44 protein-coding genes are annotated in these 47467 nt (G+C 41.5%); 18 read left to right on the forward strand and 26 right to left on the reverse strand.

Annotated features, from left to right (window positions below; all coding sequences use genetic code 11):
- Positions 1 to 534 precede the first annotated feature (534 nt).
- Positions 535 to 822: a hypothetical protein gene (locus O0550_RS22780; protein ID WP_258420020.1), complete on the forward strand. Its 288-nt coding sequence runs from the start codon at positions 535 to 537 to the stop codon at positions 820 to 822.
- A gap of 112 nt (positions 823 to 934) precedes the next feature.
- On the opposite strand, the gene thiI is transcribed toward O0550_RS22780, so the two are convergent.
- Together thiI and O0550_RS22790 are read right to left on the reverse strand one after the other, a co-directional pair.
- Positions 935 to 2134, reverse strand: a complete 1200-nt coding sequence (gene thiI / locus O0550_RS22785) for a tRNA uracil 4-sulfurtransferase ThiI (protein WP_068793590.1) — start codon at positions 2132 to 2134, stop codon at positions 935 to 937.
- Positions 2135 to 2146: 12 nt separating this feature from the next.
- Positions 2147 to 3292 carry a cysteine desulfurase family protein gene (locus O0550_RS22790; RefSeq protein ID WP_258427291.1) on the reverse strand — a complete coding sequence of 382 codons (1146 nt, stop codon included), beginning with the start codon at positions 3290 to 3292 and terminating at the stop codon, positions 2147 to 2149.
- 312 nt (positions 3293 to 3604) lie between these two features.
- On the opposite strand from O0550_RS22790, the gene O0550_RS22795 reads away from it, so the two are divergent.
- Positions 3605 to 3745: a hypothetical protein gene (locus tag O0550_RS22795; protein WP_003338667.1), complete on the forward strand. Its 141-nt coding sequence runs from the start codon at positions 3605 to 3607 to the stop codon at positions 3743 to 3745.
- 114 nt (positions 3746 to 3859) lie between these two features.
- Here O0550_RS22795 and dapF read toward each other — a convergent pair whose 3' ends face one another.
- Positions 3860 to 4726 (reverse strand): diaminopimelate epimerase, encoded by an 867-nt coding sequence (gene dapF / locus O0550_RS22800; protein ID WP_035319364.1) that lies wholly within the window; start codon positions 4724 to 4726, stop codon positions 3860 to 3862.
- A gap of 188 nt (positions 4727 to 4914) precedes the next feature.
- Between dapF and O0550_RS22805 the strand changes: the two genes are divergently transcribed.
- On the forward strand, positions 4915 to 5436 hold the full coding sequence (locus O0550_RS22805) for a DUF84 family protein (protein WP_258427293.1): 522 nt from the start codon (positions 4915 to 4917) through the stop codon (positions 5434 to 5436).
- A 466-nt stretch (positions 5437 to 5902) separates the two neighbouring features.
- Here the strand turns inward: O0550_RS22805 and O0550_RS22810 are convergent, their stop codons facing one another.
- Entirely contained in the window at positions 5903 to 6514 is a 612-nt protein-coding gene (locus O0550_RS22810; RefSeq protein ID WP_003338664.1) for a sulfite exporter TauE/SafE family protein, read from the reverse strand.
- A gap of 92 nt (positions 6515 to 6606) precedes the next feature.
- Between O0550_RS22810 and O0550_RS22815 the strand changes: the two genes are divergently transcribed.
- Positions 6607 to 7218: a 5' nucleotidase, NT5C type gene (locus O0550_RS22815; protein WP_003346212.1), complete on the forward strand. Its 612-nt coding sequence runs from the start codon at positions 6607 to 6609 to the stop codon at positions 7216 to 7218.
- 305 nt (positions 7219 to 7523) lie between these two features.
- On the opposite strand, the gene O0550_RS22820 is transcribed toward O0550_RS22815, so the two are convergent.
- Complete coding sequence (locus O0550_RS22820) at positions 7524 to 7805, reverse strand: DUF4183 domain-containing protein (protein ID WP_003346211.1); 282 nt, start codon at positions 7803 to 7805, stop codon at positions 7524 to 7526.
- Between the two features lie 255 nt (positions 7806 to 8060).
- On the reverse strand, positions 8061 to 8441 hold the full coding sequence (locus O0550_RS22825) for a hypothetical protein (protein ID WP_258427294.1): 381 nt from the start codon (positions 8439 to 8441) through the stop codon (positions 8061 to 8063).
- 640 nt (positions 8442 to 9081) lie between these two features.
- Here O0550_RS22825 and O0550_RS24445 point away from each other — a divergent pair.
- Positions 9082 to 9984, forward strand: a complete 903-nt coding sequence (locus O0550_RS24445; RefSeq protein ID WP_396125777.1) for a DUF4183 domain-containing protein — start codon at positions 9082 to 9084, stop codon at positions 9982 to 9984.
- Between the two features lie 85 nt (positions 9985 to 10069).
- A complete protein-coding gene (locus O0550_RS22840; protein ID WP_003342561.1) occupies positions 10070 to 10354 on the forward strand; it encodes a DUF4183 domain-containing protein in 285 nt (94 codons plus the stop codon).
- Positions 10355 to 10862: 508 nt separating this feature from the next.
- On the opposite strand, the gene O0550_RS22845 is transcribed toward O0550_RS22840, so the two are convergent.
- Positions 10863 to 11075: a DUF1540 domain-containing protein gene (locus O0550_RS22845; RefSeq protein WP_003342558.1), complete on the reverse strand. Its 213-nt coding sequence runs from the start codon at positions 11073 to 11075 to the stop codon at positions 10863 to 10865.
- A gap of 125 nt (positions 11076 to 11200) precedes the next feature.
- Between O0550_RS22845 and O0550_RS22850 the strand changes: the two genes are divergently transcribed.
- Positions 11201 to 11977, forward strand: a complete 777-nt coding sequence (locus tag O0550_RS22850; protein WP_096887594.1) for an SDR family NAD(P)-dependent oxidoreductase — start codon at positions 11201 to 11203, stop codon at positions 11975 to 11977.
- A 7-nt stretch (positions 11978 to 11984) separates the two neighbouring features.
- Here the strand turns inward: O0550_RS22850 and O0550_RS22855 are convergent, their stop codons facing one another.
- From O0550_RS22855 to O0550_RS22880, 6 genes are all read right to left on the reverse strand, one after another.
- Positions 11985 to 13202, reverse strand: a complete 1218-nt coding sequence (locus O0550_RS22855) for an MFS transporter (RefSeq protein ID WP_258427295.1) — start codon at positions 13200 to 13202, stop codon at positions 11985 to 11987.
- A 223-nt stretch (positions 13203 to 13425) separates the two neighbouring features.
- A complete protein-coding gene (codY, locus tag O0550_RS22860) occupies positions 13426 to 14202 on the reverse strand; it encodes a GTP-sensing pleiotropic transcriptional regulator CodY (RefSeq protein WP_003334868.1) in 777 nt (258 codons plus the stop codon).
- A 195-nt stretch (positions 14203 to 14397) separates the two neighbouring features.
- Positions 14398 to 14994, reverse strand: coding sequence for a YitT family protein (locus O0550_RS22865; RefSeq protein WP_003334867.1), 597 nt, complete (start codon positions 14992 to 14994; stop codon positions 14398 to 14400).
- Positions 14995 to 15077: 83 nt separating this feature from the next.
- Positions 15078 to 15854 carry a sporulation protein gene (locus O0550_RS22870; protein ID WP_258427296.1) on the reverse strand — a complete coding sequence of 259 codons (777 nt, stop codon included), beginning with the start codon at positions 15852 to 15854 and terminating at the stop codon, positions 15078 to 15080.
- A gap of 100 nt (positions 15855 to 15954) precedes the next feature.
- Positions 15955 to 16464, reverse strand: coding sequence for a sporulation membrane protein YtrI (locus tag O0550_RS22875; RefSeq protein WP_003334865.1), 510 nt, complete (start codon positions 16462 to 16464; stop codon positions 15955 to 15957).
- Positions 16461 to 16775: a YtrH family sporulation protein gene (locus tag O0550_RS22880; RefSeq protein ID WP_003334864.1), complete on the reverse strand. Its 315-nt coding sequence runs from the start codon at positions 16773 to 16775 to the stop codon at positions 16461 to 16463. Before O0550_RS22880 ends, O0550_RS22875 begins: the two co-directional genes overlap by 4 nt.
- Before the next feature lie 379 nt (positions 16776 to 17154).
- On the opposite strand from O0550_RS22880, the gene O0550_RS22885 reads away from it, so the two are divergent.
- Genes O0550_RS22885 through O0550_RS22895 form a run of 3 tightly spaced genes read left to right on the forward strand, consistent with a single transcriptional unit; the run spans position 17155 to position 18722 of the window.
- A complete protein-coding gene (locus O0550_RS22885; protein WP_003334862.1) occupies positions 17155 to 18399 on the forward strand; it encodes an MFS transporter in 1245 nt (414 codons plus the stop codon).
- Positions 18396 to 18557, forward strand: a complete 162-nt coding sequence (locus tag O0550_RS22890; RefSeq protein WP_022584925.1) for a hypothetical protein — start codon at positions 18396 to 18398, stop codon at positions 18555 to 18557. The genes O0550_RS22885 and O0550_RS22890 overlap by 4 nt, the downstream gene beginning before the upstream one ends.
- 27 nt (positions 18558 to 18584) lie before the next feature.
- Positions 18585 to 18722 (forward strand): hypothetical protein, encoded by a 138-nt coding sequence (locus O0550_RS22895; protein WP_003334859.1) that lies wholly within the window; start codon positions 18585 to 18587, stop codon positions 18720 to 18722.
- A gap of 277 nt (positions 18723 to 18999) precedes the next feature.
- On the opposite strand, the gene O0550_RS22900 is transcribed toward O0550_RS22895, so the two are convergent.
- Both O0550_RS22900 and O0550_RS22905 read right to left on the reverse strand, forming a co-directional pair.
- The gene (locus O0550_RS22900; RefSeq protein WP_258427297.1) at positions 19000 to 19506 is read right to left on the reverse strand and encodes a hypothetical protein; all 507 of its coding nucleotides are present in this window, start codon (positions 19504 to 19506) and stop codon (positions 19000 to 19002) included.
- 28 nt (positions 19507 to 19534) lie between these two features.
- Positions 19535 to 20611: a M42 family metallopeptidase gene (locus O0550_RS22905; protein ID WP_035318668.1), complete on the reverse strand. Its 1077-nt coding sequence runs from the start codon at positions 20609 to 20611 to the stop codon at positions 19535 to 19537.
- A 300-nt stretch (positions 20612 to 20911) separates the two neighbouring features.
- Here O0550_RS22905 and O0550_RS22910 point away from each other — a divergent pair, with 300 nt between their 5' ends.
- Positions 20912 to 22189, forward strand: coding sequence for a BaiN/RdsA family NAD(P)/FAD-dependent oxidoreductase (locus tag O0550_RS22910; protein WP_258427298.1), 1278 nt, complete (start codon positions 20912 to 20914; stop codon positions 22187 to 22189).
- Between the two features lie 321 nt (positions 22190 to 22510).
- On the opposite strand, the gene O0550_RS22915 is transcribed toward O0550_RS22910, so the two are convergent.
- The 6 genes from O0550_RS22915 to O0550_RS22940 form a co-directional block, all read right to left on the reverse strand.
- Positions 22511 to 22717, reverse strand: coding sequence for a hypothetical protein (locus O0550_RS22915; protein ID WP_003334853.1), 207 nt, complete (start codon positions 22715 to 22717; stop codon positions 22511 to 22513).
- Positions 22718 to 22720: 3 nt separating this feature from the next.
- The gene (locus tag O0550_RS22920) at positions 22721 to 25126 is read right to left on the reverse strand and encodes a septation ring formation regulator EzrA (RefSeq protein ID WP_258427299.1); all 2406 of its coding nucleotides are present in this window, start codon (positions 25124 to 25126) and stop codon (positions 22721 to 22723) included.
- Positions 25127 to 25160: 34 nt separating this feature from the next.
- On the reverse strand, positions 25161 to 25778 hold the full coding sequence (gene refZ / locus O0550_RS22925) for a forespore capture DNA-binding protein RefZ (protein ID WP_003334851.1): 618 nt from the start codon (positions 25776 to 25778) through the stop codon (positions 25161 to 25163).
- A gap of 798 nt (positions 25779 to 26576) precedes the next feature.
- Positions 26577 to 27587, reverse strand: a complete 1011-nt coding sequence (locus O0550_RS22930; RefSeq protein WP_258427300.1) for an MBL fold metallo-hydrolase — start codon at positions 27585 to 27587, stop codon at positions 26577 to 26579.
- 42 nt (positions 27588 to 27629) lie between these two features.
- Positions 27630 to 29900, reverse strand: coding sequence for a sensor domain-containing diguanylate cyclase (locus O0550_RS22935; RefSeq protein WP_258427301.1), 2271 nt, complete (start codon positions 29898 to 29900; stop codon positions 27630 to 27632).
- A 30-nt stretch (positions 29901 to 29930) separates the two neighbouring features.
- Positions 29931 to 30536 (reverse strand): histidine phosphatase family protein, encoded by a 606-nt coding sequence (locus O0550_RS22940; protein WP_022584919.1) that lies wholly within the window; start codon positions 30534 to 30536, stop codon positions 29931 to 29933.
- A gap of 270 nt (positions 30537 to 30806) precedes the next feature.
- Between O0550_RS22940 and O0550_RS22945 the strand changes: the two genes are divergently transcribed.
- From O0550_RS22945 to O0550_RS22970, 6 genes are all read left to right on the forward strand, one after another.
- Positions 30807 to 33074 carry a YcdB/YcdC domain-containing protein gene (locus tag O0550_RS22945; protein ID WP_258427302.1) on the forward strand — a complete coding sequence of 756 codons (2268 nt, stop codon included), beginning with the start codon at positions 30807 to 30809 and terminating at the stop codon, positions 33072 to 33074.
- A 303-nt stretch (positions 33075 to 33377) separates the two neighbouring features.
- Positions 33378 to 33974, forward strand: coding sequence for a 30S ribosomal protein S4 (gene rpsD, locus O0550_RS22950; RefSeq protein ID WP_003342518.1), 597 nt, complete (start codon positions 33378 to 33380; stop codon positions 33972 to 33974).
- A gap of 506 nt (positions 33975 to 34480) precedes the next feature.
- Positions 34481 to 37576 carry a penicillin-binding protein 1A gene (locus O0550_RS22955; protein ID WP_096887604.1) on the forward strand — a complete coding sequence of 1032 codons (3096 nt, stop codon included), beginning with the start codon at positions 34481 to 34483 and terminating at the stop codon, positions 37574 to 37576.
- A gap of 150 nt (positions 37577 to 37726) precedes the next feature.
- A complete protein-coding gene (locus O0550_RS22960; protein ID WP_022585826.1) occupies positions 37727 to 38359 on the forward strand; it encodes a GNAT family N-acetyltransferase in 633 nt (210 codons plus the stop codon).
- A gap of 36 nt (positions 38360 to 38395) precedes the next feature.
- Complete coding sequence (locus tag O0550_RS22965; RefSeq protein ID WP_003342515.1) at positions 38396 to 39043, forward strand: CBS and ACT domain-containing protein; 648 nt, start codon at positions 38396 to 38398, stop codon at positions 39041 to 39043.
- On the forward strand, positions 39036 to 40190 hold the full coding sequence (locus O0550_RS22970) for an acetoin utilization protein AcuC (protein ID WP_035318664.1): 1155 nt from the start codon (positions 39036 to 39038) through the stop codon (positions 40188 to 40190). Before O0550_RS22965 ends, O0550_RS22970 begins: the two co-directional genes overlap by 8 nt.
- Before the next feature lie 142 nt (positions 40191 to 40332).
- On the opposite strand, the gene O0550_RS22975 is transcribed toward O0550_RS22970, so the two are convergent.
- The 5 genes from O0550_RS22975 to O0550_RS22995 all read right to left on the reverse strand — a co-directional run bounded on the left by O0550_RS22975 (position 40333) and on the right by O0550_RS22995 (position 44865).
- Complete coding sequence (locus O0550_RS22975) at positions 40333 to 41184, reverse strand: VOC family protein (protein ID WP_003342513.1); 852 nt, start codon at positions 41182 to 41184, stop codon at positions 40333 to 40335.
- A gap of 267 nt (positions 41185 to 41451) precedes the next feature.
- A complete protein-coding gene (locus O0550_RS22980) occupies positions 41452 to 41694 on the reverse strand; it encodes a glutaredoxin family protein (protein WP_022585822.1) in 243 nt (80 codons plus the stop codon).
- A gap of 5 nt (positions 41695 to 41699) precedes the next feature.
- On the reverse strand, positions 41700 to 42410 hold the full coding sequence (locus O0550_RS22985; protein WP_003334836.1) for a 5'-methylthioadenosine/adenosylhomocysteine nucleosidase: 711 nt from the start codon (positions 42408 to 42410) through the stop codon (positions 41700 to 41702).
- A gap of 24 nt (positions 42411 to 42434) precedes the next feature.
- Positions 42435 to 43448 carry a catabolite control protein A gene (gene ccpA / locus O0550_RS22990; RefSeq protein WP_022585820.1) on the reverse strand — a complete coding sequence of 338 codons (1014 nt, stop codon included), beginning with the start codon at positions 43446 to 43448 and terminating at the stop codon, positions 42435 to 42437.
- A 322-nt stretch (positions 43449 to 43770) separates the two neighbouring features.
- On the reverse strand, positions 43771 to 44865 hold the full coding sequence (locus O0550_RS22995; protein ID WP_003334834.1) for a bifunctional 3-deoxy-7-phosphoheptulonate synthase/chorismate mutase: 1095 nt from the start codon (positions 44863 to 44865) through the stop codon (positions 43771 to 43773).
- 265 nt (positions 44866 to 45130) lie between these two features.
- On the opposite strand from O0550_RS22995, the gene pilM reads away from it, so the two are divergent.
- A complete protein-coding gene (pilM, locus tag O0550_RS23000; protein WP_258427304.1) occupies positions 45131 to 47317 on the forward strand; it encodes a cell division protein FtsA in 2187 nt (728 codons plus the stop codon).
- The last annotated feature ends 150 nt before the right edge of the window (positions 47318 to 47467 follow it).

Below are 47467 nucleotides of genomic sequence, written 5' to 3' on the forward strand. Positions count from 1 at the left end.
ACGCCGCCAGCGTTCGTCCTGAGCCAGGATCAAACTCTCCATTAAAGTAGTTCTTGATCAAAGCTTCAAAACTTGCTTGGCTAGTGTTTCTATCAAACATTTTACTGTTCAGTTTTCAAAGATCATTCTCATCTCTCTAAATTAAATTACCGAGACAAGCTTATTCATTGTATCATATCACCCATCACTTCGCAAGTACTTTCTCAAAAAAACTTTTTCGTTTTTTCAGCGACTCGCTCGCGACTACGTTTATTAATATAGCACAATTCATTTTATTAAGTCAACACTTTTTAAAAAGATTTTTTTAAGCTAACTAAAAACACCTTCATATATAACTGATTTTATTTAACAACACTAAACACATACTGCAATATAAACCATATTTGTTTATAAATATCTTCTTTAGAACAGTTCTATACTATACATTTCCCAATCCTTTTAGTCAAGGAAAAATTGGCATTACTAGAAAAGCACAGCTTATATAAAACAAGGACATCCTATTTTATAAACATCTAGTAAAAGGAGACCATAGCAATGTCTTACTACAAAAAAATAAAGGATTCTGCCGAAGATTATAGTGAACTATCCACTGTTCAATCCCAAAGAAACGAGATTTTACAAGAAGAGTTTCCAGAAGGCCCTTTTGGTGCTGCCACAAATGAAGAAAAGCTAGGAAAAGCAACTGGTTGGGAAAAAGGTCAACATTCTACTACCACCCGATTTACCTATGAAACAAGACAGCTACATCAGGAATTACCACGGCAGTATCCCGGAGCCCATCCTACACACAGTGACTCTAATCAGAATATTGAACCCCAATAATATCGCCTCCCACGCAAATTAGGGTCAACTAACCTTGAAATGATAAACACTCGTTTTCATGTACACGAAAAGAGACCTTCCTTTTACTAATTAGGAAGGTCTCTTTTTTTATTTAAAATAAATCAGTCACAACATCACGTGGTTTTGCTGTAATTTCTTCTAATTCTGTACGCGCAACAGCGTCATTTACTAATGCTTCAACATCAAGCTTCTGCTCATATCTCTCCGCTAGCTCTACTCGGGGACGAGTAGCAGGGTTCTTAGGTGTAAAAATCGTGCAGCAATCCTCATATGGCAAAATAGAGAGATCAAACGTGTCAATGTTACGAGCAATTTCCGTAATCTCTGACTTATCCATTGCAACCAACGGACGTAGGATCGGGATTTTGACCACATGATTAATCGTATACATGCTCTCTAGAGTCTGTGAAGCTACTTGTCCCAAGCTTTCCCCTGTAGCAAGTGCTAGAGCCTTTCGTTTTTGCGCAACTTTTTCAGCAATACGCATCATAAAACGGCGCATAATTGTAATGTTATACTCCTCTGGGCAATGTTCACGGATTGCTTCTTGAATGACTGTGAACGGCACCGTATGCAAGCGGACGGAGCCACCCCATTTAGTCAGTTTTTGTGCTAAGTCCTTCACTTTTTCCAAAGCTCGTTCGCTAGTGTACGGGTAGCTGTGAAAATGAATAGCTTCTAATCTTACACCACGCTTCATCGTCATCCAGCCAGCGACAGGACTATCAATACCACCTGATAATAGAAGCAAGACCTTTCCACTAGCACCTACAGGTAATCCCCCAGCACATGGTAGCGTTTCACTACTAATAAAGGTACCTTCCGTACGTATCTCAATCTTAACAGAAGCTTCTGGCTGATGAAGGTCTACTTTGAGTCCTTCAATATTTCGTAGGAGATGAGTCCCTACCATTCGATTAACATCCATCGAAGGCATTGGGTAACGTTTATCAGCTCTGCGCGTGTCTACACGGAAGGTACGCGGAGCAGGGGTCAGAGACTGAACCAAGCGAAGCGTTCCTTCTTTAATAGCTTCTTCTGTTTGTTCAACCTGAATCGTTGGGCTAATGGAGGTAATTCCAAACACTGCTTGTAACTTCTCCATTACCTCGTAGGCATTCTCTCCATTTAATTGGACATACATCCGCCCGTACCGTCGATATACCTCAACGGATGGGTGAACCTCCAGTACATTTCGGACATTTCTCATCAGCGTATCTTCAAATTGATCTCGATTACGTCCTTTTAGTGCTAATTCGCCATAGCGAATCAAAATTACATCATAGTTCATTGCTGTCATCCTCTACACTTTTGTATATGGTAAAATGCGATTTTTGCATGTTTGCAGCGCTACTAAAAATTTCTCCACGTCATCCATGGTATTTTGTTTACCTAGGCTTATTCGCAAAGAAGATTTGGCTTGTTCGCGACTCATTCCTGTTGCTACCAATACTGGACTTGGCTCATCAGACTTAGCTGAGCAAGCGGAGCGAGTAGACACACAGAATCCTTCCGCTTCTAGGGCATGTAACAAAACCTCGGCTTTCATCCCTAGCACGGAAATATTTATGATATGAGGTGCCGCTTCTGTTTCAGGAGAATTAATTATACATCCAGGAATCTGTTGAATTCCGTCTCTTAAACGTTGCTGCATCTCTTTTAGCCTTGACATATCCTGTGTAGCCGTCTCTTCAATTAAACGCATGGCTTTTGCCATTCCTGCAATTCCGGGGATGTTTTCCGTACCGGAACGCAGTCCACTTTCCTGACCTCCACCTTTTAATAAAGGCTCAATCAGCATATTCTCACGTTTTACAAGAATACCAACACCACGAGGACCGTGAAATTTGTGAGCAGATAAGCTTAGCAAATCAACTCCCCACTCATTTATACGAAGGGGTACCTTTCCAAAGCTTTGTACTGCATCGACATGAAAGATAACCTTAGGAAACAGCTTCAGATATGTACCAATCTGATTAATCGGTTGGATAGTCCCTAACTCATTATTGACATGCATAATAGATACAAGAATCGTATCAGGGCGCATAGCCTGTTTCACATCTTCTAGGGAGACTCTCCCTTCCTTATTAACAGGAAGATAAGTTACATCGTAGCCAAATTCCTCTAGCTGTTTACAAACATCCAAAATAGAGGCATGCTCTATTTGGCTTGTAATAATATGGCGACCACGCTCACGATAACGCATGGCTACACCTTTAATAGCTGTATTGTTACTTTCCGTGCCACCGGAAGTGAAGAAAATCTCTGTTGGTTTCTTTTGCAAAGCGTGGGCAGCAATTTGACGAGCCTGTTTTAAAACATTCTCTGCCTCTACTCCCAAACGATGCAAGGAAGAAGGATTCCCATAATATGCTTCCATAGTCCGCTTCATGGTGTCAATCACCTGCGGATGGGGTTGGGTCGTGGCACTGTTATCCAGGTAAATCACGGCAAAGACACCCTTCCTACAATTCAAATCTGGGTCGAACTGTCTTACATCATACCATATTGTTTGTTTTTACAACTACCTTCATGCTGTAGTTCTTTACTTTGGCTTGGTAATTGCTGTAGAGCGTTAGCCGTCCTTTGGTATAAAAAGCGGCTTCTTGTCTTATCCTAACCATCAGTCGAATGAATCTACCAAGCGCTCGTTCACATTTAAGTCATAGTTGTAAACGTTTTCAACAAAGATCGCTGCTTTACACACTTCTTTATACTTGTTAGAATTATCAATAAATTCAACTAGAAAGGGGACCTAATCATGACAGTAATGGAAAAAATCAAACAAATGGAGGATGAATTGCAAAAGCTAAAGCAAGAGGTTGAAAAGGCAGAAAAATCAAAGCAAATCTATATTGATGATGAAACCTCCCACGATGTCTTAACAGAGGTATACAACTAAAGATGAACATGAAAATTCTCATATGTCTAATGGCTAGTTTCTATAGGAAAAGTGGTTACTCACACGATAAGGAGATAACCACTTTTTTGCCCTCTTTTATCTAAAATAAGGATGCTATTGATCTAGTAACGGCAATGCTCCAAAATACTCACCTGCAAATACCTCGGCGGCTGCACCTGTCATATAAACATGCTGATCAGCCTCACGCCATTCTATCTGCAAATCGCCTCCCAGTAAATGTATCGTGGCCATTCGCTCTGCTTTTCCTTCTAAAACAGCGGCTACTAATGCAGCACATGCTCCCGTTCCGCAAGCAAGTGTTACACCAGAGCCCCGCTCCCATACACGAAAGGTAATATCAGAAGGTGTATTTATGGAAATAAATTCAATGTTCGCTCTTTCAGGAAATAAAGCATGCTTTTCTAGTAATGGACCATAGGTTGTTACTTCTTCTTCGGAGATTTTATCCGTAAGAATCACTACATGAGGATTCCCCATAGAAACTGCTGTGAAAGTCAGGGTCCGCCCGTTGATTTGCACCTGTTCACCAATCGCTTTCGTATCGGGGTCCCCCGCCATAGGGATTTGTCCGCGCAATAAGCGTGGTTTTCCCATATCAACTGTCACCTTCTCTACTTTCCCATCCGCACCTATATGTACAACCGGTGTAACAATACCCCCATTTGTTTCAATGGTAAAGGATGTCTCCTTGGTTAAACCATGGTCAAAAACATACTTACTCACGCAACGTAGTCCGTTACCACAATTGCGGGCCTCGCTACCATCGTTATTAAATACTCTCATCCGAAAATCTGCTATTGTTGAAGGCATAATCAAAATTAAACCGTCTGCCCCGATTCCGAAGTGTTGCTGGCTTACTCTTCTTGAAAGTTCCGGCAAATCTACATTCGTGAGAGACTCTTCAAAACAATTGACATATACGTAATCGTTGCCTATCCCATGCATTTTCGTAAACCTCATTCCCGACTCCCACCATTCCGATATTTTTTCTCATTGTATCACAGGCGATGTAGTTCATGATTTCTTCTTTACAGCTTGTTTCGTTTCTATTAAAGAAATCTATTCGATAAGCTTTAACATGCACGTTTAATAGATACACTTCCAACCTGTTATAATAATCAAGAAGCAAAAGGTGGGAGTGAAAACTATTGTATAAAACGCTTGCTTTAGGAAGTCAGAATCAGGCTAAAAAGAAAGCCATCTTTTTAGCTACTGATATTCAGCCTCAGTGTGTTAGTGTGCCTTCTGGGGTAGCTGAGCAGCCTTTATCTGAGGATGAAACGATTAGAGGAGCCATTACGCGAGCCAAGCTAGCCCTTGAGGCTGTCCCTAATGCTGAGATAGGCTTCGGACTAGAGGGTGGTCTGACCTTTGATGCTATCTATACGAAACAGTGGTATCTAATCTCCATCTGTGCCGCTTGGAATGGGGAGACCTTACATATTGGGAAAGGACTTTCTTTTCCCATCCCTAATCAAATTGGAGAAGATATGAAAAGATCGGGTAGGGAATTACGCGAAGTGATTGATAGGTTATCAGGAACTAGAAATAGTAATCACAAAGAGGGAGCATACGGCCTTTTTACAAATGGTAAAATTACTCGCGCTCATGTTTTTAAAGAAGCGGTAATCGCCGCTCTTACACCGTTTGAGTCCGTTTTGTATCGCTGAGAATAAGTCCTCACCCTACATAGGATGAGGACTTTGGTGATGCTTTCTGATCTTCTACTATTCTTCAAATTTGCCGGTTATCGCATCCATACTGCCTGATCCTCTCTTGTTTGGTATAGGCGTATAGGCAAGGATCGGGGTTTGTTGAAAGTTTTCATCTTTCACTGGGTAAACGTATGTCAGATGAGTGGCGGGTTATTACTATCATTTTTTTGTTCTTCCATTACGAGAATAATCGATGACTACATACCTCGCTATTCTCAAGATCCACGTCTTCATAGTCGAATGCAAGAATTGAAGTTACACATGTCCAAATCTAAATAATAAAGATCTCAGCATCAATTGCAAAATTAGCACTTTTCTATCGTATTTTCCCTTTATTTCACACAAAGGAGGGGCTAGCCTTGCAGGTTTAATGCCTACAAGTCAGCCCCTCGCTTTGCTTTATTTTGTCGATAATAATGATTTACCGGGCAGAGTAATACGGATAAATTAAAAGTGCTCCTACAAAGGCAAGAGCTCCGATAACCATTGCCCACGTCCCCATTGATCTTGCCTCACGACGATAAGCTAGGAATCCCAGCACAATTCCCAGAGGGCCTAGAACATAAGGTAGCAGGAATAAGGACAAGATGGATGAGCCTATTCCTACCATTCCTATTCCGCTACCTTGGACTAAATTGCCATCCTTATCTTCAGCTTGTCTTGCTTCTCGCAAGCTAGAATTATCGCCATTGCGTAACCGTGTCGGACGGTATGGCTCGGCGATTTCCGCAGCTGTTTCTGTTGAGACATCATTTCGATACGACATGGAATCATTATTATTGACCTGAGAAGATTTCGCCACCGCTTGTGCAGACTGATTTTGATCGCCTGAATAGCGCTCCGTATGTGTCAAAGGATTATATTCAACATTCCCCTTCGTTTGGGTAGCGCCTGGCTCCAGCGAAGCCCGCATCCATGAATCCTGAGCTAGCTCCGTATCATACGACTTAGTATCAATTTTGTCTCTGCGGCTTTGAGCAGTCCTCGCTTCCTTCTGCTCACCACGTAAACGTCGTTTCTGATCGTTACCCATGCTGTGCTCCAACCCCTTTTTAATCAGGATGAAATGAAGGAAGTAGCCTTATTCTCTGTCTTCGGTGTACAATTTACTCAGGAGGCGAGGAGATGACAAACAAAAAATCACTAAAAATTGGTATTGATATTGACGGTACAGTTACCGATCCTAGCAGTATTGTCCCTTTTTTGAATCGATCCTTTGGCAAAAATTTAACACTACAAGATTGCTTTGAATATAATTTAGCGAATGTATATGGAATCACAGATGAAGAGTTTACTACCTGGCTTTTACAAAATAGCCAAGAGGTCTACTCCCACTCTCTTCTACATGGCAACGCCTCCGAAATTTTGCAAAACTGGCACTTCACTCATGAACTTATTTATATCAGTGCCAGAGCTTTAGAGGATAAGCAGGTAACCAAAGCTTGGTTTGCTAAACATCATATCCCTTATGATCATATCGATTTGGTTGGCAGTCATGATAAAGTTCGTGCCGCGAAAGCATGGGGCATTGATCTATTTATGGAGGATCGATTAGAAAATGCCTTACAATTATCCAGTGAACTGAACATCCCTGTTCTATTGTTTGACACACCGTATAACCAAGGTGAGCTTCCGTCCTTAGTCCATCGCATTACGAACTGGAATGAAGCGGAATCCTTTATTAGACGTCTGGAAGTGGAGCATGTCCTGACTTTAGTAGAGAAACAAGCCCTGTAGGTTTGAAAAATGCATTTGATTTACTTTAAAGTTCCCAAATAAAAAAGACGTAACCTTTTAAGGGGATACGTCAGGTTGTCGAAAAGATTTCGGCGACCTTTTTTATATGACAAGATACCTCGTTTATCCAGAGATATTATGGGCTGCGGTGGTATCTTGGTTATATTTATTAATAAAAGATGATGTAAGCAGTCGCTCGCAGATGGTATTTACCTAGGGCTCTTCCTCTTATAAAAAAACACTAAAAGCCCAATGACAAATATCCAATATCTCTTCCAAAGATCCGTATTAAAAAAATTACAGGACTAGGTTATAACAAAAACAACGATAATTGGTACCCCGGGGTCAAGTGTGTCTCCTCCTGGAATACCAAGTGTAGTTGTGCTAGCAGTCGAGGCATTAGCTAACTGAAGCACACCGTTAATATAGAGATTGTAATAGGTAAATGACGGGAATGCTGTAGCCGCTGCATTAGTATCATCTGTAAAAGCTGTAGCTGCAATTGCAAATGCCGCACCTGTTCCTGTACCAGCTCCTGCTGTGGACACAAATCTTCTCGATGTAACAAAGGGTTTGGTAATTGCCATTTTTCTTCACACCTTTTCAATATGTGGGAATCTCTTTTCGAGTTTCCTTGATTTATCATATACAACCCTTACTAGTTTCGTAATGGACAACCGACTCAGCATATTAGCTGTATTTTGCGTTTCTCTTAATATTAATTAAATTTTTTCTATATTTTATCTATTAGGCAAAAATTCGTATAAAAAAAGAATTAAACAATATTTGCACGCAATCAAGCATTTGCTCAGTTTAATAATTGCAATTGGTTTATCATTTATTTAAAACATTTCTTGCCATGACACCGCTATGCTCACTTCCGAAGAAGCTGCTGATGCTGCTGAAATTGTCAAGCTTTCATCTGGACTTAGCTCAATGTCTATTTCTCCCAAAACCAGTTGTCCTGAATCTACCCTACCACGGGCAATTAAAAGTACAATTTTTCCGTCTGAAACAGTTGTACCATCCGTATCAAATTCCATAACGCTTGTATCTGTAGAAACATCAGTAAAGACTGGAGTTCCTTCTGAAGTGGCATTATTGACTAGACGAATAACCGTTGACCTGGTCCCATCTACACTAAACGATTTATAATCCATACGAATTGGCTTAAATAAATCAGTATTAACATTATAAGTAAACGTCCATCCAACTATTGGCATAAGATCAATGGTATGTAAATCCCCGATGACGAAAGCGGAAATTCATCACTTAGGGGTAAAATTATTGACATTTGAATTTCACATCTCTTTTATAAATAATACTATTATCAGATGAATATTAGAGTTGAAACGAAAGGTACAAATAACATTTTTTTACATAAAAGGGCACCAGCTACCCGTATATGCTTTCTTCGGATATACAGAGTAAACTCAATCAAGTACGGATTTTTCATTGTCCGGAATATATTTTTTGAATACTCAATCATACAAAAGTTGCTTGTAGGCCTTTTAAGCCTTATCTTGTCCTAAGCTTCTTATCTTATTTTCATTTAGACGTAAATCAACACTTTCCTTGATTAGCAATCGTACTTGTTCTATGATGCTAAACGTAAATTCAGATACACCACCCCCTAATTAGCCTAAATGCATAAAAATAGATTTCAACCTACCAGATATTAGTTGAAAGTCTAACTCACTAATAGGTAAAAAACGTAGCATAAATAGTAGTGGAAAATATTAGGGGGGGCTTACATTGGAAATCTATGATTCAAGAAGAAAATGTAAAAATAAAACTTATTATAAGCAAAGAAAAAGATGTAAGAAAGCTGTCTGTGTAACTTGTCGCCCTTCTAAAGTAGTTATATGTTATCCTCAGTGCGGACCTACAGGACCTCAAGGACCTACAGGACCTCAAGGGATTACTGGACCCCAAGGCGTTACTGGACCTCAGGGCATTACTGGACCTCAAGGCGTTACTGGACCTCAAGGCGTTACTGGACCTCAGGGCATTACTGGACCTCAGGGGATCACTGGACCCCAAGGCATCACTGGACCTCAAGGCGTTACTGGACCCCAAGGCATCACCGGACCCCAAGGCATTACTGGACCTCAAGGGATTACTGGACCCCAAGGCATCACTGGACCTCAAGGCGTTACTGGACCCCAAGGCATCACCGGACCCCAAGGCATTACTGGACCTCAAGGGATTACTGGACCCCAAGGCATCACTGGACCTCAAGGGATTACTGGACCCCAAGGCATCACTGGACCCCAAGGTGTTACTGGACCCCAAGGCATCACTGGACCCCAAGGCGTTACTGGACCTCAAGGCATCACTGGACCTCAAGGCATCACTGGACCTCAAGGCATCACTGGACCTCAAGGCATCACTGGACCCCAAGGCATCACTGGACCTCAAGGACCTACAGGACCCCAGGGACCTACCGGATCCATCAATTCCATTAGTATTTTCCCAACTGTTAATCGATACTTTTTTACCGCCAGCTCAGATATCGAACTAACTACCCCTACAGTTATTCTCGCTACTCAATTTACTAATGATTTTGGTAACTTGAGTACAGAATTTATTGGACTCGGGCAAAATAGCTATAACAATTTATACATCAACGGGATATTGCAGGAAGGCAGTCTATATGTCGTAAATCCAAATGCTCTTATTATCTATTCAAAGGGAGGCACGATTTTTTTAGGAAGTCCAATCATTGTAGAAATTGTTCATTTTACGGTTCAGGTAAATCTCTAAAAATGATTCAGAGCGATCAATTGATCCGCCCTGTCCTTTATTCAATTACTTACATTTAATATAATAGAGAGGAGGTGCATGTAAAATGGCGATTACAAAACCTTTTATTGCCGGTAGAAGATTTGCGTCTACTGCAGGAGCTGGAACAGGTACAGGCGCTACATTTTCAATTGCATCAACAGTTTTCACTAATGACGCTGGTGCGGCCGCAACAGCATTTCCAGCATCATTTTCCTACTACAATCTTTATATAAATGCCGTACTTCAAACAGCCGATACTTCTTCTGTCACGTCGACAGCAATCACAATTCCTGGTGGCGATGCGCTCGATCCAGGTACACCGATCATTATTGAATTTGTAGTTACTTAACTCCTTATCACTCTTCAAACATCGGCAATTCCATTCTTGAATTGTCGGTGTTTCCATAAAAGGATAGGGCCATCTCTGTACTACACATAAAATAATAGTGTAACTACCTAAGAAAAATTGATTTTTCAGAACCATTTTAGTTAATCTGATAGTTCTATTACTGAAAGCTTTTAACCAATTGAACAAGTTTTATAGAGTGAAAAAAAGCATGCACAGCCTTCTCTACACTGTTCGTAAAAGACAAAGCAATGGTATAAGACCGCACTACTGATCAGCAACTGTACAGAATAAAAAAGATCGCTCTGCACCTTACTAAGTGAGAACGATCTTCTTTTATAATACTTTCGTACAGTACGATCAAATTCGATTTAAGGAAAATAAAAGTTTCCCCGCAGTATGACGTATCTGATCAGAGATTACGTCCTTTTTCTTTGTCGCTACACATTGAATCCCCCTGCCAAAATCTAACCCACTTTCGGCAGGGGGATTCTTTCAACCTAGGAAGCGATTACGCCTTTGGCTTGAACGTATGACAACAGGTTTCTCGAGAAGTTGTAGCATAATCACGGTGCTCGGTATCATAATCGAACTCGTTTGCAAATTCAGCATCATAATCTTTGTTTGCATGAGGATCAATGTCCACCATAATAGCATCAGCATTACAATTGTTTCCTTGTCCCCAGTACGTACAACTCGCTACACTGCATTTTACAATTGGCATATTGGTCACCTCCTATGGCTATACTGCACCCAGACAAGGACTTTTATAACCTTTCTCTTCAGGTTTTTTTTACATAGAATATCGTTAATGGTAGGATGTTTTATAGGAGGTGAATGAGTAGCATTATGAGTAAACCAGTAGTAATTGTTACAGGCGGTACCGGTGGACTTGGGATGGCACTTGCCAAGGAGTACATTCGTGAGGGATACCATGTGGTTATTACAAGCAGAGATCACACGAAACTAAAAAGAGTCCAGCGTGAATGGAACCGTCCCCCAATGCTTCACATCTATAAACTAGACCTGTCCGATAATGAAGCAGTAAGAGCCTTTTCTGCTTGGATAAAGATTCGCTTTGGCCGTTGCGATATTCTCATCAATAATGCAGGCTCTGCTTTATTTAAGCCCTTTTTAGATCATTCACTGGAAGAGATTCACCAGACCATTGAATCAAATTTATTAGGCACATTATATATGACTCGTGCTTTCCTGCCTATGATGCTCGCTCAATCAGAAGCTAGGATTGTGAATATTGCTTCTCTAGCAGGTCGTGTTGCTTCTGGTAAAACTGCTGTATATGCTGCGACAAAAGCCGCTGTTATAAGATTCAGCGAGTCACTTCGACATGAGCTAGCTGCTACACACATCTCAGTTACCTGTGCCTTACCTGGTCCGATTGATACGCCATTTCTCATGTACGCAGACAATACAGGCACCTATAAACAAAAAGTAAGTGGTTACCTGCTATCTCCCGAAAAAACGGCAAAAGCTATAATGAAAGCAACAAAACAGAAACGCTTTGAGGTAGCCCTACCAAAGCGTCTCCATCTACTGTCGCTCATTTATCCTTTATTACCAGATTTTATTATGAAACGAGTGGCACCCTTGCTGAATCGCAAATAATACTAAATTATCGTAAAGCTCGCAACCTTACCATCGCTATGATCCCAACCAACATACATAGCACGGCACAATAAACAAAGATACGATCCATTCCTAATGAAGAAGCCAGGAGGCCGGATAAGAAACTTCCAACAGGTAAACCAAATCCTGTGATGGAACGATTGGCAGTTAAAACTCGCCCCAAAATCTCATTCGGCACCTGTTTTTGAATATAGGTTGAAATTAATACGTTAAATGGAGCAAAAACAACCCCACCAACAAAGAAGCACACAACAGCAATCTCCATGCGCTGCGTAAACCCTAGAGGGAATGTAGCTAAACCCCACAAACAAATAATCGCCCCGACTGTCACTCCAATTGGGTATTTCCAATTCTTGGCGATAAATAGCATCGAACTACCCAATGATCCGATCGCTATCGCTGTAAGCATATAACCTTGATAAGCCTCTTTTCCAATCCCCCATACTTGCTGTATATATACAGGCAATAATTCTACAGGTGAATATCCCATATTAAAAAACAGACTAAAGAATAACAGAGAAAGGAGCATCGAATTCGTTCCTATATATCGATAACCTACCACAAGATCTTTCCAAAAATGAAGTAACGCCTCTCTTTTTGTCTGACTTGATATGTTTGAGTTTGGCTTATATGTATAGGAAACTCGTAAAAAGCACGCTGCACATAAAAAGAAACTAATTGAATCGATAATAATGACATTGGCCGGTCCGATTAACGTAACCGCTAACCCGGCTAGCATAGGCCCAAAAAGCCAAACAATCTGCCATTGCGCACTCATCACGCTATTTGCTTTAATGAGCAGTTCCTTATCCTTAATTAAATTCGGGAGCATTGCTTGCTGACCAGTGCTGCTTAGTGGTGACAACATACCAGCTAAGGCCATGATGATATAAACGGTAGCGACTGGTACGGCTGGTAAAGACAGCAAAAAAACAAGCAATCCATATAAAGAGCCTCTTGCCACATTATCAAAAATAATGAGTTTCCTTCGATCAATGCGATCCAATAAAACGCCTGCTATTAATCCAGATATCAGAGCTGGTACATAATAGGACAAAATAGAAGTCCCCATAATCGCTCCAGAACCTGTTCGATGTAATAAATACCAGCTTACCCCAAACGATCCAAATGAATTTCCGACAGCTGATAAAAAGATACCAAGCCAGAACCAACGAAATGATGGAGTTCTCCATAGCTCTTTCATGCTGTACACCTCCTAATAAAAAAATATCATAATTATACGACTTTTTAAATATAAAAATTTAATAAGTAAAAATATTTAGTATTATCTACACGTAGATATCATTTCTTTAATACAGTAAAGTTTCACATGAAACATTAAAAATAATAAAAAAAGGCATGCCCGAAATAGGCATGCCTTACAACTGGAAGGAGAACATGGTAATCGTTACTACTGGCTTATGTGATTATGATGTTTTCCATTTTTCTAACTCAGAATGGAATTTATCATTTAGCACCTTAATATAGGTTCCCTTCATACCAAGAGAACGCGATTCAAGAACTCCTGCACTAGCAAGCTTACGCAATGCATTAACGATCACAGAACGGGTCAATCCAGCCTGATCCGCTAATTGACTAGCTACCAGCAATCCTTCCTTAGCATCCAATTGCTCCATGATTTTTTCAATCGCAATTTGCTCACTATAGGAAAGAGAAGACAAAGCAATCTTAGCAAATGTTTTATCACGAACTTCATTTTCAATCTGTTCTGTTCGCTGACGTACAATTTTCATTCCAACTACAGTTGCACCAATCTCAGCTAGGATGAGATCGTCCGTCTCAAAAGCACCAAATGCACGAGTTAATACTAATGTTCCTAATCGACTGCCACCTGCATTAATAGGTACGATGGTGGTCATCATTTGAGGGAACAGATTTTTCCACTCAGCAGGAACCATGCTGTAGTTACTGTGAACTGCCTCGTTAGCTACTGAGAAATGAATCTCTAATAATTTTTCCTTATAGTTTTCAGGTAAAAAGCTCGTAAAACGACCTGTTTCCTGAATCGAAATCTCTTGTGCAAAACCACTTCCTAAAATCTGACCATCTGCCGTGATGATATACATATTGGAATTGATGATATCAGAGAGCAATTTAGCAATATCCTGATATGATACCCCGTTTCCGCCCATCGTCTTTTGTAGCATCGCATTTATTCGTCTCGTTTTTTCTAACAAATTCATTTGGAAAATTCCTCCTCTAAATGTTTCATGCTCACAGTATTGTCTGAAAAATGTGCCTTGATACCTCGTATTCGAAAAAAATTTTTTCAGACGGTGTACGGCATACCATTTTGAGACGAAAATCGATACTTAATCGGGGTTACTCAATAAAAAAAGCCTGGCATCTGCCAAGCTTTTCTGACTAACAATCTCAACTTATTCTGTCTGGATCATTCCACGACGATTCCACAAAAAAGTAATTCCTGATACGATCATGATCGCTAAAAAAGAATAAAAATAATGGGGCGTATCGCCTAGCAGTGCGCCTATCAACAAGATGATGATATCAAATACAAAGATCACAATCCCAATATTAATTCGTATTACATCAGATAGAAGCTTAGCCACCAAATCAAATCCATCTGTCGTTGTATTAAATCTAAGTAACAGCCCAATTCCCATGCCAATAAACAAGCCTCCCAAAATACTACTGAATAATAGAGAACAGGAGGTAAATACAGAGACATGCTGCAACGGCGAAAATAAATCAATCAAAAAGGACGAAAGCAACAATCCATTGACACTATCATAAAAATAAGATCGCTTTGTAAACCAAGCATATAGATAAATTGGAATACTCATAACGATCATGACCAACCCTACTTTATAGCCCGCCATATAGTTGATTATTAAAGCAATTCCGGTCAAGCCGCCGTCCATTAATTGATGCGGAATGATGAAACCGTTTACTCCAAGTGCAAGTAATCCACTGCCAATAAGCAAGGCTACTCCTTTACGTATCATATATACCATGCTCTACTCCTTGGGATGAGATCAAGACTAGTGTGTGAAGCAAGCTTGTATCTCATACCAAGGAGTTACGACTAGCTTTTTTCCTATCCAATGCTTTTCATAATCATCTGCTCAATCCATGCTGTCAGCTCTCGAATTGGTCTATTTTGATCCTGCTCAGTTAAACGCAGCCTCACATACCGCTCATCCATATCGAATGCTTCCTCCAGCATGCCTGCAAATCCGCGCTTACGTTTATCAACCTCTAACAGAACCTCTAGTTCATTTTCCTGTAAAAAGAAAATGAGCTCCAGTTCATCTACATATTTACGGAACCGCCCTTGTGGCCGAAATTCAAATTCTTGTACAAATGGATAAGGCTGACCAAGCCGACGATTCCATTCACAATCTACTTTATACAACTGAAATCCTAATGTAGAGAGTGCCTCTAATACGTTCCCCATCATCGGATGCGGTTGTACCTCAATATAATCCGAGTCACCAGGATCAATTGCATTTTTTATATCTAGGCCTGTACGTAAATAGACCGGTTGTCTTCCTATCGTCAAAGGCGTTGCATAAGGTAATGGAAATGAAAACGAATAGACCTTTGTTTCCTGCGGTTCAATGCTAAAGGGTTCTGTCAAACGATGCTTTAACAGGATACATTCTTCTTTTGTCTTGTTTTGATTATTTTCTCGTTCATAATGAGTAATAACATAAATATAAATCTCATCAATATCCTGCTGAATATCTCCTCCCGTAATATGAACCTCGCCTGTTACCAATTCACCAGGAAGCAATGTTTCCTTGAAAAGGCGTGTGTCTACAGTAGCTGCTCCAATTCCTACACTCGCCATCATCTTTTTAAATAACGACATCCCCCATGCCCCCTCGTTCCAAAGCCCTTCTTATTTTGTTATAACTATATACGAACAAGCTGGGGTTTTGTTGCATTTTTCTCTTACAGCCATATACAAGCTATCCGATTGTTTTTGGTTGCTCTTTAGCCACTACATATAAGTGCAAAACCCGTGAAATAACGAGGGTTTTTATATTTACCTCTATGACCTTTCCTTGGATAATGTACTCTTTTTTTTGCAGTAATTCATGCAATATTTCATGCATTTCGCCTACTTGCTCCACTTTTTTCCTTTTCAATTGGGCCAAGTCTTTTTCTAGGCTATGCTTTAATTCTTCTTCGACAAAGGTGTTCGGGCGTTGTCCTAAAAAGGTGATCTCAACATCTTCAATCACGACATTCTGCTTTTTTCGTGCTACTTTATGCAGCTCGTTAAGATTATCCATTTCGTTTTGGAGACGATCATTTAATACATATAAATTTTTGTTCTCCAGCATTAGATCTTCCATTCTTTGAATAAATAAAAATAGAAATATCGCTCCTCCTGCGACACCTCCTAAAATAAACAAGCTGATATACCGAAGATATCGACGTACTTTAGGTAATCGCTCCTCTTGTAGAGTTGTCATGAAGCTTTCCCCTGCGTCAGCCATAGCATCGAAATCGTTCCGAGATGCGCTCCGATAAACGCTGCAAAAATATAAATGAGCTGTTTTAAAACAGGTGAGAAATTGCCGACAAATAATTTTTCAATTTGTAAAAATGAGTCAAATGTTCCTCCAAGGGCTCCCACCAGCCCCATAATTTTGAGCTGGATTGCTAGATCTGACATGACAAGTAACGGAGCTCGATCACTAAAAAAAGCACCCATGCCTCCTAGTATTGATCCCCCAATCACGATTCCATAAGCAACACAAAACGTTAAAATGACTTGAGCCACTTTTCTCACGCTCCTTGTGCTTCATACTTGTACCAATTTTGCGTATGCTCTACCCTACGCGCGAATAGAGCCAAATATGATTGTCGCTAAAGGAAAGCTTATAAAACCTCTCTCTTTTATTTATTCAAATCCATCATCCAACACGATGGAGATAAGAAAGACGACAACGATGATTCCAATGACCATCTCAAAACCACCTAATTTAAAAATACTCCCCATAAAATTCCCTCCTACTAGCCTCTTTTTATAGGGATATGTCACGGTTTACAAAAAGTCTCTAGGCATTTGCCCAGTTTCATGCATTTTGGGCTACGAATAAAGGGCGTCCCTCTTTTCACATACTAAGTCTGACATCAGAAGAGAGAGGAGGGACAATACCTTGGCCACCGCACGCCACTTACTTGGTAACCGCACATTTCTCTTTCTGTTGATTGCAGCTCTTTTTATGCATATCGCAATCTTTCTGGTGACCCCTATTTTTCCTATCTTTTTGGAAAAAGCACGCCATTTGCATGCAAGTCAAATTGGTTTCATTCTTGCTATCGCTAGCTTAATGTACCAAATCGGAAGTCTTGTTGGTGGATTTTTATCTGATCGTGTGTCACGCAAGCTTGTCATGGTAAGTGGAGCAGCCATTCAAGCAGGTGCTATGTTTGGTTTTAGTGTAAGCCAAACCTTTCTGCTTTTTATGGTATTTTCGGCCGTTAATGGAAGTGGTATGGGGTTAGTAGCCCCTGCCATAAAAGCAAAGATAGCTGATGTAGTAGGACAAGAAGATCGAACAACTGCATTTTCCTGGCGCGGAATCGCGGCCAACATTGGTATTATTATTGGGGGTCTTACGATTACGTTACTTGCATTAAGTACGAATCGAATTGTCTTCATTTATGCAGCAGGTGTTTATATTCTGTTGACCTTTTTTCTCCTATTTGCTTTACCTAAAGCCCGTCAGGAGAAAACGAAAAAGGATTCCTTATCATGGAGTCAGTATAAAGGTTTATTGGGTCATCGTAGCTTTTTGTTTTTCTGTCTGGTATCTTTGCTGGTTTGGGGGTTATATGCTCAATTTCCGCTTGTTGTTCCATTACGCGGACAACATATTATGGGGACAGGTGCCAAGGTAGGCTTGATATGGACGATTAATTCAACCTTTGTGGTTCTATTTCAAGGTGTTATTGCCCGTTATATCTTAGAAAAAATTAGTCCTTATTGGGCAATGGTCAGTGGTACCTTGTTCCTTGGTGCTGGCCTATTCGCGATGGGCTTTACTCATCAGTTTTGGACGTTTAGTGCAGCAGCCGTTGTGTTTATTATTGGTGAAATGCTGGCTGTACCTGTATTCGACAGTTTAGTTGGGCACTTTGCTAAGCCTCCTTTATTGGGAGCTTATTATGGGATCGGCAATGTAGTCACAGGGATTAGCGGTGCTTTAGGTAATGCGCTCGGTGGCTATATGATTGAGTCGCTTGGCGGCGTAGGCAGTATGCGACCATGGTATATGTACGGCATCATTACATTAATTTCTGTTGCCATTCTGACCGCTTTTGCTATCTATGCTAACGCCCGTCATAAAAATAAAGAATCTTCCTCTTCTCTACACCCTAAAAAGGAGCGTGCGCGATGAATTCTTCTACAGATGATCATAAGCAGCAAGGAGCCAATCTTCTTGATAAAGCACCGTTTTGCTCTCTATTGTTTCATATGGAAAATGAAGCTCATGAGTCAATACTTGAGGAATACAAAAGATATAAGCCTGAGTACAGGTTTTTGTTTTGGGAATAATAAGACCTTGAAAGGAATGATAAGAAGATGAATATGGATAAAAAACGCTTTTCCAATAACTCCAATGAACGAAGTGAAACAAATACACAGCCAAAGAAAACCCAAGACGATCGTCCGGGCTTTGGTGACAAAAAATTAGAAGGACCAGATCGTCCTTCCACATAATTCTGAGTGGCTTTCACTTGCTAAGTAGTAAGGCAGGTGGAAGCCTTTTTATATGAGGAAAGATATTTCCCTTGATGGAATGAGTCCCTAATTTTCTATGGAGGCTTTCCTGCTTCGTACGTAGTTGAATCGTTAGCATGTCAGCCAAAAAAGCACCCCTCTTTGTCCTGTAATACTCCTACAGAATAAAAAGGGATGCTCATAAAGCTTGTAGTTGATTCATAGATTATACTACGCTGTGCATTCAATACTTTCTGTGACGAAATACATCTTCAGCCTACTTCTGAACTGCTTGGATCTGGTAAGGAACGTGCATGGCCCGAAGCAGTTCAAAAAATTGTTTTTCCTCCTCAAGAGGTATCACTACTAACAAATATTGATTAAAATATGAGACAATCCGATCTAATTGCTGTTCTTTTAGAGCAAACCGCGATAGCTCACCAACATCTTTTAGTTCATAAAAATATTGAAAGCGTTCAGGCGTCATCTTTGCCGTAAAAGTGCGGCTTACAACCGTTTCACCCCGATAATTATTCTGTACATTTTCCGTAGAAGCTCCCAGCAGTGTAAGAATACTCGCTGCATTTCCCCCTACTTTTTCCACCAGCATATTGTCGTTATACTCCACCTCTAAATCAGTAAGACGATTTTGGACAGAATGAAGCATAGCCATCAATACCTTACGTACCACTAAATTCGTTGGAGCAAATTTATGGTCATAAAAATTATATTCCAGTACGGCATCTGTAGCCGTTTCATGGCGATAAAATTTGATGGCATTCATTGAAAATCACGCTTCCTTTCACATACGCTTATCGGCGACGAGTAGCCTCAAGCGTAGCCCAATCCAACTTTTTAACCAGAGCAAACAATAGCTTTTTCGCATTTTGATAATCATCTTCATGCATGATGGATGCATGGCTATGAATGTAACGAGACGGAATACCAATAACTACTGAAGGAACACCTTTACCATGCATATGGACAGCCCCTGCATCAGTCCCACCCTGACTAATAAAGTATTGGTATTTGATCCCTAGTTCTTCGCATGTATCAATTAACAAATCACGTAAGCCTGGCTGCATAATCATTGTACGATCCAAAATACGTAATAATAAGCCATCCCCCAATTTACCCATGCCATCTGTCACACCAGGAATGTCGCCAGCCGGGCTAGCATCTAATGCAATAAACATGTCAGGGTCAATCATGTGAGCCGCTGTCTTTGCACCACGTAAACCGACTTCTTCCTGTACGGTAGCACCTGCATAGATAACGTTAGGATGCTGTGGATTTTCGTGCAATTCTTTTAGTAATTCTAATGAAAGGGCGCATCCATAACGGTTATCCCAAGCTTTTGCCATGAATTTTTTCGGGTCAGCCATTTGGGTAAAGGGGCAAATCGGCAGGATTGGATGTCCTGGTTTAACCCCTGCCTTAAGAACTTCCTCTTTCGTATCACAACCGATATCAATATACATTTTCTTCATATCCATTGGGCGATTGCGCATATCTTCACTTAATACATGTGGTGGAATGGAACTAATTACCCCGATAATCGGGCCATTTTCTGTAATAATTTGAACTCGTTGGGCCAATAATACCTGACTCCACCAACCACCTAATGGCTGAAAGGAAATAAAACCTTTATCGGATATTTGGGTTACCATAAACCCTACTTCGTCCATATGGCCTGCAACCATAATACGAGGTCCTTGTTCATCCCCGCGCTTCACTCCAAAAATACTTCCCATATTATCATAGGTGACTTCTTCTGTATAAGAGGAGATATATTCTTTCATAATGGAGCGGACAGGTCCTTCAAATCCCGGAGCACCAGGCGCTTCTGTTAATTTTCTCCATAAATCCAACTGAAATTGATCGGCCATTACCTTGATCCTCCCAAACTGAGTCTTTTTTGTTGTATTCTATGTAAAGACAACTGTATACTTTTCCATTATCGACTACCTGTTAGACTTATGCAACCATGTAAGTAAGGGAAGCCTGAAGAGTACCACTGTGAAAAATGCTGGTAGAAACCATGTAGAATGGCTTTTTTGAATGTATTGGCATACTTGATCTGACTTACATCTAGTTTACCCAGTCAATATCTCCTTATCACATCTTGTGTAATGATGGAGAAAAATGTGCTTATTACTCTATACAGTAAATAAAAGGATGAACATTTCATGAAGAAAGAAAGATTTGATTGCATTGTTATCGGTGGCGGTCCTGCGGGGCTTATGGCCGCCTATTCAGCAGCCAAGCACGGAGCCAGTGTCTGTTTGCTTGAAAAAGGTGAAAAACTAGGACGCAAACTGATCATTTCAGGTGGCGGACGCTGTAATGTCACGAATGCTAAGGAGTTAGAAGAACTGATTAAACAAATTCCGGGAAATGGTCGTTTTATGCACAGTGCCTTTGCCCAATTTAACAATCAGGATATTATCTTCTTTTTTGAAGGAATAGGGGTTTCCTTGAAAGAGGAAGATCGTGGTCGAATGTTTCCAACGACAGATAAGGCTATTACTGTAGCCAACGCTCTTGTTAATCAGTTAAAACAGGAGGGAGTTCACATCCGTCTGCATGCAGAGGTAGAGCGTGTCCTGTATGAACAAGATGCCTGCACAGGGGTTGAATTAAAGAACGGAGAGATTCTGAAGACAAAGGCCGTTATTATAGCAGCAGGCGGATGCTCTGTTCCTCAAACAGGCTCCACCGGTGATGGCTATAAGTGGGCAAAAGCAGCAGGCCATACCATTACTGATCTATATCCAACAGAGGTACCATTACGAGCAAGTGATGAGATCATTAAGCAAAAAACGTTACAGGGTCTCTCTTTACGTGAGGTCGAACTAACCCTTACTGATCCAAAAGGAAAGAGGGTAACTACACAGGAAGGAGATATGATCTTTACTCATTTCGGTGTATCTGGTCCGGCTGTCCTACGTTTAGGGCATTATGTATCCGTTACTCAGCGTAAATTCGGCGCCGTTCCCCTCCAACTGACAATTGATTTATTTCCTGGGCGTTCAATCGACATCATTTCCCAGGAAACTTGGAAGCTTTGTGAGGAACAACCGAAAAAAGCGATCAAAAACGCTTTAAAGGGCTATGTGCCGGAAAGGCTTATCCCTGTTCTTTTGCAGAAAGCAGAGCTAGAAGAAGAAACCACCTTCAATCATCTCAACAAACAAAAATGGCAAAATTTCGCTCGTCTTCTGAAATCATTTCCGTTAACAATCATTGGAACCCTGTCGCTGGAAGAAGCCTTTATTACAGGCGGTGGCATTCATACTAAGGAAGTAGACCCGAAAACAATGCAGTCTAAAAAAGCTGCTGGTCTATTCTTCGCTGGAGAAGTTCTTGATGTCCATGCACATACAGGTGGATATAACATAACCATCGCCTTTTCTTCTGGTTATGTAGCAGGCCTACATGCGTCTCAATACTCCTTATCAAGCTAGTTATCGGGAGTCTACTCAACTTTTAGACAAATAGTAGATGACGTACATTTTTTTAGAATACATGTTTAACGATCTATTTTATTGGGGAATATATTACTAATTGCTCTTCCTCCCAGAAGAGCGTCTCAGAACCCTACTCCCCCTAAAAGTAGTTGGTTACTGATTCTCACACCTCTACTCCCTTTATCTTTATCTTTAGAAGCGTCGATCGTTGACGCTTCTTTTTTTTTACACATCATCAACAAAAAAAGCACGCCTTTAAAAAAGACGTGCCTTCCCTTATCATGACGAACCTATGTCTAGTGAAACCTATTCCTCTTGCTAGCTGACTAAAGTACGCAGTAGCAAAAAGCATCCCAGTATCACACATGATACACCCAACAGATAAAACGTATTCGCTCGTTGCTTCACGCGTTTTTCGTTACCTGCGAAATGAGCGCTCAAGCGTCGCTTCCACCGTTTGGTTGTAGGCTGGATGGCAACTACTACGCCTGCTACCAGCAAAACATACGGCATAGGATCATTCATCGACTAACGCTCTCCTCTTTTTTTCTTACGTAGCATCCAGCGCCCGCCTGCATCGTCTTCATGATCACCCTCAATAATCAGGCGAGCTTCTTCTGCCAACTGGTAGGCTTCGGTAAAATACAACTGACGGAAAGCTTGTTCTGATTTTGTTAGCAATTCATTTACCTGACGATTTAAGCGTCGGTAGCGATTCGTGTATTGAATAGCCCCCTCCGCTGATTGGCAAGCTGCAATAGTATTTTCAGCCATGTAATGTGTATCCATTAGCTGTTCATGCGCCTCTTCCAGATAATAAGCAACCTCACGAATGTCATATCGAGTATTCTCCATTCGTAGCTGAATTTGCCCTAATAGACCGACAACAGTATCAAACTTTGTTTTCAAGTCATCTGGTACACCCGGCAAGTAACTACGCTTAATGCGCTGTCGGATACATATTAATTCGCCTGAGATACGCTCCATTTCGTCCAAAATATCATCTTCTGTTTCAATAAATGGTCTTTCCTCAATTTTAACCAGCTTCTCAGATTCCTGTGACATTGGTTTGGGAATTTTCGGCATGACCAACTCATACTCATGCTGCTCTTCTCCGTCCGCTTGTCCCCGCTTCCTGCTATTTATAAGAGAACGGCCCTTTTGCAGATCACTTTGCGGAGCAGGGGCGCTTTGCTTTGCAGCAGGCGCGTCCTCTGTCATTGTTTCACTTACCGCGGCTTCCCGGTATGCTACCGTCGTATCTGCCGCATCAGAAGGTTGAGTAGCAGGATGATCTGTCTCTTCCCTCGGTTCTTCATTGCTTCGTTCGGCATTTTCCTGAATACCTTCCCTTGTATTCTCGGCAGTGACTTCTTGATGGTCATCTGCAAGCTCTTTGAAGGTATCCTCATGTGTTAGAGTAGATGAGGACTCTACGGGCTGAGCCTGATCGGTAAGCCCCTCCCCTTTTTCTCCAAGCACGGCTTGTTCCAGATTGCTGTAAATCGATTCCACCTTTAAGACGAATGCTTTTACATGTGTTTGCAGCATGTGGAAATTGCCCTCTTCTAATGCATTCCCAGCAGAGGTCACCAATTGTTTTACTTGTAGCAATTCCTCATCTAACGCCGTTTGGTTCAGATCATACTGACCACCTAATGCAGTCTCGATATCCTGTTCAAGCTGATGCAGCTCTTCTTTCATTTCAGTACGCACTTGATTGACATAGGTAGGCAGCTGTTCTAATAAGTCGCTCGTTTCTCTTAAAATAGAGTGAGCTTCAAAAGCTACTTCTGCCGCTTTGACATTATCTCCACTAGCAATAGCAGATTTAATTGTTGCCTTCATGTCGCCAATGCGATCTAAATCGGTTTTTAATTCATGGAAGGAAAGGCCATACTCCAATCTTACATCAGACAGTTTTCGTTCCACCTGTTCTAGCATCTTTTCAAGCTCTGGTATCGCTTGCTTATTCTCATTTTTAGCTTGTACAACCTGAGTCGTATCATTTTTAAGATCTTCTAGTTCATCCTCAATGTCATTGAGCATCGTTTCGCCTTCAAGAATCAGGTTATTGGCTACTTTAAAACGGAAACGATCACAAGCTTCATCCGCTTCTATAATCAACATTTCGATATCGGGAATACTGGTTCCAAGCAGTTTTTCCTTACGTGCTGCAAGGGCTACATAGCGTTCCTCAGTCACCCCTGACACGCGACGCTTATTTTTTTCCACTTCTATTTTTTCAATTTTTTCCAGCAATTCATCTTTCCAATCTTCTAGTTCATCAATATCACGCATAAGCGTACGTCGACGCATCGTGAGTATCATCAAATAAATGAGTCCCACAAACAAAGCTCCTGCCAAAACAAATACCCACCACGGCAGCCAATTCAACAATGTATTTTCCTGAGATTCGATGTTTGGATCTGCATCAGTCGCAGTTGCTGTTTCCGCAGGCTTTGGCAATTTACTCAATTCACTCTGAACTTCCTTGGCAAATTGAGAGATACCCTGATCAAATTTAGCCGTGTTCTTCCAAGGATCGAAATAAGCGGTCAATTTCCCCTTTAATAGCTCGGATTTTGCTCCTTGTTGAACAAGCTTAGGGCCGGCATAAACACCTAAATCCTTCTTTTGCTTGTCCAACACCATTAAAAGGGAATCTTCTTCTAATTTATACTCAGCATAGAGCTTCTGCGCATACTCATCAGGAGACTTTGCTTCTGGCTCTGTACTTTCGACTACAACAACCTTATAGTTACCTGGTGTTTGTTTAAGTGATTCTTCAAGATTTTTTCGTTCATCTTTTTTAAAAATCTTTGCTTGGTCTTGTACAATGTCACTCGTCTTCTTCGGAAATGGAGACGCCATTGCCACATTGTGAAAGCAAAGAGTACCGGCAAGACATAACAACAACAGCCTTTTTTTCACGGTTGGACAACCCCTTTACCAACTTGTTTCTCATTCAACTTGTATGTACTAAGAGGGAACGCAAAAATTGAACGCTTGAGGTGACAAGCCATTCACAAAAATCAGCAGAACCCGGTTCTAAATAATATACTTCACGGACAATTTGTGGATTCAGGTATGGATAGGTCAAAATACTGGAAAGATTCATCAAAACAGCATCGACACCGACACCTCGAAACTCCCCTGTCCGTATCCCATCTTCTATCACGGTAGCAAAGCAATGCTTCAATTGATGTATATAGACGGTCATTACCTCTCGTGCGAGCATGGATTCCACACTTAATTCCCGCTGAATTAGCCTAGTTACCAACGCATGTTCATGTTGATAAAAAATAAATAACCTTACGATCTTTTCTAACTGTCCCATCGAATCCTGCGGCTTTTCCCTCTCCCATTGCTCCTGTACGATTTGGAAAAAATGATCATAGTAGTGGCTGATCAGCTTTTCCAAAACTCCCTGCTTGCCTTGAAAATGGTAAGAAATTAAAGCAACGTTAACCTGAGCCTTCTCAGCAATTTGACGCACAGTAGTACGATCATATCCCTGTGAATAAAATAATGAGGCTGCGGCTACCAGTATTCTTTCTTTCGTGTTATGCTGTTCAGTTCTCATCTTTATCATCCTCGGCTACTTCTTCTCCGTTTTTTTCCTACGATAGATCCAAGCCATATGAACTTACCTAAAACGGCAGTCCTCAGCAAAAAACGCAGTGTATGAGCGTGAAATTCTAAAAATCATGTCCCATTGTAGCCTCTAAGATGGTGTGTTGATATCTTGCCAAATCATGCTGTAAACCGTAAAGAGCGATTACATCTAGCAAAAAAGGCTGCTGGCTCACTTTTTTTGGCCCAATCAAAAGGATCAGGTACCGAACCATAAAAAAGCGGAGAGTAGCCCCTAAGTCGTAGACAGCCATGTAATAAAAAAGCTGGCTATCTCGCCAAATATCAGAACCGTTACACCTGCAATCAATAAAAAGGGGACAAAACGGAAAGAAGGTTAGTAGGACGGCGATAATACAGCTTACCACAATCGCCCAAATGCCAAAAGAGTGTATATAATGAGCAATACGTTTGCAGATTCTCCTGTACCAATATGTTCCCTAGTTTCACCTACGTTACTAAAAAAGAACTAGTAAAAGGAAAGAGTAACGGAAGAATGATTTTGATCATCCATCCACCTCTCTATCTTGAATAGGAACTCATTTATTATAGTACAGATCGACATGCAAAAAAAGGGTGCTTCCCTGTTCTTTCGACAATAAAAGCTATGTATAAAATTACCTTACTACTAGTTCCTTACTCACTCTCTCTACATAGAAAGACGCAAGATAGGAGGGAGAGGATTCATTTCACTAAAAAGTCCTTACCCGCTTTGTCTAACAGGAAAGGACTTTTACTGAAGGAAGGATTATAGTGAATAATAGAGAACGCCCTCTTTATTTTGTACGTGTATCTGATGAACCATCACTAGTAAGTCAATATGTCCCAAGGTTTCAGAAATAACGAGAGGCAATTCCTTGAGGTGGAGCAGCGGAAATAAAAGGACAGCTAATTCAAAGGCGGTCTTTGGACCATCAAGTAAAAAACGGCGGATCGCATTGGTACGCTCCCAGGTCTTCTGCAATCGCTCAAAAATCAGCTCGCGACTATTCTCGATCGGTTCACCATGTCCAGAAACCACTAGCTTAATATCCATCCCTGCACACATCTCCAAGGCGGTCCGGTACTGCACTAATGTTAGCGGTCGAGTCATGCTACGATCTCGTGGTGGTTCAATAAATGCATTGGAAGAAATGGTAGAGATCAGATGATCCCCCGCTATCAATAATTGATCAGAGGCCCGATATAGTGATAAATGAGACTGAGAATGTCCTGGTGTAAATAATACTTGCCACTCAGGAAAATGAGGAAGGGCTTGCTCATGAACAAGAGATTCGTCCACCTTGCTTTTCTCTTGGAAGGTGGCCATCATCCTGCGAAATTTTTCCACAACAGATAGCAATTCCTCTGGTAGTCCACACTCTTTATACAAAGTAATAAAAAATTCATCATGGAACTGCATGAATTCCTCATCTTGTTCAACATATGGTGCTGCCAAAGGGTGGGCATATACCTTTGCTTGTGATAGATGTTTTACCTTCTCCAATTGTCCAATATGGTCCACATGGTGATGTGTAAGCACAATTTGCCCCACGTCTTCCACCCGATATCCAATCGAGGCTAGTCCATTCTCTAAACTACTCCACGCCTCTTCTGTTAACGGACCTACATCGACTAGCGTGATACATTCTTGACCTTCAATTACATATACGTTCACATCTCCTACTGTAAATGGAGTAGGCAGAGAAATTTGATACACTCCCTTTGCTATCTCTGTAGCGGCCTTTGACGATCTATTCTTCTTTGATACGGCAGACATCCTATCTCCCCCAGATTTTTACGGATAGCATTTTCTCATAGCCTACCATATTTTACTCGACTCACTCTTTCTTACCTGATTTCGCCCCTCTTGCTTTGCTTTATATAAGGCCACATCTGCATCGTGAAACAGTTCTTCTGTCGAGCGATTTTGTTGAACATCCCTGCTCCACATAGCAACGCCGCAGGAAATCGTAACACTTGGTTTACTTTCCTGTTGCACACGAATACGAATGCGTTCTGCTATTTTACTGGCAATCAGCACATCAACATGCGGCAGGTAAATCGCTATCTCTTCGCCGCCCCATCTTGCTGGAATATCGCTGTCCCTAATACAGTTCTTAATAACAGAAGCTACCTGATACAATATCTCGTCTCCAACAAGGTGGCCATAGGTATCATTAATTCTTTTGAAGTAATCAATATCAATTAAAATTAAGGAGCCCTGCTCATCTGCAAGTAAGGATTTCTTCACGTTCTCATTTAAGTATCTACGTGTAAAAAGCCCTGTTAAATTATCGGTGATAACCATGCGTTCCACTTCACTAAGCAAGAGAGCATTAGTAATAGCTAGGCTGGTGTGTTGCCCAAATAATTCCAGTAATTTATAGTCATCATAGGTAAAGAAATTAGGCTTATGATCTGCTACCAGTAAGAGTCCTGATACTTCTGAATCTTGCAACAAAGGAACCCCCATCACAGAATGATAGGGAAATAAATGATGAGGTAAATGAGTAAAGCTGTCGGAAGAAGGTAAAATTTTCCGCTTATCAATTACAATTTCAGCAATCGGAGTAGCCGAAATCGGTACGAATTGTCCGATCTGATCGCTCTTGGATGAGGAGATGATTTGCATCCGCTCACCGTCTGATGCTTTTTGCAGGATAGCAGAATAGCTCGCATCAAACGTTCGATGCAGCATCTTAATCACGAACTCAAGTATATCTATCATGTTCAAACTACGATTAATCTGCTGGGCCATCTCATTGATTAAGCGCAATTCACGAACCATGTCGCGTGATTGCTGATACAACTGAGCGTTTTCAAAGGCGTTACCTGCTGTTTCCGCCAAAATAGAAATAAATTCGGTCTCTTTCGCGGATAAATTAATGATTTCATGGGTGGCCAATTGGAGAATCCCATAAATTCCTTGTCTCCCATGTAACGGAGCAGCGACAAAAGTAATCGCTTGCCCATCTATGATCTCTTGGCCCATCATTAGCTTTCCTTCCAGATAAGCCTGCTGACTGACCTGATTATGTTGTTTTTTTAAGGAAAAGGTCTTGATTGGTAAATTTGTTTCCATTTCCATAGTAAGATACAGTTCCGCTGAAAAATACGGATATAATTGCTTGATACTTGCAAGCACTCCAGCTAGTACGTCATTTACGTCAATCGAAGCATGAATTTGTTTTGTCAGTTGATAAAGAAGCTCCTTCTTTTGAGTTTCCCGTAAGATATCATGCATGTGTAAAGTCCTATGCAACTGATGGCTGACCTGTTCTCCAGTCGAATGAAGCATCTCGATATCCAATTTATCTAAGCATTGCTGTTCTTGATCGGCTACATGAAGAATAAGTGCCGCGATCGGTTCATCCTCCACATAAATTGGATACATCGCAACGCGGGAATCTTCTTGATAAATCTCTGCCTTTTTAGATATAAAGCAATGTAACACCTGATGTATTTTAGAGCCTGCGTATACAGCGGAATCTGTTGTGTAACGCTCCTGCGGCAATAAATGTCCACTTTCATCCAATTTAATAAGCGAACAATGCCCCCTTCCCACCATAGCGTGTAAACCGTTAACAACTGTCTTCATAAATGGAGTGGCTTCCTTACATTTGCTCGCTTCCACTACGATCTCACTGGCCATGCGCTGAATAAACCCTTTATACCCAAGCGAATATAATCCTTTTACCATTTCACCGTAGGTTCGTATATTGACCAAAGCTTCCTGTGCACAAGTAAGAATGCCTGCAATCGCATGTATATCATCTGGTTGAGGACCTAAGGCTTGCAACAGCCATTTGTAATCACCACACTCAGAAGTAACTCGCTCCTTACTAATTACCTGGCCGTTTTTCCAAGCTTTGGTTACCTCCTGCTTAACTAGCTCCTCCATAGCATCTTGAAAAAAAGTTGGAGGCAAATGTGCCGGGAGTGTTCCCAATTCATAAGTAGCGATTACACCACGCTCTGGAGTAGCAAAGAAAAGGAGCCCTGGTGCTTGTATGGGCCAAGAAGGCAGAAAAAAGGGAACAACGCTATCAAATAATTTACCTACTGTTCCTATTTGCGTTCGTGTCCGCAATGCTGATTCCTTCTTCCTCTATATTAATCATTAATCGGTTATGGTTTCCTCTAGATGGTCAACTCTACTTATCTCCATAACTTTCCACGATTTATTCTCCACATGCAAAATGGTGATTCCCGTATTGCCAATTTTAGTGATCCCCGTACCAAGCTGACCTTCAGTAATATAATGCAGAAAAGCATTAATCAAACCGCCGTGGCTTACAACGGCAATTTTTTGACCGGGATGCTTCTCAATAATTTCGCTTAGAACACGATCAGCTCTCTTTTGCATAGCGTGATAGGATTCAATCCCGCAGATTGACTGATGTGGTTCAACATTTAGCATATCCTTTTGTACATCAGCAAGGTGGCGCCCCTCCCAATCGCCATAGCAACGCTCACGTAATCCGCGTACTTTCGTGACAGGAACAGGAGTCTGCTGACGTTCTCCTACACGTTTCGCCGTCTCAAAGGCACGTTTTAAATCGCTTGAATACACATGAGCAAAGCCTTCTGAAGCAAGACGATTCGCCAGCTTTTCCGCTTGCTTATACCCTAACTCGTTTAAATCGGTATCCGTATGACCTTGTATTTTCTGTATATGATTCCAATCCGTTTCTCCATGTCGGATTAAGTATACGATGGTTTCCATGATAGTAAGACACCCTACTTTCCTTGCATGAATATGTACAATTTAATTATAATGGATATAATCACGAGATACTAGAATCTTCAAAATTCAATAACACATTTTTCCTAATTTTTAAATTCCACTGAAATGCTCAAAACTCCTCTTTCGTTCTAGTTCTTTATACGACGCCAGCATGACTTCCCCGTCTCATTGCCTCCCTGTTGTTACCGTTATATATATGTCAGTTTCATGTACATACATTACACATTGCAGGTTTAGGAGGTTTTATTTATGCATTCATTGATCCGTCCAATAAGCCTACTTAGCTTATCAGGCATGTTGCTACTTTCAGGCTCAGTCGTCGAAGCTAACACAAACACAAAATCACCCCAACAGCATCTCCAACCCACAGCTCCTCTAGTAAGCAAGTCCCAATTAACAAGAGAACAAGCACTCGCTATCGCGTCTGAGTTTGCAAAGGAATGGTCCAGCATGAATCCAGTTCCAACCGATAGCCACTTTACATTAAATGAAGATATGAATTTATCTCCCACTTGGACGTTTGCTTGGGAGAATAGTGGTAACATTGATCGAAGAAAGCCATTCTCTTTACTAGTCGAAATCAATGCAAACTCAGGCGAATTAAATAGCTATTCTATTTCACATCTTTCTCTCTTAGCAAATAAAAGCAAGAAACCTATCTCACTAGAACAAGCTCAACAAGCAGCCGAAGCGTTTCTACGTAAACATGCTGGCAAAAAATTATCAAGTATTTCCTTGCAGCCTACACCTCTTTCAGATAACAGAACAGCACTTACCTCTACAGAATACATTTTTACCTACCAAAGACAAATAAACGGAATACCTTTTCCTGATGATTCTGTAAGAGTTACAGTCAACCCTAATGGGACAATTGTATCTTACATTTCTACATGGAGTGAAGATTTGAATTTCCCTGCTGATTCAAAGAAAATATCTCCTGAGGAAGCTACTAAAATTTTTAAAGAAAGCCCTTTTATTACTTTAAGCTATAAAATACCAGATTCTACAGAAACACAAAGAACTGATCCTCGACTAACCTATGATTATGAAAAGGAATTAGCTATAGATGCGATCACTGGTACATTTTTAGAAAAACCTTCTTCATCTGTGTCTAGTAATCCCAACAAGCGCTCGCCTATAGTTGACAAGCCACTGCCTCCTTTGCATCAGGGAAAACAATTAACGCAAGCACAAGCAGTCGAGCTAGCCCAAAAATTAATTCCATTGGGGAACTGGAAATTAACAGAGGCAATCTATCAGAAGAAAGATAGAGAGAAAGAAGCCTTTTGGGATCTATCCTTTGAACGAAAAACACAAAATCATGAGATTGACACCATTTCTCTCATGATTGACGAAAAAAATGGAAACGTACTGAATTACTACCTCAACGTGGAGAAAAGGAACAAAGATACAAACAAAGCTTCAATAGCACCAGAGAAATTACAACAACTTGCTATAGAGAACGTAAAAAAATTAGCTCCTTATCAAGCTCAAACCTTATATTTAGATAAGGTTGATCATGATGATCAACCTGACTATAACGATACGCTGGAAAGTTCTTTTATGTTCCAGCGATATATTCACGGAATCATGCTTTCAGCAGAGGGAGCCAGTGTCATCCTAGATCAACAAACCGGGGAATTACTTTCATTTTCTTCTTCAATTAGTCAAGTTAACTTCCCAGAAAAATCACCTGATTACCTTTCTCTAGAAGAAGCGAAAGAAAAATGGCTACAGCAACTGGAGGTTACATTAACTTATCAAGTGAAACAAGAGGATCATCGTGATAAAAATCAACAGTCGTCAAAGTCAAAGCCCTTGACTCTCGTCTATACACTACAACCGTCTAGCAACAGTCTTACGCTAGACGCAATCACTGGTAAGTGGATTCATTTATATTCTAATAAACCTGTGGAAGTAAATCAGACAGAGCCAGAGGATTTGCAGAAGCTTCCTACTGACAAGCAAAAAGCATTACGGATTCTGTACGAGTACAATGCAATTGAACCTATAGATGGAGAGATAAAGCCTAAAGAGCCCATAAAGCGCGGTGAGATAATCAAGATGCTAGTAGCTATCCTAAGCAATGGAAATTATGATGATGAATTTATACCAAAACAAGCCAGCTTTCATGATGTCCCTGCTACTTCTCCATACTTTGGAGCTATTGAGTTCGCCCTTGCACGCGGATATATTCCCCAAACCAAGAGCCTGCAACCAGAAAAACCGATTACGAGGGCTGAATTAGCAGAATCGTTCACCCGAGCTCTGGGCTATCATTCCCTAGCTGAGCTACCAAATCTCTTTGTAGCATCTTCTACGGATACAGCCAATTTAAAGGAGAAGGGTTCTATTTCAATCGTTACCGCACTTGGAATTATGGAAACGATCGATCAAAGCTTTAAGCCAGATGCATCTGTGACTCGTGAGGAGGCCGCTATCTATTTCCAGAAATTCTTAGAGGTTTACAATAAAATGATGCCTGAAGGATCCCTATATAGTAAGCCTCGGCATTAGTCATCTGCAAGCTTTGATTTTCCCAGCGGATTCCGGCTGTTATTCTAAGACATTCTCTTGACTTTACCTAGAGCGAGCATATAGAATAAGAGTTATGTTTGAATAGGGTAGCATTGATTGTAGGTAAAAACAAAAGGAATACGAGGCTTGCCTTTTAGTTTCACCCCCTTTGCCTTTTGACTGCGGCTGTTTTTCAAGAGGAGCACGATGCAGAAACGCTACCGTCTGAAGTTCGTGTATGAAGATGAAACTTGCCTTTTGGAAGTAAACACCTACGAATCCAACTTAAAGGAGAATGAGCATATGTCTCGTTATACAGGACCACGCCACAAGCTGGCTCGCCGTCTAGGTATCTCTCTAGATGGAACAGGAAAAGATCTTAAACGTAACTACGCACCAGGACAACACGGTCAAAGCCGTCGTAAATTGACTGAGTACGGTATTCAGTTACAAGAAAAACAAAAACTACGTCATATGTTCGGTGTAAACGAAAAGCAATTCCGTCGCACTTTCGAACAAGCTCAAAAAATGAGAGGCGTATTGGGTGAGAACTTCATGAAGCTTCTTGAATCCCGCCTTGATAACGTAGTTTTCCGTATGGGCTTTGCTGCAACTCGCCCAGCTGCTCGTCAGTTGGTTAACCATGGTCACATGACTGTTAATGGTAAAAAAGTTGACATCGCTTCTTACCGCGTACAACCAGGAGATGTTATCACTCTTCGTGAAAAATCTCGTGGCCTTGCTATCGTAAAAGAATCTTTGGAAGCTCGCACTTTCGTACCAAACTTCATCACTTTCGATGATAACAAAGTAGAAGGTACTTTCACACGTCTACCAGACCGTTCTGAAATGCCTGCTGAAATCAACGAAACTCTGATCGTTGAGTGGTACAGCCGTTAGTCTTTACTTGGAAACATCAAGCTTCACATCCTTTGGGTGTGGAGCTTTTTTATTTGTACGCGACAATATTCGATTAAATCCTCGCTTCCCATCCCCTAGGTCTATTGCGTTTATAAAGACTCTTATGTGCCATCAGCTATCTTAGGATAAAGTCAGAAACATCAAAATTTAGAGGAATAGCCTAGTATTTCGAAACCTTGACGTTACATTTGCGTCAATTATTAGGGAGAGTTTTTTCGTTTACGTAGCAATAGCTTATTTACAGGAAAAATCTAGTATAGAGAAGCTTATTTGCTGGAAAAGAGAGGTTCAGCTTACTCTATCATTCTATTTTTCATACGCCAGCTAGCATTGCCAGATATGGATGTGATTCTGACCTACAAATGCCTTCATTCATGGTTATCGGTCATTTTACACTCAAATTACCTATGGCTCGACATGATTCTACCCCAGTATTTTTACTTATGGTATAATGGGGCTGATCTTTTAAGGGGGAAAGGACGTATATGCAGAATAAAGATGCTTCTGCCAAGAGGCCTAGACGCAAAATAGGGCAGCGCGGCAGAAAGAAGCACCCTGTACGAGTAGTTCTTGCATACTGTTTTTTGTTAGGATTTATGGGGCTGTTTCTCGCAGGTGGAGTTGCTACGGGCTACATAGCCGCTCTTGTGAATGATGAGCCGATCCGAAGCAAAGAAGAGATTCAAGAGCTCTTGTTTAGCAAGTTTCAAACAGGGTTCGCCTACTATCAAGATGGTTCCTTGATCGGTCAGCTTCGAGCTAAGGGAGAAGATCGTCGGATGGTGAAGATTTCGGAGATTTCACCCGCGCTCATTAACGCCATCATTGCCACAGAGGACAAGTATTTCTATGAACATAATGGAATAGTTATTCAATCTACCTTACGTGGAACCATTCAAGAGCTTACTAAACAAAGTGTTATAACAGGTGGTAGTACTCTTACACAACAATTGATTAAACGTACCATCCTCTCACCTGAAGTAAGCCATAAACGAAAAGCGAAAGAAATTCTTCATGCCATACGAATCGAAAGAATGTTTAGCAAGAATCAAATTTTAGAAGCTTACATGAATGACGTTTATTTTGGTAAGGACGCCAATGGCTCTAACATTTATGGCGTTCAAGCTGCCGCAAAAGGGATTTTTGGCAAAGATGCAAGCAATCTTGATCTAGCCGAAGCCTCTTACTTAGCTGGACTTCCGCAGAGTCCTATGGCCTACTCTCCTTTTAACAAGGAAGGGTATCGTCGCGGACTGGAGCGCCAGAAAATGGTGCTAGAACGGATGAGAGAGAACAATTACATAACAGCTGCTCAACAACAACAGGTCCTCTCCACTAATTTACAGGCACATCTCGCCAAACCAGAAAAGCGTGCATACGCTGAACACCCATTCCTTATGATGGAAATTGAGGAACGTACTGCTGAGGTTCTGTTGGACCAAAAGCTAGCAAACGAAGGTCGTGATAAATCACAAATTGGCCGCAATGAATATCGTCAGCTCCTAGAGGAGCAACGACGTCAAATTCTCCAAAAGGGCTATCATGTGTACACGACTGTGCATAAGGAAATTAATACCGCCATGGAAAAGATCGCTGCTAATCCCAAAAACTTTGGTAGCAATCGTACCTATTCTGTGACACGTGGTGGAAAAAAGGAAAAGATCGAAAACGCTCTAGAAGAAGTAGGCGCAACACTCATTGATAACAAAACAGGTGCAATCATCGGCATGATGGGTGGCCGCGACTTTAACGTTGAACAAACCAATCACGCCACCGCCTCTCGACAACCCGGTTCAGCTATGAAACCAATCGCCGCATATGCACCAGCATTGGAGCTTGGTATCTTACAGCCGGGAAGCCCGATTGACGATTCACCTGTACTATTGGCAGATGGAAGTAAAGGTACTCACCTGCCGCTTAACTGGGACCGCAAATACCATGGTATGATGAGTGCCCGCGAAGCTCTGCGTCAATCCTGGAACGTACCAGCTATTAAAACGTATTTGAAAGTCGGAATTCCAACCGCTTTAAATTATGTGAAAAAAATGGGTGTCACCACTCTGGTCGATAGTGATAATTATGCGGCTACCGGAGTTATTGGTGGGCTAGCTTACGGTCTAAACAGCGAAGAAATTACCAATGCATTTTCTACATTTGCCAACGATGGAAACTTTGTAGATGCCTACATGATTCAAAAAATCGTGGATAGCCGGGGAAATACCATTTATGAACACAATGTCACACCTGTTAAAGTATTTAGTCCACAGACCGCCTATCTGATGACAGACATGATGCGTACCGTTGTCAACTCCGGTACTGGTGCTTCTGTGCGAAAATATGTACCAAAAGGCGTAGATATGGCCGGAAAAACAGGAACTACCAATGATTCCTACGATCTTTGGTTTGTAGGCTACACACCTGATGTTACCCTTGGTGTATGGACAGGCTATGATGTTCCAACTACCATTCCTGGTTCTGCACAACGCCGACCAATGGAAATTTGGGGTAAGGTGATGACAGAGGTCTTTAAAATTGATTCCAAAGTGGCTGACAAATCAGCGAAGTTTAGTAAACCAAGTGGCATTGTCAGCGCAACAATTGATAGCAAGTCCGGCATGTTGCCAAGTGAGCTATCGAAACAAACCGGCCACGTGATTACCGATTTATTTAATCAAAGATTTGTACCAACCAAAGTGGACGATTCTCATCAAAAAGTTCGTGTTGTTCAAGTCGGTGAGGTTCTCTATCTGGCGCAGGAAAATACACCAGATGATTTTGTAACAGAGGGCGTCTTCTTTAAGAGTCCAGAGCCACTCCCATCGTCTGATCAAATTTCTGCGAAAAATAGCAGGGTTGGAACTAAACCTGCCGATTGGGCAGAGCGGATGCCGGAAAAAGAAGATCCACGCGTAGCTGTAGACGGAACACCTTCTGCTCCATCAGGCGTTACTATTGCGAAATCAGGTAGTGGCACGACCCTTACGTGGAATGCCAGCCCAGAGCAGGATGTACTAGGCTATCGTATCTATCGTGCAAGCGCAAACGGTGGATTTGAGAAAATCGCAACCGTTAAAGACCCGAAAACGACAACGTACACTGATGCGAAACGTAGTGACCATGGTTACTATGTAACAGCAGTTGACCTTTCAGGTAACGAGTCTCAGGCATCTTCTACCTCAGGTGCAGGTGTGGATATCCCAGGTGATAGCAATCCGCCTGTACAGCCAAATCCTGACCACAATCAACCAGGCACGGAAGTAGATCCTATTGCTCCACCTGATGGCGGCCAAACAACGCCCCCACCAGTAGCTACTAGTGCACCGAGTAAAATCCAAGGCGTTAGTGCTTCTAAAACAGCAGATGGAATTAAAGTCAGTTGGAAAAAAGGTCCAGCGAAAGATCACATCGTTGCCTACAACGTTTACTATGCTATGAATGGTACAACGAACTATCAATTGATGGATTCCGTATCCGAACCAAGCTTTGTATTAACCACAAGTGAGCCTGGAGGTAGCTTCTACATCACTGCAGTGAATACCTATGGTGAATCTGCTCCTTCAGCCCATGCAAAAGTAAAATAAATAACCACAAAAAAGACTGTTGGGGCATCCATCCCGGCAGTCTTTTTTTATCCATGGCGGATTCTTGAATTTTCAAAAATATAAGACTCCTTTTGTGTGGAATAAGATATACTAAGCATGTAGATTCGTGGGAAGCGATGGTGAGGCCTAGTGATTCATAGGAAAACATTTTATCAAAAAAAAGTATGGGTTCATGATAACCAAATTATAATTGAAGGGCCAGTATGCTCTGAGGACTTGGCTACTATGGAATTTGATGAAGGTTTAAAAGCATTTCGCGCTCCCAAGCAACAACAAGAAGCACTTGTCGAAATTGCTGACCTGCCAGAAGGACGAATTATAGTGGCACGCCATGAAAATGTAGTTTTGGCCTACGTCACCTTCCTACATCCTGACCCACTGGAGCGTTGGTCTATGATTAAAATGGACGATTTGCTGGAGCTGGGAGCTATTGAGGTAAGCTCGAAGATTCGTAAAGGCGGTATAGCAAAGCAGATGCTAGAAGTGGCCTTTATGGACGATGCACTGGAGGATTACATTATATTATCAACAGAGTACTATTGGCATTGGGATTTACAAGGAACTGGTTTAAGTGTCTGGGACTATCGCAAGGTGATGGAAAAATTGATGGGCAGTGTCGGTATGATGTGGACGGCCACCGACGATTCCGAAATTTGCTCACATCCAGCAAACTGTCTAATGACACGCATTGGTAAACGAGTTCCGCTTGAAAGTATGACTACCTTTGACAGCATGCGATTTCAATCACGTTATATGTATTAAGAAATTACGCTCTTGATTGTTGAAAGGAGTTTGTTTATGCGTTTAGAAGACTTTATGCGCAAACAGGTAGTCACAGCTACCGCTACCACAAGTATAGGCGAAGCATTAGCTCTCTTAAAGCAAAATCGCATTCGCCATCTACCTGTCCTAGATAATCAAATCCTTGTCGGAATCGTCTCCGACCGAGACCTACGTGATGCACTCCCCTCTTCCTTATACGCTAGAGCCGATGATCATATTATTATGACCAAACCCGTACAAGAGATTATGAATACAGAAGTGATAACCGCCCACCCTCTTGATTTTCTTGAGGAGGCTGCCAAGACCATGTACGAGTACAAGGTCGGGTCGTTGCCAGTGCTTGAGGAGAATAAATTAGTAGGCATTGTTACAGAATCCGATATTTTATATAAAATGATTGAACTGTTTGGTGTAAACAAAGCCAGCTCCCAGATAGAAATCGAAGTAGAAGATCGCTACGGCGTGTTAGCGGAAGTAAGTCAGATTATCCGTGAGTCGAAAGTAAATGTTAGTAGCGTTATTGTGTTTCCCTCAGCTACAGAAGGGAAGAAAAATCTGGTTTTTCGAGTGACGACCATGGATACTCGTACGGTGACAAGCATGTTACGTGACAAAGGCTTTCATGTACTCGACCCGATCAGGGGGGAATTCCTACGTGACTAGTACCCCCCGTCTAATCTATTCAGCCGACTATACCAAATATTTTTTTCATGAGGAGCATCCCTTTAATCAAAAACGTTTATTACTCACATATGATCTCATGCAAGCTTATGGATTACTCACCCCAGAGAATATTATAGCTCCACGCTATGCCACCGATGAAGAATTACTGCTCGTACACGATCCCAGGTATTTAGAAATAGTCAAACGACAGGGCACTCAGCCAGAAGAATTGCCGCTTGCAGCTAGCTATGGCTTAGGAACCGAAGATGTCCCGATATTTGCAAATATGCATGAAGCTACATCTCTGATTGTGGGAGGAAGTATTTCAGCAGTCGATATCGTGATGAACGGACAGGCGGAGCATTCCTTTAATCCTGCCGGTGGATTGCATCATGCCTTTCGGGGGAGAGCATCTGGCTTCTGTATTTACAACGATTGCTCTGTAGCAATCGCATACATACGTAAACATTGGGATGCCCGCGTCTTATATATTGATACAGATGCCCATCATGGTGACGGCGTTCAATGGGCCTTTTATGACGACCCCAATGTCATGACGATCTCCCTGCATGAGACAGGAAAATATCTTTTCCCAGGTACAGGAAATGTTACGGAGCGTGGAGATGGCCAGGGCTTTGGTTACTGTGTAAATGTACCACTTGATGCTTTCACTGAAGATGATTCTTTCCTTGAAATATACGAGTCGCTCCTCCCTAGAATCGCACATGGTTTTCAACCTGATATCATCATTACTCAAAACGGTTGCGATGCCCACAACTACGATCCTCTCACACATTTGAGCTGCTCTATGCGTATCTATCAGCAAATCCCCCGACTTGCTCATAAACTAGCTCATGAGTTATGCCAAGGAAGATGGGTAGCCGTTGGCGGTGGAGGCTATGATATTTGGCGTGTTGTTCCACGTGCTTGGACGCTATTATGGAGCGAGATGACAGATCAATGGCTATCAGATGGTCCTCTTCCTACTGAATGGTTACAAAAATGGCTTCCGTACAGTCCCTTAGAATTACCTCCCTGTTTATTTGACGATGTGAGTGCGTTCATGACGATCCCAAGACGTGGAGAAATTAGCGAAAAAAATCGTCTCTCCTTTGGTAAAGCAATCTTGCATGCTCCTCATTTATAAATGATTGTCTCAGCCTTCTTATTTTTCTTTTAAAAAATAATCTCTAAAAGAGAAGAGTATTGTTACGTCTCCTCTCTAACACGATAAAAAGAGGTATGCAAATTCCAGCATACCTCTTCTCTTATCTATAACACCTACATTGTTACACGACTAAATGAATCGTATTGCCAAATGGATCTTTCGTAATCTTGATCCCGTTTTCTTCTGTGACAGTAGCCCCGAAGCTTTTTACCTGCTGAACCATTCTTTCTCTCGATTCCTCGTCAGGTAATACCAGCGTATAAGATTGTAAGCCAACGCTATTTGGGCTTGGCGCAGATGCACCGGCACTTACCCATGTATTCAAACCGATATGGTGGTGATATTTTCCTGTAGAAATAAAGAGTGCCTGGTTCCCATATCTAGATACAACTTCAAATCCAAGCCCTTTCGTATAAAATTCCTCCGCCTGCTGTAAATTGGCTACCTGCAAATGGATATGCCCCATAATCGTACCGCTTGGTAATCCCTTCCAAGTATCCTCTTTATTTTCTTGTAACACCCCTTCGATATCCAAAGCTTCCGTGCTCATTCCCACAGAATCGCCCTCCCAAACCCATGTCTCAGATGGTCGATCCGCATAAATTTCAATTCCATTTCCATCCGGGTCTGCCAAATAAACTGCCTCACTGACAAGATGATCAGAAGCTCCTTGTAGCGGATATCCTTCTTGTAGGAGGTGTAACAACGTGTTAGCCAAGTCGGCACGATTAGGAACTAAGAGGGCAAAATGATATAATCCTGTCTTCCATGGTTCTTTCGGTGTTACATGGTCTGGCTTCTCAATTGTTACCAGAGGAGTTTTTCCATTAGCAGTAAAAACCACTTTTGTTTCTGTTTGATCGAGAATCTTAAGCCCTAACATATCTTTGTAAAATGCTATAGAACGCTCTAGATTTTCAATGATAAGGTGAACCTGACTTACAAATGTATATGGATAACCATGGAAATTCATTCTTTCCAACCCCTTTTGCTCGATATATGGAATAACATCTTTTTTTATTATTGAATAAAAGTAAGTTGATTACTTAATGTAAGTATATATAATATCAATGTCCTTGTCAATTCATTATCTATCGTAAATTTTCATGAGGAATTCCCCCTCCTCTGCCTGAAAAAGAAAAACGGATTCGTACGATGCATAATGCATACGATACAAACCCGCTTTTGTCAGTTAAGCGACCCTTACCATTAAGTATGAGTATATCTGCTTATTTTTATGTTATTTTGATTTTCCTAACATTTGTAAAATACCATCAGGCTGGTACCCTTTTACTGCTTTCCCATTCACGACAGTAACAGGAACACCCATAAACCCGAATGCTTCTACCTCTTCCTGATACTGGCTACTGCTCATAACGTCTCTCACTTCATAAGAAACGGATTTCTCATCTAGCATTTTTTTAACCATATCGCATTCAATACAGCCCTTTGTTGAGTATATAATTGCCCTTGATTGACTCATTTTTGTTAAGCCCCCTCTTTTTTCATCGTATGAAGCATGTTCCTTACCATTTGATAGGAACGCTTGGAAGCAAGCTTCGTAAATTCAAGGAAATTAACATGAGCTGAACCATCTGCACAATCAGACATCGCACGTACAATAACAAAAGGCACCTCATTCATGGAGCATACCTGAGCGACTGCTGCCCCTTCCATCTCTGTGCATGATGCTTGGAATGTTTCCGATAATTGCTGGACTTTTTGGCGATCTGCAATAAATTGATCACCTGAGAGGATTCGTCCTGTAACAATCTGAATATCAGCTTCTAACTGATGGCCAGCATTTATTGCTAATTCCTTCAATTTATCATCTGCGATCCAACACCATGTTTTCTCAAAAGGAATCTCCCCTGGTTTGAATCCAAGTGAAGTGGCATCGATATCATGCTGCATGCAATCTGTGGAAATAACAATGTCACCGATGTTTAAATCTGGATGGACAGCACCAGCCACACCAGTAAAAATCACCTGACTTACCTGAAATTCCTGAATGAGGATTTGTGTGCAGACAGCAGCATTTACTTTACCTACACCTGATTTGCAAAGCACTACTTTTTTCCCCAGAAATTCACCTATATGATAAGTGATACCCGCTTTTGTGACGGTTTCTTTATTTTGCATGTCTTCTAAATACAAAGCGATCTCCTCGTCCATCGCTCCCATGATTCCGATAGTCATCTTCTCACCCTCTATCCCGCGTAACTATTCTTCTGCCATTTCCTTCGTACTTTGACGATACTCAATCCGATGCGGCAATAACACAATATGATCTTCAACTTGTTCATTATTCATATACTTGGTTAACAATCTCATCGCAACGGCCCCAATATCATACATTGGTTGAACAACTGTGGAAAGACGAGGGCGTACCATCTCTGCTAACCGCACATTGTCGTGACCAATTACTTCTACATCCTCGGGTACAGAGTGTCCCAAATCCTGAACAGCATGAATCGCACCTATTGCCATTTCATCGCTGGCTGCAAACACGGCTGTTGGAGGTTCTGCTAGTTTCATGAAGTCTCCCATGCTTTGAAGACCTGATTCATATCGGAAGGAACCATTAGCAACCAATTGTTCATCATACGGTAATCCCGCATCCAATAACGCTTGTTTATAGCCCTCAAAGCGCACGAGTCCTTCTAACGGGTATGACATTGGCCCTGTAATGATCGCTATACGTTTATGCCCACGTCTAATTAAGGCCTGAGTAGCATCATAAGCCGCTTGGAAATGATCTATTGTCACTGCTGGTAGCTTTCCTTCTGGATCGCGAGTAGCCGCTAGAACCGTTGGAATGGACGCCGTTTTTAAGGAATGAAAATGATCTTCTTTGATCTCGGCTCCCATGAATAACAATCCATCCACCTGTTTTTCTAATAAGGTATTGATTAATTGCAATTCTTTTTCTAAGCGGTGATCTGAGTTACAAAGAATGATATTGTATTTATACATGGTAGCGATATCTTCAATACCCCGTGCTAGCTCAGAAAAAAACTGACTGGAGATATCCGGAATAATAACCCCTACCGTTGTGGTTCTCTTGCTTGCTAGACCCCTTGCTACTGCATTGGGGCGATAACCTAGACGTTCAATAGCGGTCATTACTTTTTTACGTGTTAATGGCTTTACATTCGGATTGCCATTAACGACCCTTGATACAGTTGCCATCGATACTCCTGCTTCACGTGCTACATCATATATTGTAATTGGCATATTACGTCCACCTATCTTTTCCAGATTATACCTTTCAGTATTATTTTCATAAATTTATAGCCATATAATACGATATGATACCCATAGTTGCAACCGTTTTCTCAGCCTACATTTTTCCTATTAACGGCATGATTTCGCCGTTTTTGGTCCTTTTGTCTCTTGATAGGCTGGTTCCATTAGCACAGAACCCGCCGGAAACCACCACCCTGCACTCTCTTCAAGCTATGTATAACATCTACTTCTGACTCACCCTACCATAAGAGAAAAGCAGACCGCTCCAATGAGAGGCCTGCTAGGGTTACACACGGTTTTGGTTCTGCTTTTATTTCAAAATAGCGGTTTCTGGTTTGTAAAGACCAGAAGCATAAAGTTCATCTAGCATTTCATTGAAAGCTGGGATCGTTAGCTGTTGTTTTGCATCGGATAATGCTACATCTGGATCAGGATGAACTTCAACCATGATACCATCAGAACCTACTGCCAAGCCCGCTTTCGCTGTTGGAAGCAATAGGTCTCGGCGGCCAGTCGAATGAGTCACATCTACAAATACAGGTAAATGAGTCTCTTGTTTTAAGATTGGCACAGCAGAGATATCAAGGGTGTTGCGGGTTGCTTTTTCATACGTACGAATACCACGTTCGCAAAGCATTACCTGCGTATTTCCTTCTGATAGAATATATTCAGCAGCGTAAATGAATTCCTCGATGGTCGCTGAGAGCCCACGTTTTAATAAGATAGGGTGATTAGTACGACCCGCCGCTTTTAGCAGTTCGAAGTTTTGCATGTTACGTGCACCAATTTGAATAACATCTACATATTTTGTCGCCATTTCAAGATCAGCAGGTGTTACGATCTCACTAATTGTTACTAAATTAAACTCGTCGCCGATGCGTTTCAGAATCTCTAATCCTTCCACTCCAAGCCCTTGGAAGTCATATGGAGAGGTACGCGGCTTGTATGCACCACCGCGAAGCACACGCAATCCCTGTTTCACGTGATTTTCAGCTACAGCACGAACTTGATCATAGCTTTCTACTGAGCATGGGCCGGCAATCAGAATCTTCTCTTTTCCACCAAATTCCACGCCTTTAATAGTAAGAACCGTATCCTCTAGTTGTTTTTTACGGCTTACTAGTAGAATTTTCTTATCCTCATCCTTTTGCAGGTCAAGAGAAGCACTAAAGATTTGTTTGAATAAATGACGAATAGCCTCGTCGCTGAATGGTCCATTGTTATTCTCTACAATTAGATTCAACATGTCGCGTTCACGTTCTGGATCAAAACGATTCACGCCCTGCTTGCTCTTCTCTTGGCCTAGCTCTTGAACCAAAGAGGCACGCTTGTTGATCAATTCTAATAATTGCAAATTAATTGTGTCCAATTGGCGGCGAATGGCCTCAATTTGTTCATTTCTCATCTCTACTCCACCCTTCTACTTTTTCCCTTATCGTTTGCAAATCACAGTATGGTTATACATAAGACGTTCTGAGTTATCTGTTATTATAGTAGATGATTAGACGTTTGACCAGCCCTTTAGTACCAAAAAGCGCGAAAGTAATTGTTACAAGCTACATTTTTTTTGAAAAAGGTTAATTTAATGGGGTTTTATTATCTTTAGAAGCTAGTATATGATAGAGAAAATACGTAAATCTTCCATTCCAAATGGGAAGGAGACATTTCATTTGCTAGAAGAACATGCAGATAAGCAAAATAACACTCTTTTTGCTTTAGATATTGGTACCCGTAGTGTAGTAGGACTTATCGTTGAACCGCTTGAAGAGAAAGACAAGTTTCAAATTAAAGACTGTTACATTTTAGAGCATAAGGAACGCTCTATGCTGGACGGACAAATCCACGATGTACTTGCAGTCGCTGAAATCATCGAGAAGATCAAGCAGCATCTATCTGAAAAACACGGTCCCTTACAAGAAGTGGCAGTAGCAGCAGCAGGACGCTCGCTGAAAACAAAGCGCGTGCGCTTCGAGCTTCCTATCTCCCATTTACCCGTGTTGACCAAAGACGATGTGCTTACTCTGGAGTTTTCTGCGGTACAAAAGGCACAGGCAGAATTAGCCCAAGAACTGAATGAATTGGATATTACACGCTATTATTGCGTAGGGTACAGTGTGGTTAACTACTATTTGGATGAGGAGATTATCGGTAGCCTAATCGATCAACGTGGAACAAACGCTTCTGTTGATGTTATCGCAACGTTTCTTCCACGCATGGTTGTAGATTCCTTGTTAGCAGCTCTCAAACGAAGTGGTCTGGAAATGAAGGCCCTTACCTTAGAGCCGATTGCTGCCATTCATGTATTGATTCCTACTACGATGCGTCGATTAAACATAGCACTTGTTGATATCGGTGCTGGTACCTCTGATATTGCTTTAACAGAAGATGGAAGCATAACGGCTTATGGCATGGTGCCAACAGCCGGAGATGAGATTACAGATGCTCTTATGAATGCTTATTTACTGGATTTTCCTGTTGCAGAAGAGGTAAAGCGCCAGCTACACGATCAAGAAACCGTTCAGTTCCACGATATTTTAGGAATCGAACAGGAATTAGCTACAGATCAGGTCATTGCGGCTATTGATTCTGAAATCGAATCTCTTGCTGAACAGATCGCTCATAAAATTTTGGAGCTGAATGGCAAGGCTCCTCAAGCAGTTATGTTAATTGGGGGCGGAAGCTTAACTCCGACTCTGCCAACAAAGGTAGCCCAGCATTTAGGATTGCCAGCTAATCGTGTTGCAGTTCGAGGTGCTGATGCCATCAAGCAATTTGTTGGTGAACATCCCTTGCTAAACGGGCCTGCATTTGTAACACCTGTTGGAATTGCTCTCGCTGCACATTCCCAACCGATTCGTTATGTAACGGTTACTATTAATGATACACCTGTAAGGCTCTTTGATCTTCGGAAAATGACTTTAGGTGACGCGCTCCTAGCGGCTGGTATGGACATTAAACGGCTTCATGGCCGTCCGGGTCTAGCTATGTCAGTCAATGTGAATGGACGTCTTAAAATCATCCCCGGAGGACATGGAACCTCTCCTACCATTGTAATCAATGGTCGAACAGGCTCACTCGATTCTCTTATTTCTGATGGAGACATCATTCGTGTAAGTCCAGGTGAGGATGGTATGGAAGCAACTGCTTTGGCTCAGGATCTCATTGATTCAAGTCAGGTACTCCCCCTCACAATTAATGGCGAGGAGTTGTTACAGCCTCCTATTGTTTTACATGAGCGCATCATTCTAAAAAGCGATGCCTTGCTTTCTGATCGAATGGATCTGGAGATGCGTCTGCCTAAAACCGTCGGGGAAGCCATACAGTCCAGCAGGTTTGCCACATTGATACAGGAGGTAGCTGAAGCTCCTTTATTTACGATTACATGTAATCATCAAACCTATTCTCTTTCTTGCAAAGAATTACATATTCTTTTAAACGGCAAAAAGGCTACTCTATTGGATTTGGTTCATTCACAAGATACCATCCATTGCGAGGTTCACGATTTAGAGACCCCAACAATCGGTGATTTGGTAAGTCCAGAGGATATGGTTCAGGAGACTGTAAATGTTTATGTAAACGACCAGCTTATCTGCCTAGAAACAGGTCACATGGATATACAGCTCAATGGTAATCCTGCTACCATTGAAACCCAGCTTCAGCATAACGATGTGGTAACGATACACTCCACAGTAGGAGAAGCACCTATGGTAAGCGATATATTTCGTTATATAGAAATTCCCGCTCAGCCGATTGGAACAAACCAGCTACCTACTTTCATCATGAAGGTAAATCATGTAGCAGCTTCCTTCCAAACCCCTTTAGTAAGTGGGGATAAAGTAGAACTATACTGGGAGTAAAATAAGAAAGACCCCATGCTGAAGATGGGGACTGACCCCCGTTTGTAGGACAGGGATCAAAACACCTTACAAGTTTAAGCAGCCAGTCGTCGGAATTCAACCGGTGACTGGTTGTTTAGTTTTGTTTGAATGCGAATTGAGTTATAGTAA

Source organism: Brevibacillus halotolerans (assembly GCF_026891775.1).
GTDB lineage: Bacteria > Bacillota > Bacilli > Brevibacillales > Brevibacillaceae > Brevibacillus_B > Brevibacillus_B halotolerans.

Bases quoted from the DNA above. Each gene is read 5' to 3' on its own strand.
- O0550_RS22865 (WP_003334867.1), bottom strand. From the start codon at position 14,994: ATGGTATATATGATACGTAAAGGAGTAGCCTTGCTTATTGGCAGTGGA.
- O0550_RS22975 (WP_003342513.1), bottom strand. From the start codon at position 41,184: ATGAATTTCCATGGTTATCCATATACATTTGTAAGTCAGGTTCACCTT.
- O0550_RS22845 (WP_003342558.1), bottom strand. From the start codon at position 11,075: ATGCCAATTGTAAAATGCAGTGTAGCGAGTTGTACGTACTGGGGACAA.
- ccpA (WP_022585820.1), bottom strand. From the start codon at position 43,448: ATGCCAATTACAATATATGATGTAGCACGTGAAGCAGGAGTATCGATG.
- refZ (WP_003334851.1), bottom strand. From the start codon at position 25,778: ATGAGAACTGAACAGCATAACACGAAAGAAAGAATACTGGTAGCCGCA.
- O0550_RS22905 (WP_035318668.1), bottom strand. From the start codon at position 20,611: ATGGCCGATCAATTTCAGTTGGATTTATGGAGAAAATTAACAGAAGCG.
- O0550_RS22825 (WP_258427294.1), bottom strand. From the start codon at position 8,441: ATGCCAATAGTTGGATGGACGTTTACTTATAATGTTAATACTGATTTA.
- O0550_RS22955 (WP_096887604.1), top strand. From the start codon at position 34,481: ATGCAGAATAAAGATGCTTCTGCCAAGAGGCCTAGACGCAAAATAGGG.
- O0550_RS22900 (WP_258427297.1), bottom strand. From the start codon at position 19,506: ATGAATGCCATCAAATTTTATCGCCATGAAACGGCTACAGATGCCGTA.
- O0550_RS22965 (WP_003342515.1), top strand. From the start codon at position 38,396: ATGCGTTTAGAAGACTTTATGCGCAAACAGGTAGTCACAGCTACCGCT.
- O0550_RS22895 (WP_003334859.1), top strand. From the start codon at position 18,585: ATGAATATGGATAAAAAACGCTTTTCCAATAACTCCAATGAACGAAGT.
- codY (WP_003334868.1), bottom strand. From the start codon at position 14,202: ATGAATTTGTTAGAAAAAACGAGACGAATAAATGCGATGCTACAAAAG.
- O0550_RS22910 (WP_258427298.1), top strand. From the start codon at position 20,912: ATGAAGAAAGAAAGATTTGATTGCATTGTTATCGGTGGCGGTCCTGCG.
- O0550_RS22850 (WP_096887594.1), top strand. From the start codon at position 11,201: ATGAGTAAACCAGTAGTAATTGTTACAGGCGGTACCGGTGGACTTGGG.
- rpsD (WP_003342518.1), top strand. From the start codon at position 33,378: ATGTCTCGTTATACAGGACCACGCCACAAGCTGGCTCGCCGTCTAGGT.
- O0550_RS22815 (WP_003346212.1), top strand. From the start codon at position 6,607: ATGACAAACAAAAAATCACTAAAAATTGGTATTGATATTGACGGTACA.
- thiI (WP_068793590.1), bottom strand. From the start codon at position 2,134: ATGAACTATGATGTAATTTTGATTCGCTATGGCGAATTAGCACTAAAA.
- O0550_RS22810 (WP_003338664.1), bottom strand. From the start codon at position 6,514: ATGGGTAACGATCAGAAACGACGTTTACGTGGTGAGCAGAAGGAAGCG.
- O0550_RS22985 (WP_003334836.1), bottom strand. From the start codon at position 42,410: ATGACTATCGGAATCATGGGAGCGATGGACGAGGAGATCGCTTTGTAT.
- O0550_RS22855 (WP_258427295.1), bottom strand. From the start codon at position 13,202: ATGAAAGAGCTATGGAGAACTCCATCATTTCGTTGGTTCTGGCTTGGT.
- O0550_RS22940 (WP_022584919.1), bottom strand. From the start codon at position 30,536: ATGGAAACCATCGTATACTTAATCCGACATGGAGAAACGGATTGGAAT.
- O0550_RS22780 (WP_258420020.1), top strand. From the start codon at position 535: ATGTCTTACTACAAAAAAATAAAGGATTCTGCCGAAGATTATAGTGAA.
- O0550_RS22795 (WP_003338667.1), top strand. From the start codon at position 3,605: ATGACAGTAATGGAAAAAATCAAACAAATGGAGGATGAATTGCAAAAG.
- O0550_RS22840 (WP_003342561.1), top strand. From the start codon at position 10,070: ATGGCGATTACAAAACCTTTTATTGCCGGTAGAAGATTTGCGTCTACT.
- O0550_RS22890 (WP_022584925.1), top strand. From the start codon at position 18,396: ATGAATTCTTCTACAGATGATCATAAGCAGCAAGGAGCCAATCTTCTT.
- O0550_RS22995 (WP_003334834.1), bottom strand. From the start codon at position 44,865: ATGAGAAATGAACAAATTGAGGCCATTCGCCGCCAATTGGACACAATT.
- O0550_RS22980 (WP_022585822.1), bottom strand. From the start codon at position 41,694: ATGAGTCAATCAAGGGCAATTATATACTCAACAAAGGGCTGTATTGAA.
- O0550_RS22820 (WP_003346211.1), bottom strand. From the start codon at position 7,805: ATGGCAATTACCAAACCCTTTGTTACATCGAGAAGATTTGTGTCCACA.
- O0550_RS22875 (WP_003334865.1), bottom strand. From the start codon at position 16,464: ATGACAACTCTACAAGAGGAGCGATTACCTAAAGTACGTCGATATCTT.
- O0550_RS22930 (WP_258427300.1), bottom strand. From the start codon at position 27,587: ATGTCTGCCGTATCAAAGAAGAATAGATCGTCAAAGGCCGCTACAGAG.
- O0550_RS22915 (WP_003334853.1), bottom strand. From the start codon at position 22,717: ATGAATGATCCTATGCCGTATGTTTTGCTGGTAGCAGGCGTAGTAGTT.
- dapF (WP_035319364.1), bottom strand. From the start codon at position 4,726: ATGAGGTTTACGAAAATGCATGGGATAGGCAACGATTACGTATATGTC.
- O0550_RS22870 (WP_258427296.1), bottom strand. From the start codon at position 15,854: ATGTCGTTATTTAAAAAGATGATGGCGAGTGTAGGAATTGGAGCAGCT.
- O0550_RS22945 (WP_258427302.1), top strand. From the start codon at position 30,807: ATGCATTCATTGATCCGTCCAATAAGCCTACTTAGCTTATCAGGCATG.